Consider the following 57,671-nt stretch of genomic DNA (forward strand, 5'->3'; position numbering starts at 1 on the left):
GTAAGGAAGAGGAGCGCGACGAGAAGCCCCAGCGCCGGGACCCTAGGCCGGCCCACGGGTCTGCACCCCTTCTCGGCTCCCGCTCCGCCGCCCCCGCATGGTGGACACGACGAGCAGGAGAAGCGGCACACCGAGTTCGAGGGGAAACGTGATTCGGGTCCACTGTTCCACGCCCCAGTTCGCTTCCGCCGGAAACCCCGCCCAGACCTGGGTCAGCCCGAGGGCAACACCCGCCAGAACGAGCACGGTCTGCGGCCGGTAGGGAATGCCCAGCGCGTGGCCGACCCCCATTCCCGCCGCCCAGAGGCAAAGCGCGACCTTGACGAACATGCCGGTGAGCCAGACGCTCACCAGCACGACCTCCACCCGCTCGAAGAATTGCCCGATCCGAACCTGCTGAACCAGCACGAAGATCGGGTACGTGGACATGGCCGTGAGCGACGGGCCGAAGACAACGATGCTCAGGAAGGTCACGAGGCTCAGCCAACCCGCGGCGACGGCGTAGCCTCCGAGAGCCCAGCGCAGCCCCATACGGGGCGGTTCCACGTGGGGAAGTAGAAAGCCCAGGATCACGGACTCGCCGAACCAGCCCAGGGAGGGCAGGGCGCCGTCCCAGACGGCCCGGAGGCCGGCTTCGACGGCGGGGAGCGCGGACCGGAAGTCCGCCTGGTTCAGGACCAGGAGAATCCCCACGGCTCCCGAGGCAAAGTACACGAACGCCGCCAGGCCGCCGATCCGGGCCAGGACCTCGATCCCGTCGTAGACGGCGTACGCGGCGAGAAGGGCCATGGAGGCGCCGATGAAGAGCGGCGGCGTTCCCCTCAGGATGGCCATCCCGAGGAAATCCATCACGTTGCGGATCACCAGGGAACACAGAAAGATGAAGAACGCCGGCCACACGAGGCCCAGCATCCGGCCGGGCCAGGGGCCCAGCAGGGTCTGGCCGACCTCGACGAGGCTGAGGCCGCGGTGGCGCGAGGCGAGCGCTGACACCACCAGGACGACGGGCAGTGCGGCCATCGCCCCGACCAGGACGGACAGCCAGGCGTCACGGCCCGCCCGGGCGGCCATGGCAGCCGGCACGAAGAACAAAAGCGCCACGTGACTGTAGAGCGCCAGGAAGCTGGCGACCTGATACGCCCGGATTCGGTGCCGCACCCCGACCGCCCTCCGGTCACATCCGGGAGTACGCAGGCGGCTTCCCGCCGGGGCTGCGCCGCACGTCCCGCGGGGCCAGGATGCCGGGGCGGCGCTTCATCCGCCACCACGGCATCCGAAAGACGACGTCTTTCTGCTCGTCCACGGAAAGCGGGGCCAGCGGCGCCAGGTACGGGACGCCGAACGACCGCAGCCTCGCCATGTGGATGAGGATGGCCATGACCCCGATGAAGATCCCGTAGGCGCCCAGGGTGCCGGCCAGGAGCATCATCGGAAAGCGCAGGAGGCGCACGGCCAGGGCCGCATTGAACCGGGGCAGCAGGAACGAGGCGATCCCCGTCAGGGAGACCACGATCACCATCGGTGCGGAGACGATTCCCGCCCGCACCGCCGCCTCCCCGATCACCAGGGCGCCGACGATGCTCACGGACTGGCCCACCATGCGGGGCAGCCTCAGGCCCGCCTCACGCAGGGCCTCGAAGGCAACCTCCATGAGGAGCGCCTCCACGACCGCAGGGAAGGGGATCCTCTCCCGGGCCCGCATGATGGTGAGCAGTAGCGGGGTCGGGAGCATCTCCTGGTGAAACGTGGTGATCGCGATGTAGAAGGAGGGCCCCAGGAGGGCTACCAGGAGGTAGATCCACCGCAGCAGGCGGATGGCGCCTGCCGCGGGGTATCGCTCGTAGTAATCCTCAGGCGCCTGGAGCATCTCCGGGAAGACGGTCGGCACGAGGAGCGCGAAGGGCGTACCGTCGGTCAGGATGGCGACCCGCCCCTCCAGGAGGTCGGCCGCCACCACGTCCGGCCGCTCGGTGTGCTTGATGAGCGGAAACACCGTCCAGGGCGTGTCCTCGATGAACTCCTCCAGATATCCGCTCTCCAGCACACCGTCGATCTGGACACCCTGCAGGCGCCGGCGGACTTCCGCCAGGAGGTCAGGAGACACCACCCCGGCCACGTAGAGGATGGCCACCCGGGTGCGGGTGACGTTCCCGAACCGAAGCGTCTCGACGCGCAGGCGGGGGCTCCGGATCTTCCGCCGGATCAGGGCGGTGTTGACCACGATGTCCTCCGTGAACCCCTCGCGGGGCCCGCGGACGACGCTCTCCGTATCCGGCTCCGAAACCCCCCGGCGTTCACCGCCCTCCGTGTCGAGCCGGAGGCAGCGCGTCGCCCCGGCCACGAAGATCACGCTCTCCCCCTGGCTCAGGGCATCGGCGGCCTCCCGCAGGGACAGGCCCTCCCGTACACGAGGGGCAGACGCCCCCAGCTGGGTGTACCGGAGCAGGTGATCCTCGGGCCTGGCACCTGCGGGCGGGTGCCACTCGAATGTCAGCGCCCCCACCAGGCGCTCCAGGGAGCGCTTCTCCACCAGACCCGCCACGTAGGCCAACAGCACCGCCACGTCCCCGCGGTGGACCCGTACTGGCCGGAAGACGACGTCGCTGCTCGAACCGAAGAGAAAGTGCAGCACCACCTCGTTCTCCTGCAGGTCAGCCGATACCGGCAGTACGAGATCCTGCCGGAGAAGGGCCTCCGCAGCCCGCCGGTGGCGCTCCCCGGGATCCGGCAGGACCCGCAGGGAAGCGGCAAGCTGCGGGTACCCGTGCTTCTCCAGGTACCGGAGAAGCACGTCGACGTCCCGGGTTGGGGGTTTCAGCCTTCGTATCCCGAAACGCACGCGTCTGCCCTCTCCCCGGGGCCCGCCGGCCGTCGCATGCCGACACCGTGACGCACGTTCCCTTCGGCACCATGGTTTCCCATGCCCGTCACGGCTATGCGCCCCGCACCGGGACGGCAGCCGTCACCGGCCCACCGCCCCGGGGGCGTGGGCGCCCTTCGCGTTCACGAGCCGATCCCTCAGCCGCACCACCTCACCGATCACCACCGTGGCCGGCGGCCCCAGACCCGCGGCGCGGGCACGCTCGGCGATGTCCGCCAGGGTACCGGTGACCACCTGCTGATCCGGCCAGGTCCCGCGCCGCACCACGGCAGCCGGGGTCGCTGGTGAACGGCCGGCAGCCATCAGGCGCTGCGAGATCGCGGGAAGGTTCTTCATCCCCATGAGCAAGACGATGGTGTCCAACCCCGCCGCCGCCTCCCAGGCCGGTCCGGCAGATCCGCTGCAGGTGTGTCCCGTGGCGATCACCACGCTCGTAGCCTGGGCACGGTGGGTGACGGGGATCCCGGCGGCGGCCGGCGCCGCGATGGCGGCGCTGACCCCCGGGACCACCTCGAAGGGGATGCTCCGTGTCGCGAGGTACTCGGCCTCCTCCCCGCCGCGGCCAAAAACGAACGGGTCGCCGCCCTTGAGGCGGCACACCTCCAGGCCGCGGACCGCCAGGCTCTCCAGCATCCGGTTGATGTCGTCCTGGGAGACGGTCTCCCACCCTTCTCCTTTCCCGACGTAATACAGCTGGGCATCGGGACGGGCCTCGGCCAGCAGCTCGGGGGCCACCAGCCGGTCGTAGACGATGGCGTCCGCACGGCGGATGCACGCCAGCCCCCGCACGGTGATGAGGCCGGGGTCGCCCGGCCCCGCGCCGACGAGGTACACCTTGCCCGTCACAGGCCCTCCTCCTCCCGGGGAAGGCGCCAGGCGCCCCCGTCCGAAGGCCGGCATCGGTCGCCCTCCGAGGCGGGCAGGGCGAATCGCATCCCCGTGGTCAGCTCCGTGACGGCCGTCTCGAGAACCGCGGCGAGGCGGTCCCGGAGCGCCCGTGCGAGGGAGGGGCTCATACCGCCCGTGCTGATGGCCAACGTCAGGGACCCCGCCCGGTGAACGGCAGGGAGAATCATGTTGCCGAGCTCCGGTGCCCCCGCCACGTTGACCCAGAGCCCCAGGCCCCGCGCCTCGGCAGCGACGGCCGCGTCCACCTCCGGCACCCCGGTGCAGGCGAAGACGAGGGCATGCCCGCGCGCGTCTCCGGGGGCGTAGCGCCGCCGCTCCCAGGTCACACGCCCCGCCCCGGCGAGGGCAGCCAGCTCCGGCGCCGCGTCGGGGCTCACCACGCGGACCGCCGCCCCGGCCCCCACGAGCCCCGAGACCTTGCGTGAGGCGACGGGCCCGCCGCCCACGACCAGGCAGGGCAGGCCGGAGACATCGAGAAACACGGGGTAGAGCGCGGGGAGAGACTGGTAGGACATCCCGGCTCACTCCTGCCGCGACCCGAGGACCCGCTCCAGTTTCTCCGCCGTCAGCGACTCCCACTGGCCGATCCCCTCGCGACGCCGCCCCGCCGCGTCGTACTTGTTGTGATAGCCGCGGGGAGTGATCATGTAGCCCTTGTACGTGTAGGTGTTGGAGTTCCCGATGAGGATCGTCGTGAGCATCCCGATCTCATGGTCCAGGACGTGGGCCAGGTCGGTCAGAACCACCGACTGCCTCTCGCGGTACGCGCTCTTGACCAGCGCGCAGGGGGTGGTGGGCGAACGGTACCGGCCGATGACCTCGACCGCCTCGACCACCTGCCGCTGCCGCCGACCGCTCGCCGGGTTGTAGAGGGCGATGACGAAGTCGGCGCTGGCGGCCGCATCGAGCCTCCGGAGGATCACGTCCCACGGGGTGAGGAGGTCGCTCAGGCTGATCGCTGCGAAATCGTGCATGATGGGCGCGCCGACCAGGGCCGCGCACGCGTTCAGGGCGGTGACCCCCGGGACGATCTCCAGCTCCACGCCCGTCTCGGGGTCCCACCCGCGCCCGGCCAGCACCTCGAGCACGAGGCCGGCCATGCCGTACACCCCGGCGTCGCCGCTGGAGATCACCGCGACCCTGCGCCCCTGTTCGGCCCGCTCGACCGCGGCAACGGCCCGGGCGATCTCCTCCTGCATCCCGCTGCGGATGACCTCCTTGCCCTCGAGAAGGGGCCGGACCAGGCCGATGTACGTGGTGTAGCCCACCACCACTTCCGAATCCTCGATCGCCTCCCGGGCCCTCCGCGTGAGATGCGCCTCCGCGCCCGGCCCGAACCCCACGACGTACAGCTTCCCGCGCCCCAACCGGATGCCTCCTTCCTCATCCGTGCGATCCACAACCCAACCCGGCGGACCTAGAGCGGACGGGCCGCCGCTGCCTCCTCGATGCGCTCCCCCAGGATCGGCAGGAAGCGCGGGTGTTCGCCCACGCCCTCCAGCCCGGCCAGCCAGAAGGCGACGCCGGGAGACCGGCGCGCCCAGTCGGCGGTGATCCGGGCGATCCGCTTGACCAGCACCCCGGTGAAGAGGAAATAGGGCAGCACGACCACCTGGCGGGCGCCCAGGGCCACAGTGCGCCGCAGGGCGGTGTCCAGGTCCGGCACCGTGACGCCGATGAAGCAGAGTTCCACCCAGTCCACGGCGAGCGGGCCACCGCCGGCCCGCAGCGCCTCCCACAGGAGACGCCCGACCTTGTAGAAGTCGGAATTGGCCTCGGGGTCGCTCGACCCCCGCCCCACCAGCACCAGCACGGCGGGCGGGTCTGCGATGGGCTCTGCCGGACGACCGGCGTCCCCGGCCCCCGCCACTGGGCGCGCGGCGGCCAGGTGGTCCAGCAGGATCGGGATGACGGCCGGCTCCACGCCGATCGGCCGCCCGTACCGGAACACCACGCCGGGATGCCGTTCCCTGGCCGCCTCGAGGTGGCCCGGGATCTCCTCCTTGGCGTGCCCGGCGGCAAAGAGGGTCAGGGGCACGGTCACCACTTCCTGACAACCGGCCGCCACCAGGGCGTCGATCCCCTCGGGCACTTCCGGATTGGCCAGCTCGATGAAGGATGGCTGCACCCGCCAGCCGCTCTCCTGGACGCGGGGCAGCCGGGCCGCCCGCTCGACCACCCGGAGGAACTGCGCGTTCCCCTCCGGGTCCCGGCTGCCGTGACCCACGAGCAGCAGCCCACGCTGCTTCACGCGCCACCACCTCCTGGTTGGACACGTGGTTGGACACGTGCCACCGCCACGGTGCAGTTCCCGCTCTTCACCTTCGGTACGACGAGGGGGCCACCCGCGGACAGCACCGCCGCCGGCTCCGCGACCCCCCGTGCCCCGACGTAGCGCATGGGCGCCTCGGACGGGCTGGGCACCTCCACGGAATTGAGCGCCTCCGCGTCGTAGAAATCGATCCGGAGCCCCTGCGCGGCCGCGTAGGCGAGGAGCCCCGGCTCGTCCTGCTTGCGGTCGATGCTCGCCAGGTTGCGCACCGAGAGAGGGCTCAGCCCGGCGCCGGCCAGGACGGCCGCCACCGCCCCGGCGATCTCCTCCGCCGGAGTCCCGCGGTTGCACCCGATGCCCACAACGAGGCTCTGCGGCCGGTACACCACTGCCTTGCCGAGAAGCGATGCATGTTCGGGCCCGAGGACCCGGTCCGTGATCACGAGCGCGGCCGCGTACTCCGGCGCGGCGGCCTCTTCCAGGCTGGCCACCCGGCGGATGTTCTCCGGCAGGGGTCTGTCCGGCGGCCACCAGTCCGGTTCGCCCGCGTCCTGGTACACCGCCACCGGCTCGCCGTTCACCACGGCGGCGCTGGCCGCGGTCACGTTCTCCCAGCCCTCGATCCTCCAGCCGAACTCGTGCCCGAGCAGGTCCACCGCGACGGTCTCCCGCACGTCCGAGGCCGTCGTGACCACCGGGGTGGCGCCGAGGACCCGCGCCACCCGCCGGGCGAGCGCGTTCGCCCCGCCCAGGTGTCCGGAGAGGACGGCGATGGCGAAGGTCCCCCGGTCGTCCACCACCACGACCCCCGGGTCCGTCTTCTTGTCCCGCAGGTGCGGGGCGACCATGCGCACCACCGCCCCCAGCGAGACGAACGCCACGATCCCGTCGTAGCGGCGGAACAGGTCCCCCATCCGCTGGCTGACGGGATCTTCGAAGACCCGGGCGCCCGGCGCCAGGGCGGCGAACTTGGGGGGGACCCAGTGGTCCGCCTCCGGCAGGGCCGCGGCCAGGCGTGCCGCCAGGGCGGTTCCGTGCCGCGTGATGCTGAGGACGGCGACCCGTCCCCTCGAGCGGGGCGCTGGTCCTCCCGCGCCGAGCCCGTCGGGCTTCCCGGCCGCGCGCCGGTACCGGTGGCTGAAGGACGCGTCGTAGAGCCGCGACCGCCCTTCCACCCGGGCGTGGAGCCCGGAACCGAAGACCTCGCCCACCAGGATCAGCGCGTGCGAGCGGATGCGGGCCTCCCGGACCCGCTGGGCGATGTCCGCCAGGGTGCCGCGGACGACCCTCTCCTCCGGCCACGTCACCCGGTACACCACGGCCACCGGAGTGTCATCGGGGTACCCGCCCGCCCGCAGCTCCTCCACCACCCGGTCGATCATCCCCACGCTGAGGAAGAGGCACAGGGTGGTGCGGTGGGCCGCCAGGTCCCGGAGCCGCTCCCCAGGGGGCATGGGGGTGCGCCCCTCCACGCGCGTGAGGATCACGGTCTGGGCCAGCTCCGGCACCGTGAGCTCTGCTCCCAGGGCAGCGGCCGCCGCGAAGACCGAGGACACGCCGGGGACGATCTCGTATGGAATCCCCATCTCGGCCAGGCGGCGGGCCTGCTCGTACACCGCGCCGTACAGGCTCGGGTCCCCCGTGTGCACCCGGGCCACGCTGCCCCCAACCCGGGCTACCCGGACCATGGCCTCCACGATCTCGTCGTGGGTGAGCGAGGCGCTGCCCAGGACCTCCGCCCCCGGCTTCGCCCAGTCGGTGATCGCCGGATTCACCAGCGAGTCCGTGTACAGGATCAGGTCGGCCGACCGGATGATCGCCTCCGCCTTGCGGGTAACGAGGTCCAGGCTGCCGGGGCCGGCCCCGACGAAGTACACCTTGCCGACCGGCACGGGGCTCACTTCCTGACCAGGAGCAGCGAGAGGTACGGCAACCTGCCGCGCCGCGGGAGCGTACGCACGTCGGTGACAACCTCCTCCAGGCCGGGTGCCGTGGCCTTGTGGACCCAGACCGCCCGGTCCGTGAGACCGGTCCGATCCAGCGCAGCCAACACGTGACGGAGGGTCGAGTTGACCTTGAAGAAGACGACGCTGTCGAACCGCTGCAGAAGGTCCCGGGCGTCCTCCTCCCCCTCGAGGTCCGTCACCAGCGCCATGCGCTCGCCACCGGCCCCCAGGGGCATCTGCACGCGGGCCGCGGCCCCGAGGGACGAGGAGACCCCGGGGACGACCTCGATGGGCACTGCCGGGTAACGCTCCCGGATCAGGTCGAGGACGTGCAAGAAGGTGCTGTACAGGAGCGGGTCCCCCTCGGTGATGAACACGCAGTCCTTGCCGGCAGCGACCCGCCCGTGGATCAACGTGGCGTTCCGGTCCCAGCAGGCTGCCAGCTTCTCGGGGTCCCGCGTCATGGGGAACTCCAGCTCGAGGAGCTCCTGCCGCCCCGGGTCGATGAACGGGCGCACGATGCGGAGCGCGTAACCGTCGTCCGACAGGTTCCGCTTGGGGATGCAGATCACCGGCGCAGACCGGAGGAGGCGGTGGGCCTTGAGGGTGAGGAGCTCGGGGTCGCCCGGGCCGACGCCCACGCCGTACAAGGTGCCGTACCCCATCAGGACACCTCCTCGCCCTGCGGCACTTCCCCGGGGGGCGAACCGGAGTCCAGGTCGTATCCGGCCGTGAGGACGTAGACCGGGTCCAGCGCCTCGAACCGGGTGAGGTCCAGGATGGGGCGGGAACGGGCCACCTGCAGGAGGACGACCTCCACCCCCATCCCGAAGCCGCGCAGGCTCACCATGGCCTCGTGCAGGTTCTCCACGGTCGCGGCGTTGACCACGATGCGCCCTCCGGGCAGGAGGCGCCGCGCGGCCACCTCCAGGATGGGCGCCATCGACCCGGCGCTGCCGCCGACGAACACCGCGTGCGGCGCCGGCCAGCCTTCCAGGCCTTCCGGGGCCCGGCCGTGGATCACCCGGACCCGGCCGGCCACGCCGAACCGCTCGACGTTGCGCCGGGCGATGGCCACGTCCTCCTCGTTCTTCTCGATGGTCCACACCTGCCCCCGGGGCGCCAGGCGGGCGGCCTCGATGGAGACCGAACCGGACCCCGTGCCGATGTCCCACACCACCGCATCCGGGGCGATCCGCATCTTGCTGAGGCTCACCACCCGCACCTCCGCCTTCGTGATCAGCCCGCGCCGGGGCTTTCTCTGTTCGAAGGCCCAGTCGGGAATCCCGGTCACCCAGGGTGCGATACCGGTCGCGCTCACTCGGTCTCCTCCTCCCGGACCAGCACCACCACGTTGAGGGGAGGGAACTCCCGTGCCGCCATCGCTTCCAGGCTGCCCTCCCAGACCGACTCGCTCCGCCCCCCGAGGTTGGCACAGACGTAACACCGGTACCCGTGCACCCCCGACGCCAGGAGGGTCCGGGCGATGGCGCGCGGGTTTCGTTCGGGATCGGTCAGGATGGCGACCTTGAGGTGGCGCCGCACCTCGAGGGCGAGGTCTGTGGGGTCCCGCCCGTGCGCGCTCAGCACGGCGGCATCGTCCCAGGGCTCTGCGATCCGGGCGAATGCCAGGGCGACGCTGGTGACGTGAGGGTGGAAGGCCAGGGCGGCCTTCCCGAGCCGCTGCACCAGCAGCCTCCCGATCCCGTAGAAGAGCGGGTCGCCGGACGCCAGGACCGTGACCCGCCGCCCCTCCTCCCGTGCCGCCCGCAGGCGGTCGACCACCGGCCCGAGCGGCGCCTTCAGAGCCAGCCGCTCCTCGCCCACTCCCGGAAACAGGGCCAGGTGGCGCTCCCCTCCGGCCAGCACGTCGGCCTCGCGGACGAGCCGGAGGAGACGGGGCGGAAGGCTCTCCGGGCCGTCGTCCAGCACCCCCACCACGTGGATGGGGTTCACGGTGGGCTCCCTCCTCTCGCCGCGGAAAGCCCCACATCCGGCCCCGGAGCGGGCCACGGGCCGGTCTGGGCCCGCCCGAGGACGGCCGGGCCGTCGAAGTCCGTCATGATCACCTCGATCTCGTAGGCCGCCCGGGCGTGATCCCGGCACGCCTCGCAGGCCAGCTGGCAGAGCCGGTCGAAGAACCCGCTCACCCCGGCCGCCAGGACGATCTCCTGCACGTGCCGGCCCGTGTTCGCCCGGCGGATCTCGTCCACGACGGACGCGGGGGCGCCGCTGCCGGCCGCCACCTCCGCGAGGAACGCCGGATCGACCTGGGAAGCCCGGGCATGCAGGTGCATGGCGCCCTGGGCCACCTTGGCGAGCTTGCCGATCATCCCCACGACGGTGAGGCGGCGGACCTGGGGCCTTCTGGCCGCCGTCTTGAGCGTGAACCCCAGGAACTCCCCCATCTCGATGAAGGCCACCTCCGGCAGGCCGAGGGGCCGGAGGATCTCCATGGCGTACCGCTCGCTGCGCCCGCCGGTGGAGGCCACGAGGTGGGACTGCCCCTGGGCGAGCGCCACGTCCACCGCCTGGGCGATGGACGCCCGGAAGGCCGCAGTGGAGTACGGCACGACGATCCCGGTGGTCCCGAGGATCGAGATGCCGCCCACGATGCCGAGGCGCGGGTTCAGCGTCTTGCGGGCCATCTCCTCCCCCCGGGGCACCGAGATCTCCACCCGCACCCCCCGGGTTTCCCCGGCCTCCGCCAGGGCCGCCTGGACATGCTCGGTGATCATGCGGCGGGGCACGGGGTTGATGGCCGGGCCGCCGATCTCCAGGCCCAGGCCCGGGCGGGTCACGGTACCCACGCCAGGTCCGCCTGCGAGGTGGACACCCGATTCGGGGTGCCACGAGACGGTAGCCACGATCTCCGCGCCGTGGGTGACGTCCGGGTCGTCGCCGGCGTCCTTGATCACCGAGCAGCGCGCCCAGCCCGGCCCGGACTCGGCGGAATGGAGGGCGAACGTGGCCCAGCGGCGGGCGGGAAGCCAGATGGTGACATCCGTCGCGGGGGTGCCCGTGAGCAGGAGGCGCGTCGCCGCCAGCGCCGCGGCCGTGGCGCAGGCGCCGGTCGTGTATCCCGTGCGCATCTGGCCCCGGTCTCGCCCGGATTCGCCCATCCGGGTCACCCCCTCACCCGAGGTAGCCGTGGATCCCCGTCGCCAGCCGCAGGAGGGCGTTGAGGGCCGCCACCGCCAGGGTCGAGCCGCCCCGCCAGCCCGCCACCGTGATGCTGGGCACAGCGTCGCGGCGGCGGAGTTCCTCCTTGGACTCCGCCGCGTTCACGAAGCCCACCGGGGTCCCCACCACGAGGGCGGGGCGGCAGACGCCCGCGTCGACGAGGTCCAGAAGAGCCAGGAGGGCCGTGGGCGCGTTCCCGATGGCCACGACGGCGCCGTCCAGACGCGGTCCCCAGAGGCGCACCGCCGCGATGGCCCGGGTGGTCCCCTCCGCCCGGGCCCGCGCCGCCACGTCGGGGTGGTCCAGCATGCATTCCACCCGCACGCCGAGCCGCTCGCAGTGGCCGGGGCTCACCCCCACGGCGATCATCCGGACGTCGGTGACGATGGGCGCCCCGCTGCGGAGGGCCTCGACCCCGGCCTCGACGGCCCGGGGGTGGATGTGGACGTCCCGGGCGATGGTGGGATCCCCCGCCGCGTGCACCATCCGCACCCGGACCTGCTGCTCCTCCGGTGTGCCCGAAAGGTCGGGGACCAGCCCGCGGATGATCTCGAAGCTGCGGCGCTCGATCTCCTCCGGGGGCAGGCCGTAGCGCTCCACGAGCGTCATCCGCAACCCTCCCCGCCGGTGGCTCTTCGCAACCGGCCGAGGCCCAGCCCCGCGAGCCCGCCTCCGAGGAAGAAGGCCACCAGGACGGCCAGCCCGCGGGCGGTTTCCCACCCCGCAGGCGGGACGGGCGGCACCTCCAGCCACCAGTGCACTTCCCCCAGCGACACCCGGTATCGGGCGCCTTCGGGAAACCGGTAGCGCAGCGTGGAGCCTGACCGCACCGGAGCACTGAGGAGGACGCCGTTCTCGGGGTGGTGGATACCGAGCCACAGCGACTCCCCCCGCGTGCCGGCCCCGCCGGAAGCCGGTGCATCCAGCACGATCACCGATACCTCTCGCGCGGGTGACACGCCGCCCGCAGCGGGCGTGCTGTCAGCCCGCGCGGCTCCGGTCCCCACGGACACGGCAACCAGGAACCCGGCGCTCATCGCGCGCCACCGGGCCCGCGACGGGTTGCCTCCTTCCGCCGCGAGCCCCCGGGGTCGGGGAAGGCGTGCGCTCGTCCACCCGGCGAGCACTCCCAGGGTCCAGACCAGGACGGCCAGGGCAACAGATCCCCAAAAACGGGCCGCCGGCAAGCCCACCCGAACCACCTGGTCCGGAGAGCCGGTGATCACCACCCGGTAGAGGCCGGGATCCCAGAAGTTGATCCGCAGGGAGAGCGGGCCGGGGGCGAGCGGTACCTCCAGCACCTCGCCTGGTGGCAGGTACTGCGCGTGGACCCAGCGGAAAAGCGGCCCCCGGATCTTCTCCACCCGGAGATGCGGGGCAGAACTGGCGGCCACCCGCCCATCGAACCGCGCCGTCTCCCCGGCCCGGTAGGCTCCGGGCCACCCGCCTGCGGCGAACATGGCCAGGCCGCCCACGAGCACCCCGACCCCGGCGGCGAAAAGCCACAGGTGTACCGGCTTTCTTGTCAACGATCGACTGGCCCACACGGTAGGAAAACCTCCCGGGAAGGGGCGTGCGCCGCAGGGACCGGTCAGTGGCAGGTGAAGAACGCCGTGAAGTGCCGGACGGAATGGAGGGCGTCGTGAACGGCCGGGATGGGCGCAGCGAAAAGGACGTAGAGCGCCACGGGAACGCTGAGCCACAGTACCCCCTGGAGCAGCAGGTACCGGGGCCAACCGCCCATGCGAAGATGCCGGACCGCCGTCAGCCCCCGGAGCGAGAGCGAAACCTCGTTCACCGTCTCACCTCCTCGTCGGGCGGGTCGTCCCGACCACAGCGTCAGCCCGGCGCGGCGGAACTGCTACCCCGTGACCGGTCTGGCCGCAGCCCTTTCCCGGTCAAGTCTGACGGCCCGGTACCGGGCCGCCGCCTGCACGAAGCGGCGAGCGGCGTGCGGGTTGGCGACGAAATGCAGGTGCAGGTAGCTCGCCAGAAGCGCCGGGCGGGCGAATCCGTCCTCCTTCCCGTCGACCCGCCTGCCCCGGAAGCGGTAGGCGGGGGGCCAGTCGGGCGGGTGCGGGTCCGTGACGGACCAGTGGAACTCGTGTCCCAGCACCTCATCCCCGGGGCTTCCCAGGAGCGTCTCCTGCAGGAACGTCGCCCGGGCGTACCCGAGCGCGGCAAGCCGCGGCTGCATGCGGGCCGAGACCGGCAGGAGGCCCGCCATCGGCCAGACCTGCCCGTCCGGATCCACGATCGCCCGGGACAGGTACATGAGCCCGCCACACTCGGCGTAGACCGGCATGCCTGCCCGGTGGGCCGCCTGCACGTCGGCGCGCAGCTTGTCGTGGGCGGACAGCTCGGCCCGGTACACCTCCGGAAACCCGCCGCCCAGGTAGAGGGCGTCGGTCCCGGGAGGGATCGACTCGCCGGCCAGGGGGCTGAAAGGAGCCCATTCCACCCCGAGCGCCGCCAGGAGGTCGAGCCCGTCCTCGTAGTAGAAGTGGAAGGCCGCGTCCCGGGCGATGGCGATGCGGCAGCAACCGGGGGCCGGCCGGTCGGGGAAAGGGCCGGCCCCGTCGGGAACCGTCACCGGACCGGCCGCCCGGGCGATGGCCAGCACCCGGTCGAGGTCGACCGTCGCCGCCACCGCGTCCGCCACCCGGTCCAGGTAAGGGGCCATGGCCCGGGGGTCCAGGACCGGCACGAGACCCAGGTGGCGCTCGGGCGCCTGCAGCCCGTCGGCCCGGGGCAGGTAGCCCAGGGCGGGCGGCCCACCGTAGGCGGCCAGGCTTTCCCGCAGGAGTTCGAAGTGGCCCGGGCTGCCGACGCGGTTGAAGACGACCCCGGCGATCCGCACCCCGGGGTCGAAGGTCGCGTATCCCCGGACCATCGCGGCAGCGCTGCGGGCCATGCCGGAGGCGTCGACCACCAGGATCACGGGCGCGTCCAGCCAGCGGGCCACCTCCGCCGTGCTGCCGCTGTCGGTGGCCGGGCCCGCGCTGTCGAAGAGGCCCATGACCCCCTCGATGACCGCCACGTCCGCCGGGCCGGCCGCCCGGGCGAAGAGGGCGCGCACCAGGTCCTCGCCGCACATCCACCCGTCCAGGTTCCGGCTGGGGCGGCCGGTGGCGGCGGTGTGGTAGGTGGGGTCGATGTAGTCCGGTCCGACCTTGAACGGCTGCACCCGGAGCCCGCGCCGACGGAGGGCCCGCATGAGCCCCAGCGCCACGGTGGTCTTGCCGGCTCCGCTCTCCGTACCGGCCACGACAAGGCGTGGCACCCGCATGACCGCCACCTCAGCATTCCCCTTCCGACCCGCCGGCCGGGACCTGGCTCAGGTGAATGGCCCCTGTCGGGCAGGCCTCCGCCGCCCACCAGGCCCGCTCTTCCAGTGACGCAGGAATCCGGGGCCCAAGCCGCAACACGGCGACCCGGTGGAGGATGACCCGGAAGAGGGCTGGCGCCAGCCGCTCGCACAGCCCGCAGGCGACGCAGGCCGCCGGGTCGATCCGCCCGGCGATCATCGCTCATACCCCCGTCGATCCCGGTCGGCCACGGACCCGGGGAATCGAAAAGGCGCCGCGGGATGCGGCGCCTCAGCGCTCTTCGCCCGGTGCCCCGGGCCCATCCGGCCAGGAAGACACCATTTCAGCTCCGTCCCCCATCCCGCGAGGGGACCCGAGCCGGAACCGACCGGGCAGGTCTCCTGGCTTGCGGATCCTCACCCTCCGGCGCCTTCCCATCCAGATCGGACAGTGGCATCTTGCCGGGGACTCCCCGCTCACAGTGGCGCGACCGCGGCGGATTTTCACCGCACTTCCCTTTTCAGCCCGCACCCGGGGCGCGGGCCACCTGGTCGGCTTCGGTATGCGGTTGATCGGCAGTCGGTGACTCGCCCAGAGGATACCATGTGCCCCGCAGGGCTGTCCAGAGCGATCAGGGGTTCGACCTCGCCCCGCAGTGCAGGTCAGGTGGCAACACCGCCTCGCGGCTCCGGATAGACGGGCCACAGCGAGGCCCGTGGCATCTTGCCTCTCTCTGCCGGGTAGCCTACAGTAAGAGTTAAGAACATGAGGCGATGGGGCTCGCCGGAAGTGCTGCCACGCAGCTGATGGCCCCTACCCGGGACTCGGGTAGGGGCCATTTTCCTTGTGTCAGGTACCGCACCACGAGCATGCGCAGGGGGGAAGCGGTCGTGGGAACCCGGGCGGCAGGCAACACACGGCTCACCCGAGTGTGGGAGATCCTGCAGGCCGTTGCGCAAAGGCTGGGAGACCCGGCGGTCAGCGACGCGGTTGCCCGCGCCGGTCGAAAACTGACGGGGAAAGAGTTCAACCTCGTCGTGCTCGGCCAGTTCAAGCGAGGCAAGTCGACCCTGGTCAACGCCCTCGTCGGCGAGCCGCTGCTTCCGACCGCGGTCGTGCCCCTCACCTCCGCCGTGACGATCCTGCGGTCCGGCCCGAAGCCGGAGATGACCGTCCACTTCCTCGACGGGCGCCAGGTACCAGCGCCTGTTCAGGATCTGCCGCTGTACGTGACCGAGAGAGAAAACCCGCGCAACGTCCGCGGGGTGGGTGCAGTGGAAATCCGTCACCCTTCCCCCTTGCTCGCAGAAGGGGTGCGGCTGGTGGATACCCCGGGTGTGGGTTCCGTGTACGAGCACAACACCCGCACCACGCTTCAGTTCCTTCCCGATGCCGACGCGGCCATCTTCGTCCTTTCCGTTGAGCCGCCGCTCACGGCCGCCGAAAGGGAGTTCCTCGACGAGGCACGGCAGTACGCGGGGAAGTTCCTCTTCGTCCTGAACAAGATCGACGCCCTTTCGCCGGCGGAAACGGCTGAGAGCCTGGCTTTCACCCGGAGCGTCCTCGAGGAGGCGACCCGGCAGGATTCCGTCCGCCTGTTCGCACTGTCGGCCAGACAGGCCCTGGAGGCACGGATGGCCGGCGACGCGGACGGGTTGGAGCGAAGCGGGCTCCTCGATCTGGAGAGGGAAATCCGCCGCCTGGTGGTTGCCGATCGCGAAACGGTCCTCGGGGAATCCGCGCGCCTGGCCCTGGAGCGGGCACTGCTGTCCCTCACCACGGCGCTGACCCTCGAGCAGCAGGCTCTGCGGGTGTCCGCGGAGGAGATCCGGCAGCGCCGCGATCGACTGGAAAGATACCTGGCTTCTGCACGCAGCGAGGCGGAGGACCTGGAGCCCCTGATGCGGAGCGGGCTCGCCCGAATCGTGCAGGAAGCCGACGGGCGACTCCGTCTCTTCCGCCAGAGCCTCGAACCCGACCTTCACGAACGGGCACTGCGGCGGCTGAACGCCACGACCGGAGGGGCCGCCGAACTCGTGCGCGACCTGGAGAAGTTCCTCGCCGAAAACATCCCCGCTGCGTTCGACCGGTGGATCGCCGAGGAGAACCGGCGGCTCGAAGCAGCCGTTCGCGCCATGGCGCGGCGGCTCAGCGAGCGGGCGGCTGCGGTGGTGGAAGGGTTCATCGAGCTGGCCGGCACGCTGTTCGCCGTGGAGTTGCCGCCACCCCAGCCGGATCCGAACCTGGTCGACGACGTGCGCCTGACCTACCGGATCGGCGAGGACGAGGGGTTCCTCATGCCGCGCTCCGACCGGCTGGTTGCCCTGTTACCGCGCCCCCTGGCGCTGCGGGTGCTGACGAGCGGTCTCCGCCGGCGGATCGCCGAACAGGTGGACCTCAACGCCGGCCGGGTTCGGGAGAACCTCGTCGAGCGCCTCGACCAGACCGCCAGGCAGGTGCGGTCCGGTCTCGATGCCTACCTTGAGGCGGCTGCCCTGGGCATCCGGGAAGCACTGACCCGGGCGGAACGGCTGCAGGAGGAGCGCGGGCCTGCCCTGGAGAGACGGCGCCAGGAGGTGGCCGACGACCTGGCCAGCCTCGCTGAGGCCCGTCGCCTCCTCGAGGAAGGCGGCCGCGCGCCGGTGGAGCGGACGGGTTGAAGAAGCGGGGTGGGAGGCGCCGTGACCGACACGCTCGCCGAGTGGGAACTCCGCCAGGCATTCCGACACCCAGGATGTCCCATCTGCACCGTGATCCAGAACAACACGGAGCGCTTTTATCGCTGGTTCATCTTGGAAACCTACGGCCAGCTGCCGATGTTGGAAACGCTGAGTCGGGGCGGCTTCTGCCCGATCCACGGCTGGGAGGTTGCCGTGAGGGCCGGGCAGCGGATCAGCTTCACCTACGAGTTTGTGGTTCAGGACCGCGCCGCCCGGCTCCGATCGGCGTTGACTTCCGCGCGGGCGTACGCGTGGTGGCCCGTTTCCGTCCTACGGGCGGCGGCCCTGGGGCGTCGTCTGACCGGCTGGATGGCCCGGAGACGCCGCGAACGGCTTGCTCGCGCGATCCGCCTTTCTCTGGCGCCCTCTCAGCCATGCCCGGTGTGCGATCAGGTGAAAGGCGACGAACGATACGCCTATCGGGTCCTCGCCCGCCTTCTCGAGCACGACGAAGAACGAGCGGCTTACCAAGCGTCGGCAGGCCTTTGCTGGCACCACCTCACGGGCGCGCTCCCCGTGGCCACCCCGACGGTGGCCACGTTTCTTGCCGAGGATGGCCTACGGCGTCTCGAGGCGCTCGGGCAGGACTTTCGGGAGTACTTTCGGAAACTGGATTACCGCTTCGCATCTGAGCCCCGGGGTGCCGAACAGCGCGCCTGGCTCCAGGCGGCACGGTATCTCGCTCCGATGGGACACCTTCCCGCGTGCCTGTCCGAAGCCCTGGATCCGAATTCTCCGCTCGGGCCGCTGCTGCGCGAGCGTACGCGGGACCTGGCGGCCAGCACGTGAGGAGGGACCCGGTCGTGGTTCGGTACTGTTTGAACTGCTGGTACCCGAACCCGGCCGTACGGGAAAGGGCGGCGGACCTCCTTCGCCTGCGGGCCTGCCTCGACGGCAACAGCGGCAGTCCCGGCCCACTCAGACCCGGCGATGCCTCGCGGTGAGTTCCCTCTGCAGGAGCAGGAGAAGAGGCACCGCGACGGCTTGTGCCAGCACCGAGAACAGGATCACGAGAGCGGTGGATCGGTTGTAGAGGAAGCCCATCGCAGCGCTGCCCACGAACCACGCGACGCCGAAAGCGGTGTTGAAGAGTCCATAGGCCCTCCCGCGCACCGCAGGGGGCGCCAGGTCGGCGACCGCGGCCCTCATGATCGTTTCCTGGACACCGAGCACCGCGCCCCAGACCACGACGCCCGCCCAGGCCGCGACGGCGGAACTGCCGAAGGCCAGGACGGTGGCCGGAACGATGCCGAGGGGGAGGGCAAACAGTGCGCCGACGCCCAAGCGATCATAGAGCTTGCCTGCCACCACGGCGGCCAGGGCGTCGACTGCCATGGCCACGGCGAAGGCCAACGGAATGACCGGGTCGGGCAGAAGCCCGCGGGCTTTCAGGTGGAACGAGATCAACTGAAAGTGGGCAAAACCGAGCACGGCCGTGGACGCAAAGAAGACGTAGAGCCAGAAGTCACGGCCGAGGCGTGGCAAAGTCGCTGCGCCCGGCCCCTCAAGCTTTGGTTCCGTCCGGTTCCCACCCCGATCGGACGGACTTCCGTCCGGAACTGGGCCTCTCTGCTCACCCGGCCCTTCAAACGCTTCCGGAGCCGGGAACTGAACCCATGCCGCTGCCAGGGTCGCCAAGGCGAGCAGGGCGGGGATGAGCAACACGGCGAAGCCGCGGCGGTACCCTTCGCCGGCGAAGAGGACACTGGCCACCAGAAGGGGGCCCACAACCGCGCCGATCTGGTCCAGGAGCTCGTGCAGCCCGAAGCCAAGCCCTCGCCCGACCGCACGGGTGGCAAAGGAGAGCATGACGTCCCGGGACGGTGTGCGAACGGCCTTGCCCATCCGCTCGAGGAGGACGAGTCCGGCGGCCACTTCCCACCGCCCCGCCAGGGCGAGCAGGGGAACCGCGAGCAGGTTCGTGACGTACCCGAGGGCAGTGAGAAGCCAGTACTGCCGCAACCGGTCGGTCAGATAACCCGACGCGAGCCGGATGGCATATCCGAGGAACTCCCCGAGCCCGGCAACCACCCCCACCACGCTGGCGCTGGCGCCGAGCGACAGCAGGAACGGCCCGGTGGCGCTGCGCGCCCCTTCATAGGTCATGTCAGCAAAAAGGCTGACAATGCCGAGGAGCACGACGAAGCGCATCGCCTGAGCGCGGCGGGCGGTGGCAGACCCACCGAGTGCCGGACCTTCACGTGTGGACTGCATCCGCGTGACCTCCACCGAAAAGGTGCTGCCTCAGTCCGGCTCTTGCCCTGGCCGGACCCAGCGTGACCGGTCGCTTGGTCACCTCGCTCATGGCGCGCAGACCTTGTGGCAGCCTTGCAGCTATGTTCGCCGCCCGAACCGGACTCCACGCAACCCTCCACGGTGGTCGCGCGGTTTCGGCAGGGAATCCGCCACCCGGGTCCGGAAACCCGGAAATCGGGGGGTGCCCGCTGCGTTAGACAGGACGCCGGTGAAACCACTACCGGCTACGAACGCGGCCGGTCGTGGAGCAGGGCAAACACCCCGGTGGCCACAAACCACACAACGATGCCGCCGACCCAGGCGGCAGCCGTACTCCGTATCCCCAACCTTGGAATCAGAAGACCGGCCATGGCGATCGTCCCTGTAGTAATCGCCCACAAGGTGAGAAACCGGGGCCAGCTGAGCCGCCGCATCGCGTTCCCCTCCACTGGCGCCGGGCGGTTGGACAACTGCTGCGTGCAACGCTTCACGCGGTAAGCCCAGCGTCCTACCGTGCGCACACGGCCGCCGCAAGCGCCGGGACCAAGATGCCCCAGTTCCATGGACCCGCCCCCTCAGACGACACTGTTGCACCTCCCCCTCCTGGATCGGGACCACCGCGGGATCCCACGGTCCCTCGGAACAAAAAACCGATAGCCCCTACCCTTCACCGGAAAGGGTAGGAGCTATCAGCTGCGCAGGCAGCGGTTCCGGCGAGCTCCATCGCCTGCCGTGATTCTACCACAAACCTCACCGCCGATGAAAGCACAGAACGTGGCAAGAGCAGAGCAGGGAATGACGCCGGTCCGGAGGAAAGAGGCGATGGAGGGCCGTAACGGTTTCCTGTGGAGCTCCGCCGCCATGGTCATGACCTGAGCCCCGGCACGTTGTACCCTGCCCTCCACACCATGGAGCAGGCCGGGTACTTGCGGCGGGAGCAACGCGGGACCATCGTGGAGGTGTGCCGCCGTGACCCGGGAGCCAGCCGAACCATCGGGGATTGCCGCGCCCGTCCGCTATCGGGACCTGAGCCCGGCGGCAAAGCGAGAACGGTTGCGGGAACTGGCGCTTCTGTTCCTGAAACTGGGGACTATCTCCTTCGGCGGCCCCGCCGCCCACATCGCGATGATGAACGAGGAGGTGGTGAAACGCCGCCAGTGGGTGGATCAGCAAACGTTTCTCGACCTCCTGGGAGCCACCAACCTCATCCCGGGTCCGAACTCAACCGAACTCGCCATCCACATCGGCTACGAGCGGGCCGGATGGCGAGGGCTGATCGTCGCCGGGGCGTGCTTCATCCTGCCGGCCATGCTCGCCGTTTGGACGCTGGCGGCGGTGTACGCCAGGTACCGGACCGTGCCCGAAATCGGTTGGCTGCTCTACGGGGTCAAGCCGGTGATCATCGCGATCGTACTGCAGGCCCTCTGGGGTCTGGGAAAGTCCGCTATCAAGAACGTGCCGACGGGCGTGGCCGCCGTCCTCGTGATCTCTCTTTCGCTCGTGGGTCTGCACGAAATCCTCCTGCTGTTCCTGGCCGGTCTCGCCGTGATGGTCGTGACCAGCTGGCGGGCCATCGTAACCCGCACCGGGGTCGGATCGTGGGTCATCCCCATACCGGGTCTGCTCACGCAGGCCGCCATCGCACCGTTGGCGGCCTACGACCCGACGCTGCCCAGGGTCTTCGGGTTCTTTCTGAAGATCGGATCCATCCTTTACGGGAGCGGGTACGTGCTCCTGGCGTTCCTTCAGAAAGACCTGGTCGACCGCTGGCACTGGCTCAGCTCTCAGGAGTTGCTCGATGCCGTGGCGATCGGTCAGTTCACCCCCGGCCCGGTCTTCACCACGGCGACGTTCATCGGGTACTTGCTGGCAGGGAACGCGGGCGCCATCGTCGCTACCCTCGGGATCTTCCTGCCATCCTTCGTCTTTGTCGCGGCCATCAATCCCTGGGTCCCGAAGCTCCGCCGCTCACCCTGGGCGGCCGGGTTTCTCGACGGCATCAACGCCGCTTCCCTGGCGCTCATGGCGGTCGTCACCTGGACACTCGCACGAGCGGCACTGATCGATCCGTTGACGGTGGCCATCGCGCTCGTCAGCCTCGTGGCGCTGTTCCGTTTCAGGGTGAACTCGGCCTGGTTGATCCTGGCCGGCGGCGCCCTCGGCGCGCTGTCCCGCGCCCTGCTGTGACATCATCCAGTCCGGAGGCTGTTTCGCGCCGCATGCGCTCTTGCCGGACCTCCTGCCGTTCCCGCTGAAGTTCGAGGGCTTGACCGTACAGGGGCCGCCCACACGGGCGGCCTTCGTTACCCGCGTCGGTCGGTGACCGAGAAGAATGTGGCTCTCGCTGCCGGGATCGACCGGATCGCGGTCAATCGAATCGACGACGGGGTCCGCGTCGTCTGGAGCGCACTGCCGGAGTAGCTCCGACCGTTGACCCCTGCCTCCCGCGGACGGTCACTTGCAAGAGAAAGATCGGGTCTGCCGTGTTGGAGAACGACAGCATGCGTTCACCCTCGACCCGGGTGCACATGCCGCTCCGGCGGAACTTCGCGGTGATCACGGCGTCCATGGGGTACCCCGCCGCCAGCCCCATGGACAGGACGAAGGCCCCTTCGCCGGGCACGTTGAAAAGCGGACGCATCAGGGGCTCGAACAGCACGCCGATGAAGTGCACCACGCCCAGGCCCAGCAGGATCTCCGACAGGATGAAGAACGGCAGAAGGGACGGGAACACGATCTCGAAGAAGATCCGCATTCCGTCCCGGGCTGCACGGAAGCCTTCTTCGGGGTAGATCGCCAGGATGAGAGTGAGCGTCGCCGCTGCGGCCGCCAACACCAGGGGTGGTAGCCGCTTCATCCACCGCCCTCCTCCCGCTGCACGTGCCGTCGTGCATGTATACGGGCGGGCAGCCGGAGGTCAGTACAACCGGGACTCCGGAGTAACCGGGGCGCGCGGCGCGGAAACGCATCTTTTGACTGAATATGAGAAGGTGATCACGATCACATATGCCCGGGTGGCAGGGCACTACCATCGAAGCGAAAGCCCAAGGGGGGATCGACCATGCAGACCGAACGCGGCCGGCCGGTATCCATGCCCCGCTCGGGCCCCTGGAAGCGGGCTCTCGTCGCAACGCTCGTGCTCGCCCTCGGGATCCTGGCGGCCGGCGGACTTCTGACCAGCAGGGGTAAGCCGCCCATCCCGCAGGTGGCCGTCGGCCCGGACGGCAGGACGGTGTTCACCGTGGCGGACGTCCGCGCAGGGCAGGCCGTCTTCCAGCGTTACGGCCTCATGGACTACGGCTCGATCCTGGGTAACGGCGCCTACCTCGGCCCAGACTTCACGTCGAGGGCCGTAGAGGCCATGGTGGCCGCCGAGCGCGAGGCCATCGCACGGGAACAGACCGGTCGCTCCTACGCCGACCTCGACGAGGCCGGCCGGGCCCAGGTCGACGGTCTGGTCCGGACCAGCCTGAAGGCCAACCGGTACGACCCGCAGACCGGAACGCTCACCCTCACCGCGGGCCAGGTCGCCAGCCTCGACCGGATCCGGACCGACCTCCGGGAGACCCTCCGGCTGGCCGCCGGCGGCGACCGGCTCAGCCCGCAGGAACTCGACCAGCTGGCGCGATTCACCTTCTGGACGGCCTGGGCGTCCACTGCCACCCGCCCCGGGAGCACCTATTCGTACACGAACAACTGGCCTTACGCGCCGGCGGCGGGCAACGAGGTCACGTTCGGGTCGGTCTGGACCAGCGCGGTGAGTGTGGTCCTGCTGCTCCTCGCCCTCGCCGTGATCCTTTTCGTCTACCGCCACTATGGGCTCGAGATGGAGCCCGACGGCGACCCGCGGCATGTGCGCGTGCCGGACGCGCCGCCCACGCCAACCCAGCGGATGGCGCTCTGGTTCCTCGCCGTCGCGGCCGGGCTGTTCCTCGTCCAGACCCTGCTGGGCGGGTACATGGCCCACAGCTACGTGGAGCCCACGTTCTTCGGGATCGACCTGCGGGCTCTCCTGCCCTTCCAGGTTGCCCGCAGCTGGCACCTGCAGCTGGCCGTCTTCTGGATCGCCACCGCCTGGATGGCCGCCGGCCTCTACCTGGCGCCCCTCCTCTCCGGTGAGGAGTCGCCCGGACAGGGGACCCTGACCCGGGTGCTGTTCGGCGCCCTGATCGTCGTGGCCGTGGGCAGCCTCCTGGGCGAATGGCTCGGCGTGCAGGGGCGGCTCGGCCGGCTGTGGTGGTACCTCGGCCACCAGGGCTGGGAGTACCTCGAGCTCGGCCGGATCTGGCAGGTACTGCTCCTGCTCGGGCTGGGGCTGTGGCTCGTGATCGTCGGCCGGGGCCTGCGGGCGGCGCTCCGCCGCGAGGGCGACCGGGGCGGCCTGAGCCACCTCCTCCTCTACAGCGCCGCGGCGATCCCGCTCTTCTACGCCACGAGCCTCATGATCGGCTCGGGGACGCACATCACGATCGCCGACTACTGGCGCTGGTGGATGATCCACCTCTGGGTCGAGGGGATCTTCGAGGTCTTCACGGTCGTGGTGGTGGCGCACCTCCTCACGGCCCTCGGCCTGGTCCGCAAGGCCTCGGTCCTGCGCGCGGTGTACTTCCAGCTGATCCTTCTCCTGGGCAGCGGGATCGTCGGCACGGGGCACCACTACTACTGGACCGGCACCCCGGAGATCTGGCTGGCGCTGGGCGCTGTCTTCTCGGCCCTCGAGGTGATCCCGCTCACCCTGCTCCTCCTGGAGGCGTACGAGCAGTACCGGATCATCCGACAGGGCGGCACGCAGTTCCCGTACCGCGGCACCTTCCTCTTCCTCGTCGCCACGGCGGTCTGGAACCTGGTCGGCGCCGGCGGCCTGGGCTTCCTCATCAACCTGCCGGTCGTGAACTACTTCCAGCACGGCACGTTCCTGACCCCGGCGCACGGCCACGCCGCGCTCGCCGGCGTGTACGGGATGCTGGCCATCGCCCTGCTGCTCTTCGTCCTGCGGGGCGTCGCCCGCCCCGAGGCGTGGAGCGAGCGGCTCGTGACCCTCTCGTTCTGGAGCCTACAGGCCGGCCTCGCCGGGATGACGTTCCTGACGCTGGTACCGGTCGGGCTGCTCCAGCTCGGGCGGGCCGTGGCCGCCGGCTACGACGCCTCCCGGAGCCTGGCGTTCTACCAGGAGCCCCTCGTGCGGGCCCTCCTCTGGCTCCGCATCGTACCCGACTCCGTCTTCATCGCCCTGGGCGTGGTGCCGCTCCTCATCCTCACCCTCCGGGGGGCGATGCGGCCGAGGGCCACGGCCGCGGCGGCACCCGAGCCCCAGCGCCGCCGGTCGCCCGGCCGCGAGCCGGCCTGGACGGCGCACGACTGAGTGGCCGGCTGGCGGAGAGCCGGGGGACCTGTGCCCCCGGCTCTCCTCATCCCGCCGCCTGGCTGGCCAGCACGAGGTCCTCTGCGGCGATCCGCTCGAGCTCCGCGCAGCACGGGAAAGCGCCGGTCTTGGCCACCCGGCCGTTCACCAGCACGACCGGGAGCACCGCGCCGCCGCGCTCCCGCAGGAGGGCGGCGATGGCCGGAAAGCGTGCGCAGGTCTCCGGGTCCTTGCCCGTCACGTGCCACCGGACCCGGACACGTCCCGCGTTCTCGCGGTGCAGACGGCCCAGCTCCTGCAGCCAGACGACCAGGTCGGCGTCCGGGCACGGGCCCTCGGTTGCGGCGCGCTCCGGCAGGGTCACGTCGAAGATGTCGATGTGGAGGTGGCCGTCCACGATCCCGCCTCCCTTCTGCAGTTCCAACATTCCGACGTGTTCATGGTACCCGCACGGCGCATAGACTCACCAGACTCAAAGGAGGTGGTCCCCGGGGCTACCGGAGTGGACCCATCGGCCTCACGGCCCGCCAGTTCAACGCCATCACCTACGAACTGAAGGGCAAGGTCCGGGCCGCGGAGGAGTGGCGGCAGCAGCGGACACGCACCTTGCAAGGCCAGATCGAGGCCACGGAGAAGGCCATTCGCAAGCTGCAGCGGGAGGATGCGGCCCTGGCCAAGGGGAGCGGGCACGCGCGTCCGCTGCAGCCCCACGAGCGGGCCGGGCGGCGGCAGCGGGTCCGCTTCCGCCTGCACCAGAAGAAGCGCCGGCTCGGTTCTCTCCGGGACCGGCTAAAGGCTCTGGAAGCGGCGAAGGGTCCCCCGTCCCTCTGCTTCGGCTCCCGGCGGCTCTTTCGTGCCCAGTTCCACCTGGAGGAGAACGGTTTCGCCAACCACGAGGAGTGGCTTCAGGCCTGGCGGGAGGCCCGCAGCGACTCGTTCTTCTGCCTCGGGTCGAAGCACGAGACCGGCGGCAACCAGACCTGCACCCTCCTACCGGGCGGCACCCTGCGGCTACGGGTCCCGAACGCCCTGGCCGGCGAGTACGGCACCCACGTGCTGATCCGGGGCGTTCGTTTCGCCTACGGCCAGGACGTGCTGGGCGCCGCCCTGGCGGCCGGGCAGGCCATCTCGTACCGGTTCGTGCGCAACGACGGTACCTGGTACCTCTACGCCACCACGGAGCGGATGCCTGCACCGGTGGTGACGCGCCGGCAGGCGGGGGGCGTCGGGGTGGACCTGAACCCGGGCCTGGTGGCGGTGGCGGAGATCGACCGCTCCGGCAACCCGGTGGGGACCCGGCACATCCCGGTGCCGATCCAGGGCCGGCGCAAGGAGCAGGTCCTGGCCACCCTGGGAGAGGCTGTGGCGGACGTGGTGGCCTGGGCGAAGGCCGCCGGAAAGCCCGTGGTGGTGGAGCGCCTGGACTTCCGGGCGAAGAAGGCCCGGCTGCGGGAGGTCTCCGACCGGCACGCCCGGAAGCTGTCGCACTTCGCCTACGCCTCTTTCCACGCCCTGCTCATCGCCCGTGCGGAACGGGAAGGCGTGGAAGTGATCACCGTCAACCCAGCGTTCACCAGCGTGATCGGGAAGTTCATGGCCCGGTACGGGCTGTCGCCGCACGCTGCGGCGGCGGTGGCGATCGCCCGGCGGGGCCTGAGGTTTGGGGAGCGGCTCCGGTCCGGAAACGCCCGTCCGCTACCTGCAAGGAATCGCGGGCGGCACGCCTGGGGCGACTGGCGCCGGATTCTCCCCGGCGTGCGTGGGCGGAAGCTGACGCACGCTTTATACGAGTGTCCCTCCGAGGGAGGCCCAGGCAGGGGGGTACCCCTATCCGCTCCGGCACCGGCGGGTGCAGGCTCGCACGGCCCGGAGCGGGATGGTCTGGCTTGGGTCCCGGGGTGCGATCCCCCGGCGCGAATCGTCGGGAGCACCGTTCGCCCGGCGTCGTAAGCTGAGGTTTACTTGTCAACGCTTGCGTTTAGGAACGCTGGCTGGGCCTGCTCCGGACGAAAGTCGCCGCCGGGGGCACGCTGGCCCCGACGGCGACCCTTCCCGTACGGAGCGATCCGGACCGCTCAGGCTCCGCGCTTCATCACGATGGTGAGCGCGATGGACGTGACCACGAACAGGATCGCAAAGGCCGTGCTCACCTTCGCGAGGAGGTCGTCGAGCCCCCGCTTCTTGCCGAACAGCTGCTCGGCGCCGCCGGTGATCGCACCGGAGAGGCCCGCGCTGCGACCGGACTGCAGCAACACGGTCGCAATCAGACCGATGGCAAAGATCACGTGGAAGACGGTGATCGCAGCCAGCAACGTGGACAAACTCCTCTCGGCCGGACCGGCAGATCCCAGCCCGGATGGCCCGGATGATCGCGTGCTCAAGCAGCGGCCATTGTAGCACAGGCCCAGGCTTGCCACAACAGCGCCCCGGGGCCTCCCCTCTGACGCTCCAAACTCCCCCGCTCGCCGCCGATTTTCCCCCGTTCCGGCGGCGGTGCAGGACCCACGCCCGGAGATGAATAATTCGTCCTACCATCCAGGTCCGTACGGCTTCGGCATAAACAATGAAATCGGCGCGAGCAGGGGGGAGAGGGTCATGTTGCGGAACGTTGCCGAACTGCGGTCGGAGGGCGCAGCAGAGCAGGTACCGTCCAGCAGCGGGGAACCGGGCCCGGAGGGAGCGGCTCTTGCCACCCTGGTGCGGTCGGTCGAGAACGCCCTGGCCCAGCTCGCACAGCTGGATGGGCAGGGGCCGGCGCTGCAGGGCCCGGAACTCGAGCGGATCTCCCGGATCTTGCAGGACTTCCGGGCGCAGCTGCGGGCCTCCCTGGTCGGGCTCGAGGGGGTGATCTCCCGTGCGGCGGTGGGCGCTGCCCGGAGTTCGGTCCGCATCCGGACGGTCGCCGGCCACATGGAGGAGGTCCACCGCAGCGTGGAGACCCTCGCCGAGTCGACCCGGCAGGTGCAGGGCGGCGCCGATCAGGTCGCCCGGGCGGCCACGGAGGCGGCAGGCCTGGCGGCGCAGGTCGAGCGGATGACGGGTGAGGGGCGCCAGATCACGGCCGAGGCCCTGGCGGCCATCCGGCGCCTGCGCGACCAGAGCCAGGCCATGGCGGAACGGCTGGGCCAGCTCGTGGAACGCATGCGCGAGATCACCCAGGTGAGCGGGGTGATCGAAAGCATCGCCGCCCAGACCAAGCTCCTAGCGCTCAACGCCGCCATCGAGGCGGCTCGGGCCGGCGTCCACGGACGCGGGTTCGCCGTGGTCGCCGACGAGGTGCGCAAGCTGGCCGAGGGCACGGCAAAGCGGGCGCGGGAGATCGGCGGGCTGGTGCAGGCCATCCGGACCGAGCTGGAGCCCTCTCAGCAGCTCATCCGGGAGGCGGTGGAGCAGGCCCGCGAGGGGGCCGGCCGGGCGGAGGCAGCCGGGGCGGCACTGGAGGCCATCGACCGTCTGGCACGGGAGACCGCGGGGCACATGCAGGACATCGCGTCGGCGGTCGAAGAGCAGAACGCGGCGACGGAAAGCGTGTTCGAGGCCTTGCGGGACACCGTCGGGCGCATCCGGTCCGTGAAGGAGGAGACGGAGAACGTGAGCCGGGAGACGTTCACGCTCTCGGCCCTGACCGAGGAGGCTTACGGCTACCTCGGGCCCTTCCGCACCGGAACGATCTTCCACCGGGCGCTGGCGCTGGCCCGGGAGCTCGACCGGCGCTGCCGGGCGGTCTTCGAGGAGGCGATCGACCAGGGGCGGATCTCCCTGGAGTCCGTCCTCGAACTGCGCTACACGGAGATCAAGGGGGCGGCCGTCCGCCGGCTGGCCCGCCTCTTCGACGTCAGCCGGGTGCCGCCCCAGGGCTTCACCCCGCCGAAGTACAGCACCGCGTACGACGCCGTGGTCGACGAGGCGCTGCAGCGCCACATGGACGAGATCCTCGGCCGGGAGCCGAAGCTCATCTTCGCCCTGGTGATCGACCTCAACACGTACGCCCCGATCCACAACTCCATCTACTGCAAGGACTGGACCGGCGTGCCCGAGAAGGACCTCGTGGGCAACCGCATCAAGCGCTTCTTCCACGACCAGGGCGTGCTGGTGCGGGGGGCGCGGGTGGGTCTCGGGCCGGCGGCGCTGCGCCTCCCCAACGTGGCGTCGCGCGAGGACTTCCTCCGGGCCGGGTGCGACCTGCGCGAGCCCCCGGGCGGGTCCCAGGACTTCCTCGTGCAGACCTACGCGCGCGACACCGGCGCCGTCACGGCGGCCCTCACCATCCCGTTCTTCGTGAAAGGCCACCGCTACGGCGCCGTACTGCTCGGCTGGACGGACGACGGCAGCCGCTGACGAGGGTGACCCCGGTGCGCTACCGCCGCCGCAGCACCTCCCGGCCGGCGAAGCGGGCGGAGCCGGCCAGCTCCTCCTCGATGCGGAGGAGCTGGTTGTACTTGGCCACCCGGTCGGTCCGGGACGGGGCGCCGGTCTTGATCTGACCCGTGCCGGTGGCGACGGCGAGGTCGGCGATGGTCGTGTCCTCCGTCTCCCCCGAGCGGTGCGAGACGATCGCCGTGTACCCCGCGCCCTGGGCCGTCTCGATGGCCGCCAGGGTTTCCGTGAGCGTCCCGATCTGGTTCACCTTGATCAGGATCGAGTTCGCCACCTGGCGCTCGATCCCGGTGCGCAGGCGCTCCACGTTGGTGACGAAGAGGTCGTCGCCCACGAGCTGGATCTTCCCGCCCAGGCGGTCGGTGAGGAGGCGCCAGCCCTCCCAGTCGTCCTCCGCCATGCCGTCCTCGATCGACACGATGGGGTACTGCCGCACCCAGTCCTCCCAGAAGGCGACCATCGCCTCGGGCGAGAGGCTCCGGTTCTCGCCCCGGAGGTGGTAGCGGCCGTCCCTGTACAGCTCGGTGGCGGCGGGGTCGAGGCAGAGGAAGACGTCCTCCCCGGGCCTCAGGCCGGCCTTCTGGATCGCCTCCAGGATGACCTCCACGGCCTCGGCGTTGGCCTTGAGGTCGGGGGCGAAGCCGCCCTCGTCGCCCACCGCCGTGCTCAGGCCCCGCTCCGACAGGACCTTCTTGAGCGTGTGGAAGACCTCGGCCCCCCAGCGCAGCGCCTCCCGGAACGACGGCGCGCCGGCCGGGAAGATCATGAACTCCTGGATGTCGACGTTGTTGTCCGCGTGCTTTCCGCCGTTGAGGATGTTCATCATCGGCACGGGCAGGGTTCGGGCCGCGACGCCGCCGAGGTAGCGGTAGAGCGGCAGGTCGACCGCGGCCGCCGCCGCCTTCGCCACGGCCAGCGAGACGCCGAGGATCGCGTTCGCACCCAGGCGGCCCTTGTTCGGGGTGCCGTCCAGCTCGATCAGGGTCTGGTCGATCGCCGCCTGATCCAGGGCATCCATCCCGACCAGCTCACCGGCGATGACCTCGTTCACGTTCTGGACCGCCTTCAGCACGCCCTTGCCGAGGTAGCGACCCCTGTCCCCGTCACGGAGCTCGATCGCCTCGTGGGCGCCGGTCGACGCTCCCGACGGGACCGCGGCCCTGCCCCTGGCGCCGCTCGAGAGGGTCACCTCGACCTCGACGGTGGGGTTGCCCCGGGAGTCGAGGATCTCCCGGGCGTGGACGGTCAGGATGGTGCTCACCGGCGACCTTCCTCCTTCTTCTCGATCAGCGAGTCCGCCTCCATCTGCGGCGGCTTCGGCAGCCCGATGACCTCGAGGAGCGTCGGCGCCGCGTTCGCCAGCACGCCGCCGTCGCGCAGGCGGACGTCCTTCCGGGTGTCGTCGACCAGGATGCACGGCACCGGGTGCAGCGTGTGGTTCGTGTGCGGCTGGCCGGTAGCGTAGTCCACCATCTGGTCGGCGTTGCCGTGATCGGCCAGGACCAGGGCGGCGCCGCCCTTCGCCCGGATGGCCTCCACCACCTGGCCGAGGCACTCGTCGACGGCCTCGCAGGCCCGGATCGCCGCCTCCAGGACCCCGGTGTGGCCCACCATGTCCGGGTTGGCGAAGTTGAGGACCATGAAGTCCAGGCGGTCCTCCTCGATCCAGCGGACGGCCTCGGCGGCCACCTCGTAGGCGGACATCTCGGGCTTGAGGTCGTAGGTCGCCACCTTCGGCGAGGGCACGAGCACCCGCTCCTCACCCGGGAAGACCCGCTCCTCGCCGCCGTTGAAGAAGTAGGTCACGTGGGCGTACTTCTCCGTCTCGGCGATGCGCAGCTGGCGCAGCCCGGCCCTGGACACGACCTCGCCTATGGGCATGTCGATGAACTGCGGCCCGAACGCCACCGGCAGGGGGAAGTCCTGTTCGTACTGGGTCATGGTCACGAGCGGCACGGGGCGGAAATCCGCCGGGCGCGGAAAGCCGTCGAAGTGCTCCTCGAACAGGGCCCGGGTCAGCTGCCGGGCCCGGTCCGGCCGGAAGTTGAAGAAGATGGCGGCGTCGCCGGGGCGGATCGGGCCCCGGGGGCGCCCCTCGCCGTCGACGACGACGGTGGGCTTCACGAACTCGTCGGTCTCGCCCCGCTCGTACGCCTGCTCGACGGCGGCCCTGGCGGAGCGGGCCGTGAGACCCTGGCCGGAGTAGATCGCCTCGAAGGCCTGCCGGGTTCGCTCCCAGCGGCGGTCGCGGTCCATCGCGTAGTACCGGCCGGCGACGCTCGCGATGTCCCCCGCGCCGGCCTCCTCCAGCTTGCGTTCGAGGGCCTGGATGAAGCCCGGGGCGCTGGTGGGCGGCACGTCCCGCCCGTCGAGGAAGGCGTGGACGTGGATGCGGTCCAGTCCCGCCTGCCGCGCCATGTCGATGAGGGCGAAGAGATGATGGATGTGGCTGTGGACGCCGCCGTCGGAGACCAGGCCGAGGAGGTGCAGCGCCCCGCCGCTCCGCCGCAGCCGGCCGGCAACCTCCTGCCAGACGGGCAGGGTGAAGAAGCTGCCGTCGCGGATCGAGCGGTGGATGCGGACCAGCGTCTGGTACACGATCCGACCGGCGCCGAGGTTCAGGTGTCCCACGTTGGAGTCGCCCATCTGCCCGGGGACGAGCCCCACCGCCTCCCCGGAGGCTTCCAGCTTCGTGTGCGGGTACGTCTGCCAGTAACGGTCGAAGTTCGGGGTCCGGGCCATCGCCACCGCGTTGGCTTCCGGATTGGGATTCAGGCCCCAGCCGTCCAGAACGATCAGGGCCACCGGACGGCGCAGCTCTGCCAACCGGGTCACCTCCGACGGGCCTATTGTACGCCACGCTGCGGCGGTCTACCAGCCACGCCCGGAAGGCGGGGACGGGCCCCCTCCATCCGCAGGAGCTGCGCCTTGCGGGCGGGCCCGCCGTACGCGAAGCCCTGCAGGCGCCCGGCCGACGAGACAACCCGGTGGCAGGGGATGAGGAGCGGGAGGGGGTTGCGACCGAGCGCCGCCCCCACGGCCCGAGCCGCCCGGGGCCGCCCCAGGGCCCGGGCGATCGCCCCGTAGGTCTCGACCTGTCCCCGGGGGATGCGGCGGGTGTACTCGAGCACCTCCCGCTCGAAGGGGGTGAGCCCGCTCAGGTCCAGGTCCACCGCCACCTCCTGCCCCGCCAGCCAGCGCTCCACCAGGGAGTGCAGCTCTCCCCGGCGGCCGTCGTCCCGCAAGGCATCCCGGCCGGTGCGCGCCCGCACCCGGGCGAGGAACGCCTCCTCGGGCTCGTCCTCCAGTCCCAGGCAGGCGAGCCCGCGCTCGGTCCAGGCCGCCCGGACGGTGCCGAGCGACGTCTCACACGCGGTGTACGTGACGGCCGCTGTCACGAAAACCCCCCCTCCGGTACTCTCCGGGCGCCACGCCGAGAACGCGCTGGAAGGCGGAATAAAACGCGCTACTGCTCTCGAACCCGACCGCGCCGGCGACGTCCAGGACGGACAGGCGGCTGGCGCGCAAGAGTCCGGCCGCTCGCAGCACACGCCGGCGCACAATGTACTCGTGCACAGGGACGCCGGCCCATCGCCGGAACAGCCGGTGATTCAGGCCCGTCGCCCCCGGGCCGCCTCGGCGGCCGCGCGGACCAGGGCGGCGAAGCCCTGCGGGTCGAGGGAGGCGCCCCCGACCAGTGCCCCGTCGATGTCCGGGTCGCGGGCGAAGTCGGCGATGTTGTCCGCCTTGACGCTGCCGCCGTACTGGATGCGGAGGCCCCTGGCGGCCCGGTCGCCGAAGGCCGCGCGGATGCGGTCGCGGATGAGCCGGCACACCGCGCCGGCGTCGGCCGCGGTGGCCGCGCGCCCTGTGCCGATCGCCCAGACCGGCTCGTAGGCGATCACCAGCCGCTCGACCTGTGCCGCCTCCAGTCCGGTGAGGGCGGCCTCCACCTGCCGGGTGACGACCGCCTCGGTCCGGCCGGCCTCCCGCTCGGCCAGCTGCTCGCCCACGCACAGGATCGGGGTGAGGCCGTGGCGGAAGGCGGCGGCGACCTTCGCCCGGACGAGCTCGTCGGTCTCGCCGAAGAGCGTCCGCCGCTCGGAGTGGCCGACGATGACGTAGCGGACGCCGAGCTCGGTCAGCATCCCCGGGGCGATCTCGCCGGTGAAGGCGCCCCTGTCCTCGTGGTACAGGTCCTGCGCCCCGAGGGCCACCGCGCTGCCCGCGAGGAGAGGACCAACGGCCGCCAGGGCAGTGAAGGGCGGGCAGAGGGCGATGTCGGCCCCCTCCAGGCCCCGGACGGCCGGAAGGAACGCCTCGACGAACGACCGGGCCTCGGCCACGGTCTTGTGCATCTTCCAGTTGGCGGCGATGAGGGGCGTGCGCATGGGCGGGGCTCCTTCCTACCCGGCGGGCGGGGTCACGTCGGGCTTGGTCTCCAGGACCGCCACGCCGGGCAGCTCGCGCCCCTCCAGGAACTCCAGGGTGGCGCCGCCGCCCGTCGAGATGTGGGTGATGCGGTCGGCCACCCCGGCCGCGTGCACGGCGGCCACCGAGTCGCCGCCGCCGACGATGGTGAGCCCCGGCGAGCCGGCCACGGCTTCGGCTACGGCGAAGGTGCCGCGGCTGAACGGCTCGACCTCGAACACGCCCATGGGCCCGTTCCAGACGACGGTCATCGACTGCCGGATCGCGCCGGCGAAGCGGCGCGCCGTGTCCGGCCCGATGTCCACCGCCATCCAGCCATCGGGGATCTCTTCCTTCTTCACGATGCGGTGTTCGGCGTTCGGGTCCAGGGCCGTCGCCACCACCAGGTCCTCCGGCAGCCACAGGTCGACGCCCCGCTCCTTCGCCTTTTCGAGGAGCTTGCGGGCCTGGTCGACCTTGTCCTCCTCCACGAGCGACTTCCCCGTGCCGTGGCCGAGCGCCCGCAGGAACGTGTTGGCCATCCCGCCGCCGATCAGCAGCCGGTCGACCTTGCCGAGGAGGTTCTCGATCACCCCGATCTTGTCGGACACCTTGGCCCCGCCGAGGATGGCGAGGAACGGCCGGTCGGGGTTGGCGAGGGCCTTGCCCATGACGTCGACTTCCTTCTGCAGGAGGAAGCCCGCCACGGCGGGGAGGTACGCCGCCACGCCCGCGGTCGACGCGTGCGCCCGGTGAGCCGTCCCGAACGCGTCGTTCACGTAGAGGTCGGCCAGGTCGGCGAGTTCCCGGGCAAAGCCGGGGTCGTTCGCCTCCTCCCGGGGATCGAAGCGCAGGTTCTCCAGGAGCATGACGTCCCCGTTCCGGAGCCGGGCGCCCAGGGCGCGGGCCGAGGGCCCGGTCACGTCCTCGGCGATCCGCACCTCTCGCCCAATGAGCTGCCCCAGCCGCACCGCGCAGGGCTTCAGGCTGTAGCGCGGGTCCACCTTGCCCTTCGGGCGCCCGAGGTGGCTGCAGAGCACCACCCGGGCGCCCTGGTCCACGAGGTAGCGGATGGTCGGCAGGGCGGCCCGGATACGGGTGTCGTCGGTGATCTCGCCGTCGGGCGAGAGGGGCACGTTGAAGTCGACGCGGACGAGGACACGCCGCCCCGTCACGTCCACGTCGCGCACGGTCTTGAGCGGCACGCGCGATCCCCCTTGCTGACAGGCGGCGACCCGCGCGCTCCGGGACGCGGCCCGCCCGGAGGCACGACTCGCCACCCGCTGTCTCCCGGTCACAAACCCCGCGTGGCGATGTACGTCACCAGATCTGCCAGCCGGCTGGAATATCCCCACTCATTATCGTACCAGGCGACCACCTTCACAAGATCGTCGCCCTGGACCAGGGTCGACAGGCCATCCACGATCGAGGACCGCGGGTCGCCCTTGTAGTCGACCGACACCAGCGGCCGGTCGCTGAAGCCGAGGATGCCCCGGAGATCCCCTTCCGCGGCGGCGCGCAGCCGCTCGTTCACCCCGTCGGCGGTCACCTTGCGGCGCACCCGGCAGGTGAAGTCGACGATGCTGACCACCGGCACCGGTACCCGCAGGGCGAAGCCGTTGAGCTTCCCCTTGAGCTCGGGGATGACGAGGGCGACCGCCCGGGCGGCGCCCGTGGTCGTCGGGATGATCGACAGCGCCGCCGCCCGGCCTCGGCGCAGGTCCCGGTGCGGGTAGTCCAGGACGACCTGGTCGTTGGTGTAGGCGTGCACGGTATTCATGAGGCCGTGCTCGACCCCGAACTCCCGGTGCAGGACGTGCACGACCGGCGCCAGGCAGTTCGTCGTGCAGGAGGCGTTGGAGATCACGTGGTGGCGAGCAGGGTCGTAGCTGTGGTGGTTGACCCCCATGACCACCGTCACGTCCTCGTTCTTGGCGGGCGCCGAGATGATGACCTTCTTCGCGCCCCCGCCGTCCAGGTGCGCCCGGGCGAGCGTGGCGTCAGTGAAACGGCCGGTGGCCTCGACGACGACCTCCACCCCGAGCTCGCGCCACGGCAGCCGCCCCGGCTCCTTCTCGGCCAGCACGCGGATGGGGCGCCCCTGCACCCGCAGTTCGCCCTCGCCCGCCTCCACGGGCACGTGCCAGGTACCGTAGTTCGAGTCGTACTGGAGCAGGTGCGCGAGCGTCTGGGGGGTGGTCAGGTCGTTGATCGCCACCACCTCGATGTCCGGCCGGTCCCAGGCGATCCGGAAGAATCGCCGGCCGATGCTGCCGAAGCCGTTGATCCCCACGCGAACAGGCATGGCGCTTCCTCCTTCGCCGGCAGCGGGCGCGGCCGCCGCCCGGCACCGTCGCACCGTCATTGTGCCCGCGAGGGCCGAAAAAGCGGACGCGCCGCCGGCGCCCGGACGTTGACAGCGGATTCAGCGAAATCTATAGTGACAGGGGAAAGACCGCGAACTTTTCTATGGCTGGGCCGGCGGCCGGGCCGGGGAGGAAGGCAGGTCCCAGGGGACCAGGCAAGCCCTGTCGCCGCTCTTCCAGGCTCGGTCGGCGCCGGGGATTCGCAGTTATCCGACAAAAGTCCTACGTACCCCCTGGACCTTCGTCTGATTCGACGGGCACGTCCTCTATCGTAAGGTGAAAGGGCATAGACAGAATCGCGTGCAGCGGGTAGGGGGGACAAGGAGATGGACGTTCAGGAACTCGAGGCGTTCTGGTGGATCGCACAGACCGGCAGCTTCAACCGCGCCGCGGAGCGCCTCTACCTAACCCAGCCCTCGGTGACCGCCCGCATCCAGTCACTGGAAAAGGAGCTGGGACAGGTTCTCTTCGAGCGCAGGCCCCGCGGCGTCCGGCTGACCGACGCCGGCCGGGCGCTCCTGCCGCACGCCGAGCGGGTGCTGCAGGCCATCCGCAAAGCCCGGCAGGCCGTCTCCGACCTGGTCTCCGCCACCGGCGGAACCCTGGCGGTCGGATCGGCGCTGACCACCTCGACCTACATCCTCCCGGAGATCCTCGCCCGGTACAAGGCGGCCTACCCGGGAGTCGAGATCATGGTCCGGACCGGACGGTCCCAGCAGATCCAGCAGCTCGTCCTCGACGACACCGTCCAGCTCGGCCTGGTTCACGCGCCCGTGGCCCCGAATCCCGAACTGCTGACGGTCCCGCTTTACGCGGAGACGATCGTGACCGTGGCGCACCCCGACCATCCGCTGGCCGGACGCGGCGAGATCACGCTCGAGGAGCTGGCCGGCGAGCCCTTCCTCACGCCGGACCGCTCCTCAGGGTACTGGAGCGTGGTCGAGCAGTTCTGGGCCAGCGCCGGCCTCGTCCCGCACGTCACCATGGAGCTCGACTCCATCGAGGCGGCGAAGCGGATGGTCATGCACGACCTCGGGATCACCATGCTGCCGCGCTCGTGCGTCGAGCGGGAGATCAAGCTCGGCCAGCTGGCGGTCCTGCGGGTGCGCGACGCGGAGAAGCTCACCCGCGAGACGGTGCTCATCCACCGGCGCGGGAAGGTCTGGTCGGGACTCGTCCGTTCCTTCCTCGGCGTGCTGAAGGACATGTACGGGGTGGACATCGACCTGGGCGCCCCGGCCGCCTGACGTCCGGCCGCGCTCGGCGGCGGGGAAAGGCCCCGGCACGATGAGCGGTGCCGGGGCCTTGCGCTACTCACAACTCACGACTCATAACGGCGCCGCCGGGCCGAGGAGGGGATCCCTGCCTCCTCCCGGTACTTGGCCACCGTCCGCCGGGAGATGCGGACGCCCTGGCGCGCCAGGGCCCGGGCGATCTCCTGGTCGCTCATCGGCCGCAGGGGGTTCTCCGCCGCCACGAGGTCGGCGATGAGCCGCTTCACGCTCTCGGCCGAGATCCCTCCGTCGTGGCTCTCGACGCCGCTGGCGAAGAAGAACTTCAGCTCGAACAGGCCGTGCGGGGTCTGCACGTACTTGCCGGCGGTGGCCCGGGAGACCGTCGACTCGTGCACCCCGAGTTCTGCGGCGACCTGCCGCAGCGTGAGGGGCTGGAGGTGCCGGGGCCCACGCTCGAAGAAGGGGCGCTGGAGCCGTACGATCGCCTCCGTGACCCGCAGGAGGGTCATCCGGCGCTGTTCGATGCTCCGTAGCAGCCAGAGCGCGCTGTGAAGCTTGCGTTCGAGGAAGCTCCGCGTCTCGGGGTCGACGCCCGCCCCGGCGGCCAGCAGGCGCCGGTAGGACGGGCTCAGGACCAGCCGGGCCGATGGCGCCTCGTTGACCAGGACCACGAAGTCGGGGCCGACCCGCTCCACCACGACGTCCGGATAGATGTAGCGGGTGTCGCCCGGGCGGCCGAAGCGGCGCCCCGGCTTGGGGTCGAGGGCGCGCAGGGCGTCAGCGGCGCGCTGGACGGCGCCGGGGGTGACACCGAGGGCCTCGGCGATCCGGCCGATCCGGCCCGCCGCCAGGTCGTTCAGGTGAGCGCGGATCAGGAGCGGCACCAGCGGGTTGCCGTCGCCCACGACCTCCCACTGCAGCAGAAGACACTCCTCGAGGCTCCGGGCACCGACCCCGACCGGGTCGAGACCCTGCACCGTCCGCAGCGCCCGAAGAACCACCGGCAGCGGCTGTCCGCAGGCAGCGGCCGCCTCCTCGAGGTCCAGCGTGAGGTAGCCGTTCTCGTCCAGGCTGTCGATGAGAAAGCGCGCCGCCGCGCGCTCCGGCGCGGGCAGGTCGAGGAGCCGGAGCTGGTCGTGCAGGTGCTCGTAGAGCGTCGGCGCGGGGGCGGCGAACCCCGCAGGGCCGTCCCCCTCGTCCTCGGTCCCCTCCGGCAGCGCGACCTCGGGCTCCTGACCCAGGTAGTCCAGCCACTGCCGTACGAGGTCCGGACTTCCCGGTCCCGGCACCGGGTCGTCCCCGTCCTCCCGCACCTCCAGGACGGGGTTCTCGAGGAGCTGCTGCTGGACGTACTGCTCGAGCTCGGCCACCGGCAACTGCAGGATCGCGAGGGCCTGGCGGAGCTCGGGAGTCATCAGAAGCTTCTGCTGCTGCTGAAGTGCAAGCTCGTACCCGAGCCGCATGGCGGGCGGACACCCCCCGGCTCACCCGCTGTCGCGTACCAATTGTAAAGCGCATTCTCGGGCCAGTGAAGATTCGCCGCGGCGCGGGTGGTTTCCTCCGAGGCCTGCGCGCGGGCGCCCGCCCCGACCCCCACAAACGCCGCACGGCGGACGAACCCCCTCTGGCGGAAACCCGCGAAGGAGGCGAGCGCCGTGCGACTCCCGAGGCTCCTGACCCCCGTGCTGGCCCTCACGGTGGCGCTGGGCTCCATGGCCACCCCGGCCCTGGCCGCCCCCAAGGGCAAGGCGGTGGGGTACTGGAAACATGAGGGCCGCTTCTACATGCAGCAGTTCTTCGATCTTGGCGGCTACGACTGGGCCCTGCCGGGCATCGCCCGGATGGCAGCGTTCGGGCTGATGAAGGGCGTCGGGCAGGGGCAGTTCCAGCCGAACCGGCCCACCACCCGCCAGGAGGCCGTCGTGGTGGCCGTCCGCCTGATGGGCCGCGAGGACGAGGCGAAGGACGCAGGCCGGGTGACCGCCCGCGACCTGGCCGGGTACTTCACCGACGCGAACCGTATCGCCGACTGGGCGCTCCCCTACGTGCTGGAGGCGGTGAAGCAGGAGATCGTGCCGGTGGCGGAGGACGGCCTGCTGCGGCCCCACGAACCCGCCTCCCGCCTCTGGGTCAGCGTGCTCCTGGTGCGGGCCCTCGGCCTGGAGGACGAGGCGGAGCAGGCCGCGGACGCCCGCCTCACCTTCCGCGACGCGGCGGCGATCCCCGACCGGTACGTGGGCTATGTCGCGGTGGCGGTCCGCCGGGGGCTCGTCCTCGGTTACCCGGACGACACCTTCCGGCCCAACCAGCCGGTCACCCGGGCGGAGATGGCCCTGCTCCTCACCCGGACCGACGACCAGCTCGGCGACCTCGTCCCGGCGCGCCAGAACACGATCCGGGGGACCCTCAAGGCGGTGGACGCCGGTGACGGGGTCATCACCGTCGAGGCCCGAAGCGGCGAGCTGACGCTCGAGGTGGCGAGCAACGCGGCCATCTTCGTGGATGGGAAGCCCGCCGAGCTCGGCGACCTGGAGGCCGGGCTGGACGTCGTGATCGCCCTGAACCAGGACGCGGCGGTCCTCTACCTGGCCGCCCGCTCGGGCGTGACGAACCGGGACGAGGACACCCTGGAGGGGACAGTCACGGACCTGGAGCCGGCGACGAAGACCCGCCTGGCGTCGATCACGGTCGAGGACGCGCGCGGCCGTGACCACACCGTCCCGGTCGCCCCCGATGCGGAGATCGTGGACGCGGACCGCGAGGAGATCGACTTCGCCGACCTGCGGGAGGGCGACGAGGTCCGCGTCACGGTCCGGAGCGGCGTGGCGGTGAAGATCGAGGTCACGGAGCGGGCGGACGAAGCGACCGGGGTCTTCAAGGGCGTCATCCAGAACGTCGACGAGGCCACCTCCACCTCACCCGCCCGGATCGAGGTCAGGCTCCTGGACGCCGGTGGCGACCTGACCTCCCGGATCGAGACCTGGCCCGTCGCGCCGGACGCGACCATCCGGGACAGGAACGGGGACGACATCAAGTTCGACGACCTGGCGGAGGGCGACACGGTCCGCCTCGAGGTGCGCAACGGGATCGTGCTGGCGATCGAGGTCCTGGACGATCGCGACGCTGCGGATGGAGACGGCGAGGAGCGCGCCGACACCCGGGAGGTCCGGGGCGTGCTGGTCTCCATCGCCACGGCACAGGGTAGCGGCCTCTCGTCCGTGACGGTGGCCCTCATCGCCGGCGGCCGCGTGACGAACGACACCGAGACCTTCCTCGTGGCCCCCGGCGCCGGGATCCGGGACGAGGACGGCCGGCGGATCCGGCTCTCCGACCTGGACCTGGAGTCCACCGTCGAGCTCGAGGTGCGGCAGGGCGTCGCCGTCGAGATCCGGGTCCAGTAGGGTGGGACCGGGTCAGCCGCAACCCTGGGGCTCGGCCTCCGGAAGCCGCCGCGGAGGCGGCGTGCGGTACGGACTCTGCCGCTCCTCCGGCGGCACGGCGACCTCCGGCTCCTGCTCCCACTCACCCGGTACCTGAGGCAGCACCCGCCGCTCGGGCGGGCCGGTGAACTCGGGCGCCGGACCGGGGAAGCCGTCGGGTCCTCGGACCACGGCGATCACTCCTCACATGGGCCTGCCCCTAGTATCCGCGGGCTTCGCTCCCGTAGCCGCGCCGCGCGGCAGGACCCCACCGGACGGGTGGGGTCCTGCCGCGCGGACGGCCATGAGCGACCGTCAGGCGTCGAAGAACAGGGCGAACTCGGCCGGGTGCGGGCGGAGCCGGACGGCGTCGGCCTCTTCTCGCTTGAGGTCGACCCAGGTCTCGAGGAACTCCTCGGTGAACACGCCGCCCCGCAGGAGGAACTCGTGGTCCTCCTCGAGGTGCCGCAGGGACTCCTCCAGGCTGGCGGGAACGCTGCGGATGCGGGCCCGCTCCTCGCCGTCCAGCTTGTAGATGTTCTTGTCGATGGGGCCGTACCCCAGGGCGACGGGGTCGATCCCGTTCATGATGCCGTCCAGGCCGGCCATGAGCATCGCCGCGAAGGCCAGGTACGGGTTCGCCGTGGCGTCGGGCGTCCGGAACTCGATGCGCGCGGAGCGGGGCGAGGCGATCGAGATCGGGATCCGCACGGCGGCCGACCGGTTCCCCTTCGAGAACACGAGGTTGACGGGGGCCTCGTAGCCCGGAACCAGGCGGCGGTAGCTGTTCGTGGTGGGGTTGGTGAAGGCCGTGAGGGCAGGGGCGTGGTAGAGGATGCCGCCGATGTAGTGCAGGGCGAGCTGGCTGAGGTGGCCGTACCCGTTCTCGTCCCAGAAGAGGTTCGTGCCATTCTGCGACAGCGACTGGTGCACGTGCATGCCGGAACCGTTGTCGCCGTAGAGCGGCTTGGGCATGAAGGTGGCCGTCTTGCCGTGGCGGCGGGCCACGTTGCGGACGATGTACTTGTACGCCATCACGTTGTCGGCGGTCTGCACCAGCGATCCGGCGGCGAAGTTGATCTCGGCCTGGCCGGCCGTTGCCACCTCGTGGTGGTGGCGCTCGACCCGGATCCCGGCCCGCTGCAGTTCGTCGCACATCTCGGTGCGCAGGTCCGTCATCGTGTCCGTCGGCGCCACGGGGAAGTAGCCCTGCTTGTGCCGGACCTGGTACCCGTTGCCCCCGGGCCGGCCGGTGTTCCAGGCCGCCTCGGCGGAGTCGACCAGGTGGAACGCCTCGTTGGGGCCGAGCCCGAACCGCACCTCGTCGAACACGAAGAACTCGAGCTCCGGGCCCCACCAGGACTGGTCGGCGATGCCGGTCTCCCGCAGGTACGCCTCCGCCTTCTGGGCGATGAAGCGGGGATCGCGCTCGTAGCGATCCCGGGCGCCCGGCAGGTACACGTCGCAGGCGATCGCCAGCGTCGGGGCAGCCGTGAACGGGTCCACGAACGCAGCGGCGGGGTCGGGCATCATCACCATGTCCGACTCCTCGATGCCCCGGAACCCGCGCACGCTCGAGCCGTCGAAGGGGACGCCGCGGCGGAAGGTGTCGAGGTCGACCTCGGCAGCCGGCACGGTCACGTGCTGCCACTGGCCGGGCAGGTCGACGAGGCGGAAGTCCACGTAGGCGATGCCGCGCTCCCGGATGAACTCGAGGACCTTCTCCGCAGTCCAGGTGCCAGGCGTCAACACCTCGGGCGTCAAGGCGGCCACTCCTTTCCCCGGGTCACCCCGGCCCGCCAGGGCGCTGCCGGAACCGGCAAGCCGGCGGGGCATTTTGTGAATTCAGTCGCATGAGGGTCCAGGAGCCGGCCGGGAGCCGGCTCAAGGCCCGGTTCCGTCGCGCGAAGTTCAGTCGCGGTCCCTGTCGATGAGCCGCAAGAGTTCGGCGCGGTGGGTGAGCGGGTACAGGCTGGTCACGCGTGGGGCGAGCCCCACGCGCTCGGCCGCCTCGGCCGGATCACGGGCCCGCCGGCGGGCCTCCCGGGCGGCCAGGTAGTGCTTGGCCCGCTGTAGCGTCATGCCGTCGGCCAGGAGGCGCTTGATCTCCTTCAGCAGGGCGATGTCCGCCTCGGAGTAGAGCCGCTGGCGCCCCTTAGTCCGGGCCGGCCGGATGAGCCCCTGCTGCTCCCAGTACCGGATCTGGCGGCTCGTGAGACCGGTGAGGCGTTCCGCCACCCCCATCGAGTACACCGGCGCCGTGCTGAGCTCACGTTCCACGGCTTCGACCTCCTCGCCACGCCGGCCCTTGTCAACTTTGTTAACAACGGCCCGATTCGTCCCCACTATACGAGGCGCATCCCGCCGCGTCAAGGTTTTGTCAGATTTCCTTACAGATGGCCCCCCTTCCCTAGTCGCTTTCCTCGCGCAGCCGCCCGGCCGCCGCAAGAAACCGCACGGTGCGCGGGTCGGCCGGGCGTTCGAAGAAGCGCACCGTGTCGGCACACTCGACCAGTTCGCCCCCGATCAGGAGCGCGACGCGGTCCGCCAGCCGGCGGGCCTGATCCAGGTCGTGGGTGACGAGCACCAGGGTGTGCCGGCCCCGGAGCCCGGCGAGAAGGCGCTCCAGAAGCCCGGCGGAGGACGGGTCGAGGGCGGAGGTGGGCTCGTCCAGGAGGAGTACCTCGGGCTCGAGCGCCAGCGCACGGGCCAGGCACAGCCGCTGCTGCTGGCCGCCGGACAGGTCGGAGGCCGGACGGCCGAGGCGGCGGCGGACCTCGTCCCAGAGCCCGGCGCGGCGCAGGGCCCGCTCGGCGATCGCCTGCAGGCGCTCCGGGTCCCGGATTCCCCACAGCCGCGGCCCGAACGTGACATTGTCGGCGATGCTGCCGGGCAGGGGCACCGGCCGCTGCATGACCATGCCGACGCGCCGGCGCACGGCTGCCGGGTCCACGCCGCGGGCGTAGATGTCCTCCCCGTCCAGGAGCACCCGGCCCGCCACCCGGACTGCCGGGTTCAGGTCGTGCAGGCGGTTCAGGCAGCGGAGGAGGGTGGACTTGCCGCAGCCCGACGGCCCCACCAGGGCCAGGATCTCCCCGGGAGCGACCTCGAGGGAGATGCCGCGCAGCGCCCGGGCGGTCCCGTACCACACGCTGAGCCCCACCACCCGGATCCCCGGGGGCCGGCCCGGCGCGGCGGGCGGCTCCTCCCCCCGCCTCACCGGCCCCGGGCGCCGCTCCACCGGCGTCCCTCCCCCCGACGACCCTGCCGGCGCCCGAGCCACGTGGCCGCCAGGTCCAGGCCGGCGGTGAGGATCACCAGCACGAGCGCCGCCGCGTGCAGGCGGTCCTGCGGGAGGCCGGGGACCTGGGTCGCCGCGGCGTAGACGTGATAGGACAGGACCATGGTCCGCTCGCGCGGGTCGAGGGTCGGGCCGGGGCGCCACAGGGCGGCGGCGGTGTAAAGGAGCGGCGCGACCTCCCCCGCCACCCGGGCGAAGGCGAGCACCGCCCCCGTGAGGATCGTCCCCGCGGCGGCGGGAAGGACGGCGTGCCGCACCACCTGCCAGCGCGTGGCCCCGAGCGCGGCGGCGGCCTCCCGCACTTCCGCCGGGACGGCCCGCAGGGCCTCCTCCGACGCCGCGACCACGAGCGGCAGCGCCAGGAGAGCCAGGGTGAGGCTGCCCGCGAGCACCGAGACGTCCAGCCCGAGCCCCCCCACCACCGCCGCCATGCCGAAGAGCCCCAGGACGGCGGCCGGCACGGCGCCCACGGCGGCGACGCCGGCGCGCAGGAGCCGGGTCACGGGCCCGGGCGGGGCGTACTCGACAAGGTAGACGGCCGCCCCCACCCCCACTGGGACGGCAACCGCCACGGCCCCGCCGGACAGCATGACGCTCCCCCACAGGGCGGGCCCGATCCCGCCCCGCCGCAGGAAGTCGGCCGGAGCCCCCACCAGGAAGTCCAGGTCCACCGCGGGCAGACCCCGGGCCACGAGCAGCCCCAGGATGGCCAGAGCGGGGAGCGCGGAGAGCACCAGCCCGAGGGCCAGGGCCGTCTGCCCGAGCCGCCCGGCCCGCCGCCGGCCGCCGAGCCCCGGTCTCACGCGCCTTCCCTCCTGAGCCACCAGCGGCCCGCCGCGGCGTGAAGGAGGAGCCCGATGGCCAGGAGCACGAGGCCGAGGGCGAAGAGCGACTGGCGGTGCAGGCTGCCCGCGGGCGCCTCGCCCATCTCCCAGGCGATGGCGGCGCTGAGCGGCTCCACCCCGCGCAGGAGGCCGGGGGCATCCGGCCGGCTGCCGGCGACCATCAGCACGACCATGGTCTCCCCCGCCGCGCGGGCGGCGGCGAGCGCGGCGACGGCCCGCAGGCCGGGAGCACCCGCCGGCAGCACCGCCCGCACGGCCACCTCCCAGGGCGTGGCCCCCAGGGACGCGGCCGCCTCGCGCAGGGCCTGGGGCACCTCGCGCAGGACGCCGGCGGCCAGCAGGGTGTACGTGGGGAGGACGACGGCGGCCAGGCACAGGCCAGCGGCGAGGGCCGTGTGTCCGTCGGGCAGACCCAGGAACGCGGCCAGCGCCGGCGCCACGTAGGTGCGCCCCATCAGGCCGATCACCACCGGCGGCAGGGCGGCGGCCGTCCGCAGCGCGACGTGACCTGCGCCCTTGAGGGGGCCAGGCGGCCCCTCGGAGAGGTAGAGGGCCGCCAGGGTTCCGACGGGCAGCGCCACGGCCATCGCCACCCCGGTGGTGAGAAGCGTCCCGGCGAGGAGGGGCAGCACCCCGAAGCGGGCGACCGGCGCCCGCGGAGCCCAGGCCGTCCCCAGCAGGAACTCCCGCAGGCCCACCGCGCGCAGGAACCCGGCGCTCTCCGACAGGAGGTACGCCGGGACGAGCAGCAGGAGGAAGGCGCCCAGCCACCCGCACGCCCGTACCGCCAGTTCGGCGGCCCGCTCCGCCCTCACCCCGGGCCTCCCCCCTGCCGGGCAGGAGTGCGAAGCGCCAGCGGCACGAAGCCGGCCTCGGCGACCCGGGCCTGCCCGTCGGGGCCCAGCGCGTAGTCGACGAAGGCCAGGGCGGCGGTGGAGGACGCCCCCGCCGTGTACAGGAGGATCGGGCGGACGAGCGGGTAGCGCCCGCCAGCGATCAGGGGAACGGCCGGCGGCACGGGAGATTCCGCCGGCGTGCGGGCCACGGGCACCGCCCGGACCGCAGGGGTGACGTAACCGACCCCCACGTACCCGATGGCCTCCGGTGTTCGCGCGACGTCGTCGTGGAGGAGGGCGGAGCCGGGCACCTGGCGCGCCCGGGGGAGGCCGTCGGGGCCCGTGCGGGTCTCCGGCGGACCGAAGACGGCCTCCTCGAAGATCTGGCCGGTGCCGGAGCCGGCCCCGCGGCTCAGGGCGACGACGGGCCGGTCGGGCCCCCCCACCTGGCGCCAGTTGGTTACCCGGCCCGAGTAGATCGCCCGCAGTTGCGGAAAGGTGAGGAACGGCACCGGGTTCGACGGGTGGACGATCACGGCCACGGCGTCCAGGGCGGCGGGGTGGGCCCGAAGCGGCCGGCCGGCGGCCCGGGCGCGCGCCCGTTCTTCCGGCGCGGCCGGCCGGGATGAGGCGGCCACCTGGCAGAGCCCCTGCGCCAGACAGGCCAGGCCAACGGCCGAGCCGCCCCCCGTGACGGAGATCCGGACGTCCGGGCGGCGCCGGTGGAAGTCCTCCGCCCACCGCACGGCGAGGGGCAGCGCGGTGTCCGAACCCACCACGTCGACCCGGGACGGAGCCGCCGGCACGAGGCGGGCCCCCGCGCCGCGGGCCGGAGCCATCCGCGCGGCCAGGACGGCCAGCAGGATCGCTGCGGGCACCCGGGCTCCGCCAGGCAGTCCCGCCCGGCGCACGCGCGACACCTCCCGAGCCGGGGCCCGGGCGAAGCGCCCGCCGCACCCCGGCGGCCTCGCTCGGGAGAGCATATGAGGCGGGGCGGGCTGGCAGCACCCCCGATCCGCTCAGTCCACCTGCACGCGGCGGGCGTGGACGTTCACGCTCACGACGTTGAGAGCAGTCATGTACTCGAGCTGCGCCTTGACCGCCTCCTGGGCCTGCCGGAGCGGGGCCCAGACCGGGAAGCCGAAGCGGAGCGCCACATCGAGCTCGACCTGCACGCCCTCCTCCCCGGACTCGACCACGGCGCGCAGCACCCGGGCGATCCCCGGGACGGCCTCGGCCGCCCGGGCGGCGATCGCCGAGAGCACCGTGTCGGCGATGTAGAAGTGCCCGAGGGAGCTGAACGTCGGGCGGACGACGGACTTCTCGACGGGGACGGGATCCCCCTCGCGCCGGCGCAGCAGGAAGCGCAGCGGGTCCACCATGTAGCCGGAGAAGGTCTTCTTCACCTCGAACGTCGGCGCCGGCACCACGTGCTTGCCCTCCAGCCGGCGCTTGCGCCGGGCCAGCCGGATCTGGGCGGGCGAGGCGACGTCCTCGATGCGAACCACCGTCTCCGGACGCGGCAGGTCGAGGGCGTCGGTGATGCGCACGATCATGTCCTCGGAGGTGCCGAGGATGAGGATGCGCCGGGGGCGCGCCCGGCGCACCGCGGCGAGGGCCTCGGCCCGGTGCGCCGGGTCGAGGAAGATCGCGCGCTTGACGGCGCCGACCCGGGTGTCCGCCCGCTTGGCGGACGACCCGGCCAGGATCTTGCCCTCCTGGATGATCAGACCGTCGTCGATGATGAGGTCGCAGCCGTACTGGTCAGCGACGAGCGAGGCGCGGTGGCTCTTGCCGCTCCCCGGCGGCCCCACGAAGGCGATGACCTCCACGGGTCCACCTTCCCCTCAGACGCGCCGGCGCGCGGCCACGCGGCCGCCGGCGTGGCGGACCATGAGAGCGGCCGCCTGGTCCACTGCCGCCTCCAGGTCCGCCGCCGGGAACCCGGGAGGGGCGTAGAGGAGCATGAGCGCCCGCCGGGTGCCCTCTGTCACCTTCGTCCGTTCGGAGTCCGTGAGGGGTCCGCCGCACACCCCGGCGCCATCCCGCAGGACGGGCTTCCCGGCCGTCTCGATCTCCCGCCCGGACAGCGCCAGGTACACCTCGCCGGGCCGGCCCGCGCCGAACGTGAGCACCGGGCCCTGGAGGCGGTCGGCGTCGTAGAGGCCGATCGGCAGTCCGGACCGGAGGGAGACGAGGTTGTTCACGTCGACCACCGCGTTCACGGCGGGCAGGGGCTTCCCCTGGACCGCCCGCCGCAGCAGGGCCTCGCTCGACGGGCGGTAGCGCGCCGGGTCGGTACCCAGCGCCTTGAGCACCCGGCGCCAGCCGGCGACGCCGGGCAGCGCGGTCACGCCACCCTCGCCGAGCCGCGCCGCCGCCTCCGCCGCCTCGCGGGCGAGCGCCTCCGTCAGCTCCGGCCCGGCCGGGCCGGCCTGTACGCCCTCGAACAGGAGCGCGCCGATCGCCACGCCGGGCGCGACGGCCGAGAGGTCGTCCCCGATGCGGATGTCGAACGGGAGCTGCGCCGGTAGCCCTCCGTGCTCACCCGACAAGCCCCTTCACCCCCGGTCGATGGTACTTCCGCGGCCGGCACCACCTTTCCTCTCACTGAGGATCTCCCGCCGGGGACGTAGGGCCAACGCCTCTGTTATCGGACGAGCGACGGCGCCGCGGCCGCCCGGCCGCGACCTCCCAGGACGGGCATGACGGTCAGGACGAGGTTCACCGCGAACAGGATCGCCGCCAGGGCGCACAGGGTGGCGAAGGAGCCGAAGATCGCCGGCCAGGGCCACGCCGGGAACCGGTCCCTGAGGAGGAACGTGGCCGCCACGCCCGCCACCCCGGGGAGGGCCAGGGCCAGCTGGGCGCGGTAGAGCCCCGGCCGGGCGAACGGGACCCCGGCCAGGAGCGGCAGCAGCCACCCGGCCACGCCATAGGCGAGGAGGGTCTGCCAGCCGAGGAGGTAGAGGTGGGTCATCGCCAGGAACCAGCCCGCCGGCATGCCGGCGAGGGCCCAGGTGAGCCCCGCGGCGCCGGCGGCGGCCAGGCTCAGCCCGCTCGCCGCGATGAAGGCGCCGCTCGTCGTGCGGCCGCGGGACACTCCCCGGTCCGGCAGCGGATGGAACATGCAGCCCCACACGTTCGCGGAGAACACCAGGGCCGCCGCCGCGATCAGCGTCACCCCGGTCCGGACGGCGAGGCCCCAGCCGCCGAGCGCGCCCGCGGCCGCCACGAGCGTGCCCGCTACCGCCAGGACGAGCTGCCAGCGGACGGCCGCCAGGCTCCGGGGCAGGACCCCGCTCCAGCGGGGCAGCATGTGGTACGCCGTGCCCCAGGCCAGCAGGCTCATCCAGCCGTAGCGGAGGAGGTAGCCGCCCGCCGCGTCGCCCCCGGCGCCGGCGCGTCCCGCCCAGGCCAGGGCCATGAGGGCCCCGCCGGCGACGAGGAGCAGCACGCTCGTCTCCGTGTAACGCCGGGCCAGCCGGTCGACCGCCCGCATCGCCTCCGGGTCGAGCGCGGGGTGGGCCAGGCGCCGGGCGCGTTCCTCCCCGTCCGCAGCGGCGGCGCCCCGCCTCGCGGAGAGGACGATGTTGAGGAGAAACAGCACGCCGGCCGCCGCCAGGAGCACCCAGCCGGCCACGACGGCGCGAGGGCTGCCTGCCGCGTGGCCGGCGAAGACCGCCGCTACCCCGGCGTTGGCGGCGAGCCACTGGGCAGGTACCCACGGCCCCTGCACGACCTGGCGGCGGATGAACACCGGGATCACCAGGAGCGTCATGGCGAACATCAGCATCGTCATCCAGCCCACCGTGACGACCGCCACGTGGGCGGGCTTGAGCCGCAGCCAGGCGCCCGGCCAGGCAGCCATCAGCAGCCCGAGGACGGCGCCCGTCACCAGCCAGGCGGCCGCGGCGGGGATGAACGCTCCGGCCCTCCGATCCAACGGGGTTCCACCTCCCGTGCACCATCGTAACCGAAGCGCCGTAAGACCTCGGTGCCCCCGGTCACACGTCCCGGCGCCCGGCAACCCGACAGGATTCGGGCGGTGCACATCGAAAAAAGGTGCCAAATCGAGAGCGGGGGGCCGTGATCCGTGTACAGCGTCAACTTCGCGCCGCTCACCCCGATCACCTTCCTGGACCGCACCGCCCTGGTGTTTCCGGAGCGGACCGCGGTCGTCTACGGGGAGCGGCGGTACACCTACCGGCACCTGCGCGAGCGGGTGCACCGGCTGGCCGCAGCCCTCCGGCAGGCCGGCATCCGGAAGGACGACCGCGTCGCCGTCCTCTGCCCCAACACGCCCCCGATCCTGGAGGCGCACTTCGGGGTGCCGCTGGCGGGCGGCGTGCTCGTGGCGATCAACACCCGGCTGAGCCCGGGGGAGATCGAGTACATCCTGGCCCACTCGGGGGCCCGGGTCCTCATCGCCGACGCCGACCTCCTCCACCTCGTGGAACCGATCCGGCACCGGCTGCCGGCCCTCGAGCGGATCGTCGTCGACCCCCTGCCCGGCCAGCCCGGCTCCTCCGGCAACCCCGGCGATCCCGCGGAGCCCCCCGCCGGCCCCGACACGACCTACGAGGCCTTCCTCGCCGCCGCCCCGGCGGGCGACGTGCAGCCGCCCGACCTCGACGAGCGGGACATGATCACCATCAACTACACGAGCGGGACCACGGGCAAGCCCAAGGGCGTGGTCTACCACCACCGGGGGGCGTACCTGAACGCGCTGGCGGAGATCATCGAGACCGGCCTCACCCCCGGGAGCGTGTACCTGTGGACCCTGCCGATGTTCCACTGCAACGGCTGGTGCTTCCCCTGGGCGGTGACGGCCATCGGGGCCACCCACGTGCTGCTGCGCAAGGTGGTGCCGGCGGACGTGCAGCGGCTCATCGAGAGCGAGGGCGTGACCCACTTCTGCGGCGCCCCCACGGTGCTCACCGGCCTGGCCACCCACCTCGAGAGCCAGGGGGCCCGGCTGCCCCACCCGGTCCGGATCATCACCGCGGCGGCCCCGCCCTCGCCCCAGATCATCCGCACCATGGAGCGGCTCGGCGCCCAGATCACCCACGTGTACGGCCTGACCGAGGTGTACGGCCCGTTCACGATCTGCGAGTGGCACGCCGAGTGGGACGAGCTGCCGCTGGAGGAGCGCGCCCGGCTCAAGGCGCGGCAGGGGGTGCCCTACATCGCCCTGGGGGAGCACCGGGTGGTGGACCCCAAGACCGGGCAGGACGTGCCGAGGGACGGGCAGACGATCGGCGAGGTCTGGCTGCGGGGCAACGGGGTCATGCTCGGCTACTTCGAGAACCCCGACGCCACCGAGAAGGCCTTCGCTGGCGGCTGGTTCCACACCGGCGACCTGGCCGTGTGGCACCCGGACGGGTACATCGAACTCAAGGACCGGGCGAAGGACATCATCATCTCGGGAGGCGAGAACATCTCCACCCAGGAGGTGGAGAAGGTGATCGCCGAGCACCCGGCGGTGCTCGAGGTCGCCGTCGTCGGCATCCCGGACCCCAAGTGGGGCGAGGTCCCCAAGGCCTTCGTCACCCTTCGCCCGGGGGCCACCGCCACGGCCGAGGAGATCATCGCGTTCTGCCGGGAGCGCATCGCCCACTTCAAGTGCCCCAAGGCCGTGGAGTTCGGCGAGCTGCCCAAGACGTCGACCGGCAAGATCCAGAAGTTCGTCCTGCGGGAGCGGGAGTGGGCAGGGTACGAGAAGCGGATCAACTGAGGGCGTATCGGCGAGGCATGCCGGCGCGGCCCCGGGCTGTCCTGGCGGGCCGCGCCTTCTTGTGCGCGAGCGCGGCGCGCATTATACTCTGTTCGAAAGCGAACGTTCTCCATCGAACGGGGGGCTGCCGTGTCCACGTACGCCGAGGAGATCGTGGACCTGCTGCGGGAGGTCAACCGCCTGGTCCGGGAGCGGATGGCCCGATTCCTGCAAGAGCAGGGACTTCCGCACTCGCCGAGCTGGGCCCCCGTGGTGCGGCACGTGGCGATGTGCCCGGGGGTGACGGTGAACGAGCTCAGCCGCCGGCTCGGGATGGCCAAGAGCCACGTCTCCATCCTGGCCGAGCAGCTGCAGGGCGAGGGGATCCTGCGCAAAGAGCCCGACCCGCACGACCAGCGGCTGGTCCGGCTCTTCCTGACCGACGAGGGGGCGCGCCTCCGGGGCCGGTGGCAGGAGACGTACCGGGCCTTCCTCGCCGCGACCGTGCGGTCGCTGCCGGAGGATCGGGCGGAGCACCTGCTCGACGGCCTGCGCGCCCTGCGCGCGGCGTTGAGCGCCGAGCGGCAGGGCGGGGCGGGGGCGGAGCGGGAAGGGGGTGGCGCCGGGTGACACGCCCCGTGATCGAGGTCGAGGACCTGGTGAGGCGCTTCGGCTCCCTCGAGGCGGTCCGGGGGGTGAGCTTCGAGGTCCGCGAGGGTGAGATCTTCGGCTTCCTGGGGCCCAACGGGGCAGGGAAGTCCACCACCATCAACATCCTGGCGACCCTGCTGCGGCCCACCTCCGGCCGCGCCCTTCTCGCCGGGCACGACGTGGTCAGGGAGCCGGTCGCCGTCCGCCGCGCCATCGGCCTGGTCTTCCAGGACCCGACCCTGGACATCCGGCTGACGGCCCAGGAGAACCTCTACATCCACGGCATGCTGTACGGGGTGACCGGCGCCCGGCTCCGGGAACGGATCGATCAGGTCCTGCGGATGGTCGGGCTGGAGGACCGGCGTCACTCGATCGTCCGCACCTTCTCCGGCGGGATGAAGCGGCGGCTGGAGATCGCCCGGGGCTTCCTCCACCGCCCGCGCGTGCTGTTCCTGGACGAGCCGACGGTGGGCCTCGACCCCCAGACCCGCGCCGCCATCTGGGAGCACGTCCACCGGCTGCGCGACCAGGAAGGCGTCACCGTCTTCATGACGACCCACTACATGGACGAGGCCGAGCACTGCGACCGGATCGCCATCATCGACCACGGACGGATCGTCGCGCTGGACACGCCGGCGGCACTGAAGCGGCAGGTCGGGGGCGAGGTGATCGTCCTGCGGACGGAGGACGGTGCCGCGCTGTCCGAAGCCATCGAGCGGCGGTTCGGGATCCGCCCGCAGCCCGACCCGGAGGGCCTGCGCCTGGAGGTGCCGGACGCGGCCGCCCTGCTCCCCCGGCTGGCGGCGGCCTACGACCGGCAGATCCGCGGCCTCCTCGTCCACGAGCCGACGCTCGACGACGTGTTCCTGAAGCTCACCGGCCGGGCCATCCGGGACGAGGAGGGCGGCGCTGCGGATGCCATGCGGCACCGGCACCGGGCCCGGATGTGGCATGGGAGGTGATCCCGTGGACAGCCTGCGCGTCGTGTACACGATCTGGTACCGGGAGACGCGGCGCTTCCTGCGGGAACGCAGCCGGATCGCCGGCATGGTCATGCAGCCGCTCCTCTACCTCCTCCTGGTCGGCAACGGCATCGCCAGCGCGATGACCTTCCGGGGGGCGCCGGCCGGGGCGGGGGTGGGGTACATCACCTTCATGTACCCGGGCATCATCGGGATGTCCGTCCTGTTCACCTCGGTCTTCTCGGCCGTCAGCATCATCTGGGACCGGGAGTTCGGCTTCCTGCGGGAGGTGCTGGTGGCCCCGGCGCCCCGCTGGGCTGTCGCTCTGGGCAAGGTGCTGGGTATCGCCACCGTCTCGACCACCCAGGCCGCCATCCTGCTCGCCCTCGCCCCGCTGGCCCACGTGCCGCTCACGATCGGCTCCGTCGCCGCCCTCCTCCTCACCTGTGCCCTGATCGCCGTGGCCCTGGGCTCGCTCGGCATCGCCATCGCCTCCCGGATGGAGTCGATGGAGGGCTTCCAGATGATCATGAACTTCCTCGTCATGCCGATGTTCTTCCTGAGCGGCGCCATGTTCCCGCTCCGGGGTGTACCCGACTGGCTCGGCGCCCTGATGCGGGTGAACCCCCTCACTTACGGCGTCGACGCCCTCCGCGGGATCCTCCTCGGGGCGACCCCCGCCGCGCCGTTCCTCGTCCAGTTCGCGCTCGGCCTCGACCTGGCGGTGGTGGCCGCCCTGGCCCTGGTCCTCCTCGTGATGGGGTCCTGGGCGTTCAGCCGCCAGGGGTGAGGGGCGGCAGGAGGCCGGAGGCGGGTGGGCGAACACTGTCTTTCGACCGGCTCGCAGGGGCCGGAACCGGCGGTCCCGGCTCCAGGACCCAGGGCCGCGTTCCGGGGAGGTTTCGCCAGTGGCTGGCAAACGGGTCTCCCTCGCCGATGCGATCGCCCGGATCCCCGACGGCGCCTCGGTGGCCATCGGCGGCAACACGCTGCACCGCGCCCCGGGCGCGGCCATCCACGAGCTGATCCGGCAGGGCAAGAAGGGGCTGCGCCTGGTCAAGACGGCGGGGGCGTACGACGTCGACGTCCTCGTCGGCGCCGGGGCGGTCGCGCACGTGACGGCCGCCTACGTCGGCTTCGAGACGCTGGGCCTGGCGCCCCGGTTCCGCCGGGCCGTCGAGTCGGGCCAGGTGACCCTGTGGGAGCACACCTGAGCGTCCGTGCACGCAGGGTTGCGGGCCGCAATCCAGGGTGTCTCCTTCATGCCGATGGCCGGTCTGGCCGGCTCCGACCTCGTGCGGGCCTCCGGCTTCCGCACCGTCGCCGACCCGTACACCGGACAGGAGTGGGTGGCGATCCCGGCGATCGCCCCGGACTGGTGCATCATCCACGTCCACGAGGCCGACGACCAGGGAAACAGCCGCATCGTGGGCCCGAAGTATGACGACGTGCTCAAGGCCCGTGCCGCCCGGAACCTCATCGTGACGGCGGAGCGGATCGTCGACGGCCGGGAGCTCGCCGCCCGCCCCGAGCTCACGGACATTCCCGGCTTCCTGGTCACGGCCGTGGTGCACGCGCCCGGCGGCGCCTGGCCCCACGGGTGCCACGGCTGCTACCCGCCGGACGAGGCGTTCTTCGAGGCGTACCTCGCCGCCTGCGCCGACGAGGAGGCGTGGGAGCGCTTCGTGCGGGAACGGGCGCTCGGGGGGGTCCGGGCGTCGTGAGCAGCGGCATGCCCCCGGCAGCCGCGCCCGGCGGGGTCGCCGACCTCATGTGCGTGGCCACCGCCCGCCTCCTGCGGGACGGGGAGACCGTCTTCTTCGGGCTGGCCTCGCCCCTCGTCATGGTCAGCGTGCTGCTGGCCCGGGCGACCCACGCCCCGAACCTCACCTTCCTCTCGATCCCGGGGAGCGTGGACGCGGCACTGGAGGTCCTCCCCCGGTCGACCGTGGACGGTCTCCTCCTCACCGGCAGCAAGGGGATCTTTCCCCTGGCCGACATCTTCGACCTCTCCGCCCGGGGGCGTCTGGACACCGTGTTCCTCAGCGGCGTCCAGATCGACGCCCGCGGGGCCATCAACATGTCGGCGATCGGCGGCGATCCGCACCGGCCCCGGGTGCGCCTCCCGGGCGGCGCCGGGTCGGCCCTCCTGCTCCCCACGGCCCGGCGGGCGATCCTCTGGCGCACCCGCCACGACACCCGCACCTTCGTGGAGCGGCTCGACTTCACCACCGCCAGCGGGAACACCAGCCACGTCGTCACGCCGCTGTGCGTCTTCGAGCGGGGCCCCGACGGCCGGCTGCGGGTCGCCAGCATCCACCCGTGGACGAGCCCGGAGGAGGTCCGGGAGCGCACGGGCTTCGCGGTGGAGATCGGCGGGGACGTCCCCGTCACCCCGGCGCCCACCCCCGATGAGCTGGCGCTCCTGGAGCGGATCGACCCCGGGAGGGTGCGGGCGGCGGAGTTCTGAACCATATGGCAGGCTCGATCCTTTCCGGCACGGGCGCGGGGGCACTGTTCGCCGTGCTCGCCGCGCTCTCGTTCGCCTTGTGGAACATCTACCTGCAGCGCGGGCTCGAAAAGGGCGGCGGACCCCGCCTGTCCATGCTCACGCTGTCGCTGAGCGTCACGGCCGCGTTTCTGCCGCTCAGCCTGTGGCTCGGCTCGCGCGGCGCGCTGCCCCCCGTCAGGGCCGCGGGGGTGGCCTGGTTTCTGGTCGCCGGCCTCCTGACCGCGGCCGCCGGGCCGCTCTGCGCCGCGCACGCGACGCGCCGCATCGGGGCGACCCGGACGACCGCCCTGCGCCTCCTGGATCCGTTCTTCGCCTACCTGCTCGCCTCCGTCTTCCTGGGGGAGAGGCTGGGCGGGCGCGCGGTCGGAGGGATCGTCCTGATCGTGGCGGCACTCCTCCTGCTGCGGCTCGACGGCCGGCGCGGCGCCGCCGCGTCGGGCGGCGGGGTCGCCGCCGGGGTGGCATTCGCCGTGGCGGCGTCGCTTCTCTTCACCCTCGGCAGCGTGGCCCGGAAGGCCGGGCTCGGCATCGTGCCCTCGGCCGTCGTCGCCGGGGCGGGCGAGGGCGTCGCCGGCGTGCTGGCCGTCCTGCCCGCGATCGCGGCCGCGCGGGCGTGGGGCGAGCTGCGGGCCGCCTTCCGGCCGGAGGCGCTCGACCTGTGGTGGTCCGGGCTCTCCGCCGCCGCCGGGACGCTCTTCCTCAACCTGGCCCTTCAGCGCGCCCCGGTGCCGGTGGCCGTCGCCCTGCGCAACACGTCGCCCTGGTTCGCGCTTGTCCTGGTGCCGCTCCTCATCGGCCGCCAGCACCGCCCCGGCCCGTGGATCTGGGCCAGCACCGCCCTGCTGACGGCCGGGATGCTCCTCATCGTGACGGGCTGAGCGAAGCTGAGGCCGCCAGCCCCACCAGCCGGCCGGAGCCGGGGTCGACGAGGCCCCGGTCGGTGAGCTTCAGCTCGGGGATGACCGACAGGGCCAGGAACGAGAGTGCCATGAAGGGCGAAGCGATGGTCACGCCCAGGGAGCGCGCCGCCGCCTCCAGCCGGTCCAGCTCCTCCACGACCTCCGGCAGGGGCCGCTGCGACATGAGCCCGGCGACGGGCAGGGCGAGGCGGCTCAGCACCCGGCCGCCCAGGACCGCGGCGAACCCGCCGCCGGTCTCGGCGACGGCCCGGGCGGCCGCGAGGATGTCGTCATCGGACGTCCCCGCCACGATCACGTTGTGTGCGTCGTGGGCGACCGTCGAGGCCAGCGCCCCGCGCTGCAGCCCCAGGCCCTGCAGGAGTCCGACCCCGACCCCGCCCCCGCGACCGTGCCGCTCGATCACCACGAGCTTCACCAGGTCCCGCTCGGGGTCGGCCACGACCTCCCCGCCACGCACGGCGGGCTGGACCACCAGGCTCCGGGTGACGATCTGCCCGGGCACGAGGCCGATCGCCCGCACCGGCCCGCCCGGGTCGGGCAGGCGCAGCCGCTCCGGACCGAGCGCCGGCAGCCGCACGGTGTTCAGGAGGCGCGGGTCGGTGGGGACGGAGACGTCGACCAGGAGGTGCCCGTCCCGCGCGACCAGCCGGCCTTCCTTGAACACGAGGCGGGCCTGAAGGGTCTCGGGGTCGAGCACCGCCAGGTCGGCCCAGTACCCCGGCGCGACAGCGCCCTTGCGCCGCAGGCCGAAGTACCGGCTCGGGTTCAGGGTCGCCAGCTGCACGGCGGCGGCGACGTCGAGCCCGAGGGACACCGCCCGGCGCACGGCGTGGTCGACCCCGCCCTCCCGGACGAGATCGTGCGGGTGGCGGTCGTCGGTGACGAAGCAGAACCGGCTGCGGACCGCCGGAGTCACCAGCGGCAGCAGGTCCGCCAGGTTGCGGGCTGCGGACCCCTCGCGGATGAAGACCATCATGCCGAGGCGCAGCTTCGCCCGGGCCTCCTCCACCGCCACCGACTCGTGGTCCGACCCGACCCCGGCCGCCACGTACGCCTGCAGGCCCCGGCCGCCCAGGAGGGGCGCGTGGCCGTCGACCACCTTGCCGGTCCGCTCCGCCCGCCACGCCTTCTCCAGCTCCGGCGGGTTGCCGGCGACCGTGCCGGGGAAGTTCATGAGCTCCGCCAGGCCCACGACGCGCGCTCCGGCCAGCACCGGGTCCAGATCGTCGGGCCCGAGCTCCGCGCCCGCCGTCTCCAGCGGACTGGCGGGGACGCAGGAGGACGCGGTCAGGTACACGTCCAGCG

Annotated in this window: 54 protein-coding genes, 1 pseudogene and 3 riboswitches (2 of these 58 cut by a window edge); of the genes and pseudogenes, 15 read left to right on the plus strand and 40 right to left on the minus strand. The window is 71.9% G+C overall.

The window, feature by feature from the left end; all coding sequences use genetic code 11:
- From caldi_RS13070 to caldi_RS13155, 17 genes are all read right to left on the minus strand, one after another.
- Positions 1-56, minus strand: partial view of a Ger(x)C family spore germination protein gene (locus caldi_RS13070; RefSeq protein ID WP_264842189.1) — the 5' portion only. Its footprint begins 1,096 nt before the window's first position; only the first 56 of its 1,152 coding nucleotides appear in the window; its start codon is at positions 54-56; its stop codon lies beyond the left edge, outside the window.
- Positions 43-1,158, minus strand: coding sequence for a GerAB/ArcD/ProY family transporter (locus caldi_RS13075; RefSeq protein WP_264842190.1), 1,116 nt, complete (start codon positions 1,156-1,158; stop codon positions 43-45). Before caldi_RS13075 ends, caldi_RS13070 begins: the two co-directional genes overlap by 14 nt.
- A gap of 16 nt (positions 1,159-1,174) precedes the next feature.
- Positions 1,175-2,839: a spore germination protein gene (locus caldi_RS13080; protein ID WP_264842191.1), complete on the minus strand. Its 1,665-nt coding sequence runs from the start codon at positions 2,837-2,839 to the stop codon at positions 1,175-1,177.
- Positions 2,840-2,962: 123 nt separating this feature from the next.
- A complete protein-coding gene (gene cobA, locus caldi_RS13085) occupies positions 2,963-3,727 on the minus strand; it encodes a uroporphyrinogen-III C-methyltransferase (protein WP_264842192.1) in 765 nt (254 codons plus the stop codon).
- Entirely contained in the window at positions 3,724-4,305 is a 582-nt protein-coding gene (locus caldi_RS13090) for a precorrin-2 dehydrogenase/sirohydrochlorin ferrochelatase family protein (protein ID WP_264842193.1), read from the minus strand. The genes cobA and caldi_RS13090 overlap by 4 nt, the downstream gene beginning before the upstream one ends.
- 6 nt (positions 4,306-4,311) lie before the next feature.
- On the minus strand, positions 4,312-5,157 hold the full coding sequence (gene cobJ, locus caldi_RS13095) for a precorrin-3B C(17)-methyltransferase (protein ID WP_264842194.1): 846 nt from the start codon (positions 5,155-5,157) through the stop codon (positions 4,312-4,314).
- A 50-nt stretch (positions 5,158-5,207) separates the two neighbouring features.
- Positions 5,208-6,041, minus strand: coding sequence for a sirohydrochlorin chelatase (locus caldi_RS13100; protein WP_264842195.1), 834 nt, complete (start codon positions 6,039-6,041; stop codon positions 5,208-5,210).
- Positions 6,038-7,954 carry a precorrin-4 C(11)-methyltransferase gene (gene cobM, locus caldi_RS17670; protein ID WP_319951760.1) on the minus strand — a complete coding sequence of 639 codons (1,917 nt, stop codon included), beginning with the start codon at positions 7,952-7,954 and terminating at the stop codon, positions 6,038-6,040. The genes caldi_RS13100 and cobM overlap by 4 nt, the downstream gene beginning before the upstream one ends.
- Before the next feature lie 5 nt (positions 7,955-7,959).
- Positions 7,960-8,673: a precorrin-2 C(20)-methyltransferase gene (cobI, locus tag caldi_RS13115; RefSeq protein WP_264842196.1), complete on the minus strand. Its 714-nt coding sequence runs from the start codon at positions 8,671-8,673 to the stop codon at positions 7,960-7,962.
- Complete coding sequence (gene cbiT / locus caldi_RS13120; protein WP_264842197.1) at positions 8,673-9,329, minus strand: precorrin-6Y C5,15-methyltransferase (decarboxylating) subunit CbiT; 657 nt, start codon at positions 9,327-9,329, stop codon at positions 8,673-8,675. Before cbiT ends, cobI begins: the two co-directional genes overlap by 1 nt.
- Positions 9,326-9,964: a precorrin-6y C5,15-methyltransferase (decarboxylating) subunit CbiE gene (gene cbiE, locus caldi_RS13125; protein ID WP_264842198.1), complete on the minus strand. Its 639-nt coding sequence runs from the start codon at positions 9,962-9,964 to the stop codon at positions 9,326-9,328. The genes cbiT and cbiE overlap by 4 nt, the downstream gene beginning before the upstream one ends.
- Positions 9,961-11,130 carry a cobalt-precorrin-5B (C(1))-methyltransferase gene (locus caldi_RS13130; protein ID WP_264842199.1) on the minus strand — a complete coding sequence of 390 codons (1,170 nt, stop codon included), beginning with the start codon at positions 11,128-11,130 and terminating at the stop codon, positions 9,961-9,963. The genes cbiE and caldi_RS13130 overlap by 4 nt, the downstream gene beginning before the upstream one ends.
- Positions 11,131-11,143: 13 nt before the next feature.
- On the minus strand, positions 11,144-11,800 hold the full coding sequence (locus caldi_RS13135; RefSeq protein WP_264842200.1) for a precorrin-8X methylmutase: 657 nt from the start codon (positions 11,798-11,800) through the stop codon (positions 11,144-11,146).
- On the minus strand, positions 11,797-12,738 hold the full coding sequence (locus tag caldi_RS13140; RefSeq protein ID WP_264842201.1) for a hypothetical protein: 942 nt from the start codon (positions 12,736-12,738) through the stop codon (positions 11,797-11,799). The genes caldi_RS13135 and caldi_RS13140 overlap by 4 nt, the downstream gene beginning before the upstream one ends.
- Positions 12,739-12,782: 44 nt before the next feature.
- The gene (locus caldi_RS13145) at positions 12,783-12,989 is read right to left on the minus strand and encodes a CbtB-domain containing protein (RefSeq protein ID WP_264842202.1); all 207 of its coding nucleotides are present in this window, start codon (positions 12,987-12,989) and stop codon (positions 12,783-12,785) included.
- A 63-nt stretch (positions 12,990-13,052) separates the two neighbouring features.
- A complete protein-coding gene (locus caldi_RS13150; protein ID WP_264844808.1) occupies positions 13,053-14,480 on the minus strand; it encodes a cobyrinate a,c-diamide synthase in 1,428 nt (475 codons plus the stop codon).
- A 10-nt stretch (positions 14,481-14,490) separates the two neighbouring features.
- The gene (locus caldi_RS13155; RefSeq protein WP_264842203.1) at positions 14,491-14,718 is read right to left on the minus strand and encodes a ferredoxin; all 228 of its coding nucleotides are present in this window, start codon (positions 14,716-14,718) and stop codon (positions 14,491-14,493) included.
- A gap of 155 nt (positions 14,719-14,873) precedes the next feature.
- Positions 14,874-15,065, minus strand: a riboswitch (cobalamin riboswitch).
- Between the two features lie 194 nt (positions 15,066-15,259).
- Positions 15,260-15,322: riboswitch (Fluoride riboswitch) on the plus strand.
- 67 nt (positions 15,323-15,389) lie between these two features.
- Between caldi_RS13155 and caldi_RS13160 the strand changes: the two genes are divergently transcribed.
- Both caldi_RS13160 and caldi_RS13165 read left to right on the plus strand, forming a co-directional pair.
- Complete coding sequence (locus tag caldi_RS13160) at positions 15,390-17,159, plus strand: dynamin family protein (RefSeq protein WP_264842204.1); 1,770 nt, start codon at positions 15,390-15,392, stop codon at positions 17,157-17,159.
- A gap of 21 nt (positions 17,160-17,180) precedes the next feature.
- Positions 17,181-18,008, plus strand: a complete 828-nt coding sequence (locus caldi_RS13165) for a DUF6062 family protein (protein ID WP_264842205.1) — start codon at positions 17,181-17,183, stop codon at positions 18,006-18,008.
- 129 nt (positions 18,009-18,137) lie between these two features.
- On the opposite strand, the gene caldi_RS13170 is transcribed toward caldi_RS13165, so the two are convergent.
- Complete coding sequence (locus caldi_RS13170) at positions 18,138-19,448, minus strand: MFS transporter (protein ID WP_264842206.1); 1,311 nt, start codon at positions 19,446-19,448, stop codon at positions 18,138-18,140.
- A gap of 679 nt (positions 19,449-20,127) precedes the next feature.
- Positions 20,128-20,191, minus strand: a riboswitch (Fluoride riboswitch).
- A 232-nt stretch (positions 20,192-20,423) separates the two neighbouring features.
- Here caldi_RS13170 and chrA point away from each other — a divergent pair.
- Entirely contained in the window at positions 20,424-21,641 is a 1,218-nt protein-coding gene (chrA, locus tag caldi_RS13175) for a chromate efflux transporter (RefSeq protein WP_264842207.1), read from the plus strand.
- A gap of 181 nt (positions 21,642-21,822) precedes the next feature.
- Here chrA and caldi_RS13180 read toward each other — a convergent pair whose 3' ends face one another.
- The gene (locus caldi_RS13180; protein ID WP_264842208.1) at positions 21,823-22,311 is read right to left on the minus strand and encodes a nucleoside recognition domain-containing protein; all 489 of its coding nucleotides are present in this window, start codon (positions 22,309-22,311) and stop codon (positions 21,823-21,825) included.
- A gap of 204 nt (positions 22,312-22,515) precedes the next feature.
- Here caldi_RS13180 and caldi_RS13185 point away from each other — a divergent pair, with 204 nt between their 5' ends.
- Positions 22,516-24,816, plus strand: a complete 2,301-nt coding sequence (locus caldi_RS13185; RefSeq protein ID WP_264842209.1) for a nitric-oxide reductase large subunit — start codon at positions 22,516-22,518, stop codon at positions 24,814-24,816.
- Positions 24,817-24,862: 46 nt separating this feature from the next.
- Here caldi_RS13185 and caldi_RS13190 read toward each other — a convergent pair whose 3' ends face one another.
- Positions 24,863-25,213, minus strand: a complete 351-nt coding sequence (locus caldi_RS13190) for an arsenic metallochaperone ArsD family protein (protein ID WP_264842210.1) — start codon at positions 25,211-25,213, stop codon at positions 24,863-24,865.
- A gap of 209 nt (positions 25,214-25,422) precedes the next feature.
- Here caldi_RS13190 and caldi_RS13195 point away from each other — a divergent pair, with 209 nt between their 5' ends.
- Positions 25,423-26,766, plus strand: coding sequence for an IS200/IS605 family accessory protein TnpB-related protein (locus tag caldi_RS13195; protein ID WP_264842211.1), 1,344 nt, complete (start codon positions 25,423-25,425; stop codon positions 26,764-26,766).
- A 125-nt stretch (positions 26,767-26,891) separates the two neighbouring features.
- On the opposite strand, the gene secG is transcribed toward caldi_RS13195, so the two are convergent.
- Complete coding sequence (gene secG, locus caldi_RS13200; protein ID WP_264842212.1) at positions 26,892-27,128, minus strand: preprotein translocase subunit SecG; 237 nt, start codon at positions 27,126-27,128, stop codon at positions 26,892-26,894.
- Between the two features lie 283 nt (positions 27,129-27,411).
- On the opposite strand from secG, the gene caldi_RS13205 reads away from it, so the two are divergent.
- Positions 27,412-29,154, plus strand: a complete 1,743-nt coding sequence (locus caldi_RS13205) for a methyl-accepting chemotaxis protein (protein ID WP_264842213.1) — start codon at positions 27,412-27,414, stop codon at positions 29,152-29,154.
- A 19-nt stretch (positions 29,155-29,173) separates the two neighbouring features.
- On the opposite strand, the gene eno is transcribed toward caldi_RS13205, so the two are convergent.
- The 7 genes from eno to gap all read right to left on the minus strand — a co-directional run bounded on the left by eno (position 29,174) and on the right by gap (position 35,908).
- Complete coding sequence (gene eno, locus caldi_RS13210; RefSeq protein WP_264842214.1) at positions 29,174-30,454, minus strand: phosphopyruvate hydratase; 1,281 nt, start codon at positions 30,452-30,454, stop codon at positions 29,174-29,176.
- Positions 30,451-32,019: a 2,3-bisphosphoglycerate-independent phosphoglycerate mutase gene (gpmI, locus tag caldi_RS13215; protein ID WP_319951761.1), complete on the minus strand. Its 1,569-nt coding sequence runs from the start codon at positions 32,017-32,019 to the stop codon at positions 30,451-30,453. Before gpmI ends, eno begins: the two co-directional genes overlap by 4 nt.
- Before the next feature lie 20 nt (positions 32,020-32,039).
- The gene (locus caldi_RS13220) at positions 32,040-32,591 is read right to left on the minus strand and encodes a methylated-DNA--[protein]-cysteine S-methyltransferase (protein ID WP_264842215.1); all 552 of its coding nucleotides are present in this window, start codon (positions 32,589-32,591) and stop codon (positions 32,040-32,042) included.
- Positions 32,560-32,808 carry a helix-turn-helix transcriptional regulator gene (locus caldi_RS17815; RefSeq protein ID WP_406568130.1) on the minus strand — a complete coding sequence of 83 codons (249 nt, stop codon included), beginning with the start codon at positions 32,806-32,808 and terminating at the stop codon, positions 32,560-32,562. The genes caldi_RS13220 and caldi_RS17815 overlap by 32 nt, the downstream gene beginning before the upstream one ends.
- Positions 32,805-33,584 carry a triose-phosphate isomerase gene (gene tpiA / locus caldi_RS13225; protein WP_264842216.1) on the minus strand — a complete coding sequence of 260 codons (780 nt, stop codon included), beginning with the start codon at positions 33,582-33,584 and terminating at the stop codon, positions 32,805-32,807. The genes caldi_RS17815 and tpiA overlap by 4 nt, the downstream gene beginning before the upstream one ends.
- A gap of 15 nt (positions 33,585-33,599) precedes the next feature.
- Positions 33,600-34,808 (minus strand): phosphoglycerate kinase, encoded by a 1,209-nt coding sequence (locus caldi_RS13230; RefSeq protein ID WP_264842218.1) that lies wholly within the window; start codon positions 34,806-34,808, stop codon positions 33,600-33,602.
- Between the two features lie 89 nt (positions 34,809-34,897).
- Positions 34,898-35,908 carry a type I glyceraldehyde-3-phosphate dehydrogenase gene (gap, locus tag caldi_RS13235; protein WP_264842219.1) on the minus strand — a complete coding sequence of 337 codons (1,011 nt, stop codon included), beginning with the start codon at positions 35,906-35,908 and terminating at the stop codon, positions 34,898-34,900.
- A 387-nt stretch (positions 35,909-36,295) separates the two neighbouring features.
- On the opposite strand from gap, the gene caldi_RS13240 reads away from it, so the two are divergent.
- Complete coding sequence (locus caldi_RS13240) at positions 36,296-37,216, plus strand: LysR family transcriptional regulator (protein ID WP_264842220.1); 921 nt, start codon at positions 36,296-36,298, stop codon at positions 37,214-37,216.
- A gap of 74 nt (positions 37,217-37,290) precedes the next feature.
- On the opposite strand, the gene rpoN is transcribed toward caldi_RS13240, so the two are convergent.
- On the minus strand, positions 37,291-38,667 hold the full coding sequence (gene rpoN, locus caldi_RS13245; protein WP_264842221.1) for an RNA polymerase factor sigma-54: 1,377 nt from the start codon (positions 38,665-38,667) through the stop codon (positions 37,291-37,293).
- Positions 38,668-38,859: 192 nt separating this feature from the next.
- Between rpoN and caldi_RS13250 the strand changes: the two genes are divergently transcribed.
- Complete coding sequence (locus caldi_RS13250; protein ID WP_264842222.1) at positions 38,860-40,605, plus strand: S-layer homology domain-containing protein; 1,746 nt, start codon at positions 38,860-38,862, stop codon at positions 40,603-40,605.
- Positions 40,606-40,617: 12 nt separating this feature from the next.
- On the opposite strand, the gene caldi_RS13255 is transcribed toward caldi_RS13250, so the two are convergent.
- From caldi_RS13255 to caldi_RS13300, 10 genes are all read right to left on the minus strand, one after another.
- Entirely contained in the window at positions 40,618-40,815 is a 198-nt protein-coding gene (locus caldi_RS13255) for a hypothetical protein (RefSeq protein WP_264842223.1), read from the minus strand.
- Positions 40,816-40,938: 123 nt separating this feature from the next.
- Complete coding sequence (gene glnA, locus caldi_RS13260) at positions 40,939-42,387, minus strand: type I glutamate--ammonia ligase (protein ID WP_264842224.1); 1,449 nt, start codon at positions 42,385-42,387, stop codon at positions 40,939-40,941.
- A 147-nt stretch (positions 42,388-42,534) separates the two neighbouring features.
- On the minus strand, positions 42,535-42,903 hold the full coding sequence (locus caldi_RS13265) for a MerR family transcriptional regulator (protein ID WP_264842225.1): 369 nt from the start codon (positions 42,901-42,903) through the stop codon (positions 42,535-42,537).
- A gap of 130 nt (positions 42,904-43,033) precedes the next feature.
- The gene (locus tag caldi_RS13270; RefSeq protein WP_264842226.1) at positions 43,034-43,864 is read right to left on the minus strand and encodes a phosphate ABC transporter ATP-binding protein; all 831 of its coding nucleotides are present in this window, start codon (positions 43,862-43,864) and stop codon (positions 43,034-43,036) included.
- A complete protein-coding gene (pstA, locus tag caldi_RS13275) occupies positions 43,840-44,727 on the minus strand; it encodes a phosphate ABC transporter permease PstA (RefSeq protein ID WP_264842227.1) in 888 nt (295 codons plus the stop codon). Before pstA ends, caldi_RS13270 begins: the two co-directional genes overlap by 25 nt.
- A complete protein-coding gene (locus caldi_RS13280; RefSeq protein ID WP_264842228.1) occupies positions 44,724-45,584 on the minus strand; it encodes a PstC family ABC transporter permease in 861 nt (286 codons plus the stop codon). The genes pstA and caldi_RS13280 overlap by 4 nt, the downstream gene beginning before the upstream one ends.
- Positions 45,581-46,516: a phosphate ABC transporter substrate-binding protein gene (locus caldi_RS13285; protein WP_264842229.1), complete on the minus strand. Its 936-nt coding sequence runs from the start codon at positions 46,514-46,516 to the stop codon at positions 45,581-45,583. Before caldi_RS13285 ends, caldi_RS13280 begins: the two co-directional genes overlap by 4 nt.
- A gap of 108 nt (positions 46,517-46,624) precedes the next feature.
- Positions 46,625-47,437, minus strand: coding sequence for an Asp23/Gls24 family envelope stress response protein (locus tag caldi_RS13290; RefSeq protein ID WP_264842230.1), 813 nt, complete (start codon positions 47,435-47,437; stop codon positions 46,625-46,627).
- Positions 47,438-47,452: 15 nt separating this feature from the next.
- Positions 47,453-48,160, minus strand: coding sequence for a B3/B4 domain-containing protein (locus caldi_RS13295; RefSeq protein ID WP_264842231.1), 708 nt, complete (start codon positions 48,158-48,160; stop codon positions 47,453-47,455).
- A gap of 95 nt (positions 48,161-48,255) precedes the next feature.
- The gene (locus caldi_RS13300) at positions 48,256-49,551 is read right to left on the minus strand and encodes a hypothetical protein (RefSeq protein WP_264842232.1); all 1,296 of its coding nucleotides are present in this window, start codon (positions 49,549-49,551) and stop codon (positions 48,256-48,258) included.
- Positions 49,552-49,701: 150 nt separating this feature from the next.
- Between caldi_RS13300 and caldi_RS13305 the strand changes: the two genes are divergently transcribed.
- From caldi_RS13305 to caldi_RS13335, 7 genes and pseudogenes are all read left to right on the plus strand, one after another.
- The gene (locus tag caldi_RS13305) at positions 49,702-51,342 is read left to right on the plus strand and encodes a long-chain-fatty-acid--CoA ligase (protein WP_264842233.1); all 1,641 of its coding nucleotides are present in this window, start codon (positions 49,702-49,704) and stop codon (positions 51,340-51,342) included.
- A 129-nt stretch (positions 51,343-51,471) separates the two neighbouring features.
- Complete coding sequence (locus caldi_RS13310; protein WP_264842234.1) at positions 51,472-51,951, plus strand: MarR family winged helix-turn-helix transcriptional regulator; 480 nt, start codon at positions 51,472-51,474, stop codon at positions 51,949-51,951.
- Positions 51,948-52,934, plus strand: coding sequence for an ATP-binding cassette domain-containing protein (locus caldi_RS13315; RefSeq protein ID WP_264842235.1), 987 nt, complete (start codon positions 51,948-51,950; stop codon positions 52,932-52,934). Before caldi_RS13310 ends, caldi_RS13315 begins: the two co-directional genes overlap by 4 nt.
- 4 nt (positions 52,935-52,938) lie before the next feature.
- Positions 52,939-53,724, plus strand: coding sequence for an ABC transporter permease (locus caldi_RS13320; RefSeq protein WP_264842236.1), 786 nt, complete (start codon positions 52,939-52,941; stop codon positions 53,722-53,724).
- Between the two features lie 118 nt (positions 53,725-53,842).
- Positions 53,843-54,658, plus strand: a pseudogene (locus tag caldi_RS13325) (CoA transferase subunit A).
- Positions 54,655-55,404, plus strand: coding sequence for a CoA-transferase subunit beta (locus caldi_RS13330; protein WP_264842237.1), 750 nt, complete (start codon positions 54,655-54,657; stop codon positions 55,402-55,404). The pseudogene caldi_RS13325 and the gene caldi_RS13330 overlap by 4 nt, the downstream one beginning before the upstream one ends.
- Positions 55,405-55,409: 5 nt before the next feature.
- Positions 55,410-56,324 carry a DMT family transporter gene (locus caldi_RS13335; RefSeq protein WP_264842238.1) on the plus strand — a complete coding sequence of 305 codons (915 nt, stop codon included), beginning with the start codon at positions 55,410-55,412 and terminating at the stop codon, positions 56,322-56,324.
- Here the strand turns inward: caldi_RS13335 and ade are convergent.
- Positions 56,308-57,671 carry the 3' portion of an adenine deaminase gene (gene ade / locus caldi_RS13340; protein ID WP_264842239.1) on the minus strand. Its footprint extends 412 nt past the window's final position, so 1,364 of the gene's 1,776 nt are visible here — the last part of the coding sequence; its start codon lies beyond the right edge, outside the window; the stop codon is at positions 56,308-56,310. The two genes, caldi_RS13335 and ade, sit on opposite strands and share 17 nt — an antisense overlap.

Origin of the sequence: Caldinitratiruptor microaerophilus (assembly GCF_025999835.1) — a bacterium.
In the GTDB taxonomy this organism is placed as follows: domain Bacteria; phylum Bacillota; class Sulfobacillia; order Symbiobacteriales; family ZC4RG38; genus Caldinitratiruptor; species Caldinitratiruptor microaerophilus.

Coding starts and splice junctions, on each gene's coding strand:
- caldi_RS13240 (WP_264842220.1), top strand. CDS start 36,296: ATGGACGTTCAGGAACTCGAGGCGTTCTGGTGGATCGCACAGACCGGC.
- gap (WP_264842219.1), bottom strand. CDS start 35,908: ATGCCTGTTCGCGTGGGGATCAACGGCTTCGGCAGCATCGGCCGGCGA.
- caldi_RS13130 (WP_264842199.1), bottom strand. CDS start 11,130: ATGGGCGAATCCGGGCGAGACCGGGGCCAGATGCGCACGGGATACACG.
- caldi_RS13135 (WP_264842200.1), bottom strand. CDS start 11,800: ATGACGCTCGTGGAGCGCTACGGCCTGCCCCCGGAGGAGATCGAGCGC.
- cobI (WP_264842196.1), bottom strand. CDS start 8,673: ATGGGGTACGGCACCTTGTACGGCGTGGGCGTCGGCCCGGGCGACCCC.
- caldi_RS13150 (WP_264844808.1), bottom strand. CDS start 14,480: ATGCGGGTGCCACGCCTTGTCGTGGCCGGTACGGAGAGCGGAGCCGGC.
- caldi_RS13180 (WP_264842208.1), bottom strand. CDS start 22,311: ATGAAGCGGCTACCACCCCTGGTGTTGGCGGCCGCAGCGGCGACGCTC.
- rpoN (WP_264842221.1), bottom strand. CDS start 38,667: ATGCGGCTCGGGTACGAGCTTGCACTTCAGCAGCAGCAGAAGCTTCTG.
- caldi_RS13090 (WP_264842193.1), bottom strand. CDS start 4,305: ATGTCCTACCAGTCTCTCCCCGCGCTCTACCCCGTGTTTCTCGATGTC.
- caldi_RS13185 (WP_264842209.1), top strand. CDS start 22,516: ATGCAGACCGAACGCGGCCGGCCGGTATCCATGCCCCGCTCGGGCCCC.
- caldi_RS13155 (WP_264842203.1), bottom strand. CDS start 14,718: ATGATCGCCGGGCGGATCGACCCGGCGGCCTGCGTCGCCTGCGGGCTG.
- caldi_RS13335 (WP_264842238.1), top strand. CDS start 55,410: ATGGCAGGCTCGATCCTTTCCGGCACGGGCGCGGGGGCACTGTTCGCC.
- caldi_RS13205 (WP_264842213.1), top strand. CDS start 27,412: ATGTTGCGGAACGTTGCCGAACTGCGGTCGGAGGGCGCAGCAGAGCAG.
- tpiA (WP_264842216.1), bottom strand. CDS start 33,584: ATGCGCACGCCCCTCATCGCCGCCAACTGGAAGATGCACAAGACCGTG.